Genomic DNA, 56,436 nt, shown 5'->3' on the forward strand with positions numbered 1-56,436 from the left:
CCGGAATCGCGCCGTGTAGTTCGATGGTGAGATACGAAATGCACTTGCGGGAGTCGACCACTTTATCGTCAACGATGGCGCCGGTAGGGCAGGCGGTGCGGCAAGCGCTGCAGCTACCGCAGTGTTCGTGCTCAAACGGTGCGTCAATGGGGAGCGGCAGGTCGGTATACAGTTCGCCCAGAAAGAACAGCGAGCCCGCTTTAGGGTTGAGCAGCATGGCGTTTTTGCCAAACCAGCCGAGCCCCGCTTTTTGGGCCAGGGCGCGCTCCATGACTGGCGCTGAGTCAACAAAAGCGCGGTAACCAAAGTCACCGACTTCTTGCTCAATTTTTTTTGCTAGTAGGGCTAACCGTTTGCGGATTAGCTTGTGATAATCACGCCCCAAGGCGTAGCGCGATACATAGGCGCGGCTGGGCTGACCGAGCACCTTGGTGCTCTCCACTTCGGCGGGGAGATAATCCATGCGTACGCTGATAATGCGTTGAGTGCCGGGTTCGAGTTCCGCAGGGCGAGTGCGCTTAGTGCCATGCTTGGCCATAAAGCCCATTTCGCCGTGGTAGTCCTTTTCTAGCCACGCCTCGAGATGGGCTTCATGAGCCGACAGCTCAGTATCGGTGATGCCCACCTGCTGAAAGCCCAGCTCTCGCCCCCAGGTTTTAATCAGGTCGGCAAGGCGAGCAAGTTTCTGGTCAGTCATTGCACCATCAGAACGTGCAAAGGCAGTGGAATTCGACATAGTCAATCAACAGCAAGGCATTAAGCGCGCTATGCTAACGCATTGGCAGCCATCAAAACATGTGAAAGGAGCGATCGTGACGGTCCCGAGTACTTCCATGCTACGCCCTCTATATAAATCCGCCCAGGTGCGGGAACTGGATCGTCGCACCATTGCCGGCGGCATTGATGGTTTTGCGCTAATGCAGCGCGCTGCTTCAAGTGCCTGGCACAGTTTCCGCTCCCGCTGGCCACAAGTGCGCAGTTTAACCGTGATGTGTGGGAGTGGTAATAACGGTGGCGATGGTCACGTGCTGGCAGCGCTGGCCATGCAGTCCGGCCTTAAGGTGCAGCGAATTACGCTGAAGCCCCTAGTCGAGCTAAGCGGTGATGCGGCCCGTGCAGCAGAATTGGCAACATCTGCGGGGGTGGGCTGCGAAGAGTGGCACGCTGGCATTGAGCTCACCGGCGAAGTGATTGTCGATGCGCTGTTGGGGACCGGTTTGACCGGTGAGGTAGAGGGACGCTTCAAGCGTGCTATCGAAATGATCAATGCCGCGCATCGGCCGGTACTGGCGATTGATACTCCCTCAGGATTAGTCGCAGACACCGGTGCTGTATTGGGTATTGCTGTTAAAGCCGCCTGCACGGTGACTTTTATTGGCGATAAGGTGGGGTTGCATACAGGGGAGGCGCCAGCCTATACCGGCGAGATCGATTTTCGCCCCTTGGGCGTCAAAGCCCAGCCCTATTTCGACATTCCCCCCACGGCTTGGCGTCTGGATGATTCGCTACTGGCCGATGCCTTTGCGCCACGCCTGCGCACTAACCACAAAGGTGATATGGGGCACGTACTGGTGATGGGCGGCGCACCCGGTTTCGGTGGCGCTGCGCTGCTGGCCTGCCAGGCCGCCGCGCGCTTGGGGGCAGGGAAAGTAAGCTTGGCGACGGCCCCAGAGCATATCACTGCGAGTTTGGTGCGTTGCCCGGAAGTGATGGCCCATGGCGTACGCGGTGGCGCCGAGGCCGCAGAGCTGCCTAATAACGCTGACGTTGTAGTAGTGGGGCCCGGGCTGGGTCAGGCTGCCTGGGGGCAGGCGGTGCTTCAGAGTGCGCTTCAGTCAGATGCGCCACTGGTGGTGGACGCTGATGGGCTTAACCTGTTGGCGCGTCAATGGCCGGATGTTCGCCGCGATAACTGGATATTGACCCCGCACCCTGGTGAAGCCGCACGACTGTTGGGCTGTGAGGTGGCCGATATTCAGGCAGATCGACCTGCCGCTGCCCAGGCACTGCAACGCGCCCGGGGTGGCGTGGTAATCCTAAAAGGCGCGGGCAGTTTAATCGCTGGCCCCAGTGGCTTGGTCGTGTGCCCTTACGGCAACCCGGGCATGGCCAGCGGCGGGATGGGCGATGTGCTTAGCGGCATGCTGGGAGCGCTGGTTGCGCAGCGCGGTGAGGTGGAGTTTAGCGCCTGGCTAGCCACGATGGTGCACGCGTTAGCGGCTGATCGAGCGGCAAAGCAAGAAGGTGAGCGTGGCCTGCTGGCCAGCGATCTGGCATCCTATGCGCGAAAATTGATTAATCCGTGAAGGCAGCCCACATGCAGGTGCAATTAGACAACGAAGAAGCCCAGGTCGCCTTTGGCGAAGCACTCGGGCAGGTGTTGCAAGGACGCGGGCTGGTGTATCTGGAAGGTGAGCTGGGAGCCGGTAAAACGACGCTAACCCGCGGTATCCTGCGTGCTTATGGCCATCGAGGGACGGTTAAAAGCCCCACTTACACGCTGGTCGAGCCTTACGAGCTGGGTGCCCAACGGGTTTATCATCTAGATTTGTACCGCTTGTCAGATCCAGAAGAGCTTGAGTTTATCGGTGGTCGAGACATGCTGGCCGACGATGCGCTTAGTATTGTTGAGTGGCCCAGCCGAGGGGAAGGGTGGCTGCCAGCTCCTGATATCGCGCTGGTGCTTGAAGTGGCCGCTCAAGGGCGCTTAGCCTCATTAACAGCGAGCAGTGATCGGGGCAGGCGTATGCTGGCATTATTGGAAAGTAAAGTAGGCAAGGTAAGTTCCGACCATTTGGGCAACGGTGTGATTCAATGGAAATAAAGGGCATAGCGGCACGTGTATCTTGTTTGTTAGCCGCCAGTTTTTTTGCCCTGGCGGCGGTTAATGTTCAAGCGTCCAGCGTGGAAAGTATGCGTCTTTGGGCGGCGCCGGATCATGCCCGGCTGGTATTTGATCTGTCCTCTGCCACGAATGCCAACGTGTTTTCACTAGAGAACCCTGCGCGGTTGGTGATTGATTTAGATGATACTCAAATGGACACCGATCCCAGTACGCTGCCTTTGCATGACAGTGCGATTACCTCGGTGCGTACTGGCACGCGAGAAAGCGGCGGCCTTCGGGTAGTGCTTGAGCTCAATCGAGAAATTGAGCCGCGTCACTTTACCCTGACACCTAACGACCAGTACGGCCACCGGCTGGTCGTTGATCTTGAGTATCCCGGTGAGAGCGCCGTCGAGAACCCGATCGATCCTATCGAGGCGATGATTCGAGATCAGGAAACTCAGGCCCAGCGAGCATCTGCTCAAAGCCAACTACCCAGCAGCGCAGCGTCGCCTAGTGACCCAGCCCCGGCAGAGGTCCAGGAAGCCAAACCGCATCCAAGGCGCGATATTATTATTGCCGTGGATGCCGGTCATGGTGGCGAAGACCCTGGGGCAATTGGCCCATCAGGTACCCGCGAAAAGGACGTAGTGCTGGAAATTGCCCGGCGCTTAGCCGCGCAAGTCAACGGCACCGAAGGCTTTAAGGCCGTGCTGGTGCGGGATGGAGACTACTATCTAGGACTTCGTCAGCGCACCACGTTGGCCCGTGAGCAGAAGGCTGACTTCTTTGTCTCCATACACGCCGACGCCTTTACCAGTCCAAGGCCACAAGGTAGTTCGGTCTATGCGCTCTCCCAGCGTGGTGCCACCTCGGAAACCGCTCAATGGCTGGCCGATAGCGAGAACCGTTCCGATCTGATCGGCGGTGTCGATGGCAACCTCTCTTTGCGCGATAAAGACCAGGTGCTGCGCGGCGTGCTCCTGGATTTGACCATGACCGCCACCTTAAACGATTCGCTGTCTATCGGCGGGCAGGTGTTAGAGCAACTAGGACGGATTAATCGGCTGCATAAGTCTCGCGTTGAACAGGCTGGGTTTATGGTACTGAAATCTCCGGATATACCCTCGCTGCTCATTGAGGTTGGCTTTATTTCCAACCCGGATGAAGAGCGTCGTCTGCGCGACCCAGTCCATCAATCGGGGCTTTCGCAGGCTATTTTCAGCGGCTTGCGTGAGCATTTTGAACGCTACCCGCCACCGGCCAGCCTGCTTGCTTGGCAGCGTGATAATCAGCGTCGCCCTGCGGGTAACGAATACCGTATTCAGTCGGGGGATACCCTCTCTGCGATTGCCGTACGTCACGGCGTGCCGGTTAATCAATTGAGGCAGGCCAATGAATTGAACGGTGACGTGATTCGCGTTGGCCAAGTGTTACAGATTCCCCGTTCATGACTAATCGTTCATGAGGTTTCAAGTTGACTGATATGACCGCTACCGCGCCGCGTATTCATGTGCTCGACCCACGGTTGGCCAACCAGATTGCCGCTGGTGAGGTGGTTGAGCGCCCTTCGTCGGTGACCAAAGAGCTGATTGAAAACGCCATTGATGCAGGTAGCCAGCGTATCGAAGTGGAGATCGAGCAGGGTGGCGCGCGACTGATTAAGGTGCGCGATGACGGGATTGGCATTGGCGAAGAGGATTTGCCGCTGGCCCTGGCCCGCCATGCCACCAGTAAGATTGGCAGCCTGGAAGACTTAGAGGGCGTTAGCTCGCTAGGCTTTCGCGGCGAGGCCTTGGCATCAATTAGCTCTGTCTCACGGCTGGAGCTGATCTCCAATGCCGAAGATGACCCCCGCCATGGCTGGCGGGTGGTCGCGGAAGGGCGGGGAATGGAAGCCAGGGTTACCCCCGCGCCACACCCACGGGGTACTAGCGTCGGCGTGCGCGACCTGTTTTTTAATACCCCCGCCCGGCGCAAGTTTCTGCGCACTGAAAAGACCGAATTTGCCCATGTGGAAGAGGCGTTTCGCCGTCAGGCGCTATCGCGTTACGACATCGCCTGGGTATTGCGCCATAACCAAAAAGTCATTCATCAACTACCCGCCGGCCATTCTGCAGCGGCCCGTGAGCGGCGTATCGCCTCGCTGCTGGGCAAAAATTTTATCGAGCACGCCCGCTATATCGAACGCGAAGCGGGCGGTTTGCGGCTAAGCGGCTGGGTGGGGCTGCCCACCCACTCCCGCTCCCAGGCCGACCAGCAGTACTTTTTTGTCAATGGACGCGTAGTGCGCGACCGCTTGGTGGCCCATGCGGTGCGTCAGGCGTATCGCGATGTGCTGTTTAACGGTCGGCATCCGGTGTTTGTGCTCTATCTGGAGCTTGATCCAGACGTTGTGGACGTAAACGTCCACCCCACCAAGCATGAAGTGCGCTTTCGTGATGGTCGTATGGTTCACGATTTTCTCTATTCGAGCCTCCACCACTCCCTGGCGTCCGCTAAACCCGCCGAGACCCCAGGGGAGGGGGGGGGCGAGGTGGCTGACACGTCAGGCGCATTGGCACAGGGCGCGGCTTCAGAAGCGAACGCTGAACAGCCCCGTTGGCAGCAGCAGGGGATTGCGCTGACCCACTCGCCGGATCGTCACCCTGGTGCAGAGCGTGTGCGCCGCTTTATGCAGGGTTATCAGGCGCTCCATCCCAATCACGAAGAGACGCTGTTAACACCGCAGACGAGCGCTCCTGGTGAGCGAGGTAGCGAGGTGCGTGAAGCGCCCCTGTCCATGCCCGACAACGATCCCACTGCACCACCGCCGCTGGGGTTTGCGTTGGGACAGTTGCACGGCATTTATATTCTGGCTCAAAACGCTGAGGGGTTGGTGCTGGTGGATATGCATGCCGCTCATGAACGAATTGTCTATGAGCGTATGAAAACACAGCTAGCGGCTGCTAAAGGATTAGATGCCCAGCCGCTGCTAGTGCCGGTTTCTATCGCCGCTAGTCGGGCAGAAGTGGCGACGGCTGAGAGCGAGCAAGAGGCCATTGCCAAGCTGGGCATTGAGCTGGATGTTGCCGGACCGGAAACACTGCTGGTGCGCCAGTTGCCAGCGTTGCTCTCTCAGGCGGACCCTGAGGCTTTAGTGCGACAAATGCTAGAGGAGTTGGCGCGCTATGGGCGCACTCATCAGGTCGAGGCGCGGCTACATGAGCTACTCTCTACCATGGCGTGCCATGGCAGCGTACGTGCTAATCGGCGGCTTACGATCGACGAAATGAACGCGCTGTTGCGCGACATGGAGCGCACGGAGCGCAGTGATCAGTGCAATCACGGCCGACCCACCTGGACACAGATGGGGCTAAAAGCACTTGATCGGTTGTTCTTAAGAGGCCAATAGCAGCATGACGAACGACAATTTAATTTCTGAAAAATAGTGGAGCACTACCCGCGCATGGCTGATACGCGCCCTTGGGCAATTTTTTTGATGGGTCCGACTGCGGCCGGGAAAACCGATACCGCGATCGCGCTGCATGAGCGCTTAGGGCATGAACTGATCAGTGTTGATTCAGCTATGGTGTATCGCGGTATGGATATTGGTAGCGCCAAACCTAGTGCCGCTGAACTTGCTCGCGCACCCCATCACTTGATTGATATCCGCGATCCTGCAGAGCCCTATTCAGCGGCTGACTTCCGTGAAGATGCGATAGAGCTGATGCGACAAATCAGCGCGGCGGGCCGGGTTCCTCTATTGGTTGGCGGTACCATGCTTTATTACAAGCGGCTGATAGAGGGGGTGGCCAGTTTACCTTCTGCTGATCCGGTCATACGGCAACAACTTGAAACACAATGGCAATATGAGGGGCTGGAGTCGCTGCATAAACGGTTGTCCGAAGTGGATGCAGTTTCTGCTCAGCGTATCCATCCCAATGATCCTCAACGCTTAATACGTGCGCTAGAAGTGTATTATGCCAGCGGTCGGCCAATGAGTGAGTTATGGGCGGAGCAACAGCCTGAAACCTTTCCATGGCGCGTGTTGTCGATAGCGTTGGCACCTAGTGATCGTGCCCTTTTGCACCAACGTATCGCTAAGCGCTTTGAACTAATGATGGATGAGGGCTTGATAAATGAAGTCACTGCCCTCAAAAAGCGTAATGACTTACATTTAGGCCTACCGGCGATGAAGAGTGTTGGTTATCGTCAAGTGTGGGAGTATCTGGAAGGTGAGTATGATTACGCCACGCTTGTAGAGCGGGGTATAATCGCGACTCGCCAGCTCGCAAAGCGTCAGCTAACGTGGTTAAGAAGCTGGCCATCGCTTGAATGGGTGGATTCGCAGCACCCTGACGCGCTTGATAAGGTGTTGAAACTCGTGCGTGAAAGCGGTGCTTAGCGTAAGATAGTTCTTCAAGATAGTAATTTAGTAAGCGTATGTTTTCGAATGGCCACTTGGCCTTTTCGACAACATTAGGCCTTTCGGGCAAAAAGATTGCGGCGTAGCACTAGTAGGGCACGCCATTTGATAATTAACCCCAACGACAGTTTTAGGGAGAGCAACATGTCCAAAGGGCAGTCCCTTCAAGACCCGTACTTGAACATTCTGCGCAAAGAGCGCATTCCGGTCTCCATCTTTTTGGTCAACGGCATTAAGCTTCAGGGCCAGATCGAATCGTTTGACCAGTTTGTTATCTTGTTGCGCAATACCGTCAGTCAGATGGTTTATAAACACGCTATTTCTACGGTGGTTCCGTCTCGTAACGTACGCTTGCCTGCGCAAGACCCGGCAGAGCAAGACGCGGAGATTTAACACTGCTGGATAAGCAAGAGATTCCACGAGGTATTGATTGTTTTTCGAACGCCCAGACGCCGGTGAAACGGCAGTTCTTGTTCATGTCGATTTCCATGATGAGCAAAAACGTGAAGACCCGGGTGAGTTTCTAGAGCTCGTGCGCTCTGCGGGTGCAGAGCCTGCGACTCTACTCACTGCCAGCCGCCACCGGCCTGACTCACGTACATTTATTGGGTCAGGAAAGCTGGAAGAGTTGCGGGCACTGCTCGCGGCTCACGCGGCAGAATTGGTGATCTTCAATCACAGCTTAAGTCCCTCTCAAGAGCGCAATGTTGAGCAAGAGCTCAAGTGCCGAGTGCTTGACCGTACCGGTCTTATTCTCGATATTTTTGCGCAGCGGGCGAGAACGCATGAAGGTAAGCTGCAAGTAGAGCTTGCTCAGCTTGAATATATGTCGACTCGCCTAGTGCGCGGGTGGACGCACCTTGAGCGCCAAAAAGGCGGGATTGGCCTGCGCGGCCCGGGCGAAACTCAGCTTGAAACCGACCGACGCCTGCTGCGTGGACGGATTAAATCGATTCACAAGCGGCTGGATAAAGTGCGCAGCCAGCGCGACCAGAATCGTCGCGCCCGTGCTCGCGCTGAAATCCACAGTGTATCGCTGGTGGGCTATACCAACGCGGGTAAATCGACGTTGTTCAACGCGTTAACTAACTCTGATGTTTATGCCGCTGATCAGCTGTTTGCCACACTAGACCCAACGCTTCGGCGGCTTGAAATTGAAGACGTCGGACCTGTGGTAATGGCGGACACCGTCGGGTTTATCCGTCATTTACCGCACAAGCTGGTTGAGGCGTTTCAAGCAACCCTTCAAGAGGCTTCAGAAGCGTCGTTGCTGGTACACGTGATTGATGCAGCAGATCCTGACCGCGAATTAAATGTGGAGCAGGTGGAGCTAGTGCTAAAAGAGATTGGTGCAGATGATGTGCCAGTGCTCAAAGTCATGAATAAAATTGATAAGCTCGACAGCGTGCCGCGTATTGAACGTGATGGTCATGGTGTGCCAGAGGTGGTTTGGCTCTCAGCGCAGCAGGGCCAGGGGCTAGAATTGCTTCATGAAGCACTGACTGAACGCTTAGCAAACGATGTGATTGGCTTCTCGCTGACACTTAATCCTGAGCAAGGTAAGCTGCGTGCTGGTCTTCACGAACTGAATGCAGTTCGTGAGGAAGCTTTTGATGAGCAGGGACATTCGGTGCTGGATGTGCGCTTGCCGCGGCGCGATTTTAATCAGTTGATGGCTCAGTTAGGCGAGCGTGCCAATACTTATTTACCGGTAGCATTACGTGAATCCGATGAGTGGTAGGCTGCTTATTACGAATCTTAAAGCGCTGCTTGTATTCTGCTTTGTATAAAAATGGTACAAGGTTTATAGAGCAATAATATCAAAACGCAAATGCTATCGTTTAAAACGTTGGCATTTGCGTTAGCGAATACCTTAGTGGAGACGAAGTATGGCCTGGAATGAGCCTGGTGGTGGCAACCAGCACGACCCTTGGAGTAGTGGCGGCCGACGCGGTGGAAATGATAATGATGGAAACCGTGGCAGTAATAATGGTGGCAACAACGGCAATAAAGGAGGTAACAACCAAGGCCCTCCTGATCTGGATGAAGCGCTGAAAAAATTTCAGGATAAGCTCAACAGTATGCTGGGTGGCGGTAAAAAAGGCGGCAGCAAAAAAAGCGATGGTGGTGGCGGTGGCGGTAAAAGCCGTAACCCTTTCGCTTTGCCTGGCTTACTGATTATTGTTGCGCTGGCGATTTGGGCTGCGATGGGTTTTTACCTAGTCGACCAATCCGAGCGTGGTGTTGTGCTTCGTTTTGGCGAATTCCAGGGCATAGTAGAGCCCGGCCTGCAGTGGAATCCGCCATTGATTGACGAGGTGCGGATGGTGAATGTGACCCGCGTTCGCTCATTGACACAAACGCAGTCCATGCTGACCCGCGATGAAAACATTGTTGAAGTTGAAATTTCAGCACAGTACCAAGTTGCTAATCCCCGTGATTTCGTTCTAAACGTGCGTGATCCCGCTATCTCAATCGAGAATGCGTTGGATTCGGCGCTGCGTCACGTGGTGGGCGGTACTGATATGATCGATATTCTGACCTCGGGTCGTGAGATCCTGGGCAGCTCTGTCTCTAGTCGCCTGCAGTCCTATCTTGATAACTATGGTGCTGGTATTCGTTTGCAAACCATCAACATTGAGTCGACATCTGCGCCTGCGCCGGTAATTGATGCCTTTGATGACGTTATCCGTGCCCGTGAAGATCGTCAGCGTACGATCAACGAAGGTATGGCTTACGCCAATGCGATTATCCCTGCTGCCCAGGGTCAGGCCCAGCGTGTGGTTGAGCAGGGCCAGGGTTACCGTGAGTCGGTAGTGGCTGAAGCGCAGGGTCAAGCCAACCGCTTTAACTCGCTACTCTCCGAGTACGGTAATGCGCCGGATATCATGCGCGAGCGTATGTATCTAGACACAATGGAAGAAGTGTTTAGTAATTCGCCGAAAGTACTGCTGGATGTGAGCGAAAACGCCCCCTTAATGTATCTCCCGCTGGATCAAATGCGCGGCGGTACTAGTGGCAATCGCAGCAATTCATCGTCGAGCGATAGTGCGAACAACAGTGATGACTCGTTAGACCCTGATGTGTTGGAGCGTTTGCGTAGCACCCAGGGCAGTTCATCATCGAATACCAATAGTAGCTCCATCCGCAGGGAGGGCCGTTAAATGATTAATAATCGATCCCTGCTAATCGTTGGTGGTCTGGCTGCCGTTGCGTGGCTGGCGAGCAACACTCTGTACGTGGTAGACGAAACTGAACGCGCCGTTAAGCTGCGTTTTGGTGAAGTCATCGAAGAGAATATTCAGCCTGGTTTGCACGCAAAAGTGCCGATCGCGCAAACGATTCGTAAGTTTGATACGCGTTTGCTAACGCTGGATACCGATACTAGCCGTTATCTGACGCTTGAGCAGAAAGCGGTGATCGTTGACTCCTACGTTAAGTGGCAAGTTATTAACCCAACGCGCTACTACGAGGCGACGGCTGGCGATGAGCTGATGGCTATTCGCCTGATTCAACCGCGTGTGGATGAAAGCCTGCGTAATGAGTTTGGTCGTTTGAACCTGCAAGAGATTATTGCCGAGCGACGTGATGATCTGATGACAGGCCCCACCGCCGAACTCGACGAGTTGATGCGTGAGGAATTAGGTGTAGCTATCCGCGATATTCGTATTAAGCGGATCGACCTGCCTGAAGACGTCTCGGCAGCTGTTTTTGAACGTATGCGTTCCGAGCGTGAGCGTGAAGCTCGCGAGTGGCGTGCTCAAGGTCAGGAAGAGGCTGAGCGTATTCGGGCCAATGCAGATCGCCGCCGCCAGGTGTTGCTTGCGCAAGCCAATGAGCGCTCAGAAACCCTGCGCGGTGAAGGTGATGCCCAGGCGGCTGCGATCTTCTCTGAAGCGTATGGTCAGGATCAGGAGTTCTTTTCCTTCTGGCGCAGCCTAGAAGCTTATCGCGAAAGCTTTGCTGACGATGGCAATCTGATGGTGCTGGAGCCAAATAGCGATTTCTTCCGCTATTTGCGTAACCCAGAGCCGAAAGGAAGCGACAGCGACAGTGAGTAAGTAGCGTTTGACCGGTATTCCTCGTCTCGTCATTCATAGGGCTTGGCGGGGTTTATCCGGCCAATAAACGTGATAGAATTTATCAACCGGGCGTCGCCCGGTTTTTTTGTGGCCCTCATTTAACGCTGGCGTCGGCAATCATATTGCTTCGTTACTGCTTGAGTTTGTTGGGCCTTCATCGTCTTGCAGGATTGTTCACATGACCATCGCTGACCGCTGGCTACTGCCCGACGGCATGGATGAGGTACTTCCGCCTCAGGCAAGCCGCATGGAAGAGCTGCGCCGCGCGCTGCTCGATCTTTACCATTGCTGGGGCTATGACCAAGTAATGCCGCCGCCGGTTGAGTTTCTGGACTCCTTGTTAACAGGTACGGGTACAGATCTCGATCTACAGACTTTTAAGCTGACCGACCAGCTAACCGGCCGCATGATGGGCGCCTCCGCTGACGTAACGCCGCAAGTGGCGCGCATGGATGCCCATTCGCTTAAGCGACAGGGGCCAGTGCGCCTTTGTTATTGCACCAACGTATTGCGTGCAAAGGCGGATCAGCACCAAGGCGGGCGTAGTCCCGTGCAGGTAGGTGCTGAACTGTTTGGCCATGCTGGGCTTGAGGCTGACAGTGAAATTATTCACTTGGCGCTGGCCAGTATGAAAGCGGCCGGCGCTCAGGAGATCCACCTAGCGCTTGGGCACATCGGTATTTACCGCAGCCTAGTTGAAGCAGCAGTGCTCAGCGATGAGCAGGAAAGCGCGCTATTTGAAGCGTTGGCGCTCAAATCGCCTACCCAATTAGCACAGCTTGTAGACGCTAGTGTTAGTGATCCGGCATTAGCGGATATGCTGTTGGCGCTTGGTGAGCTGCATGGCGGGGCGGATATTCTAAGCCAGGCGCGCGAGCGTTTTGCCGGCGCTCCAGCCTCGGTCACGGCGGCATTGGATCAGTTGGATGCGCTCTATCAAGGCGTACTGGCACGCTTTGATGTGTCGCTCTACTTTGACTTGGCTGAGTTGCGTGGCTATCAATACCATACCGGTATGATGTTTGCCGCCTACGTGCCGGGCTATGGGCATGCGCTTGCTAAAGGCGGGCGTTATGACGATACAGGGCGTGCCTTTGGTCGCGCTCGCCCCGCTACCGGTTTCTCGATGGATCTTAAACAACTGGCGTCGTTGGCGCTGGCTGCCCCGAGTTGCGGTAGTATTTGGGCACCCGCCCAGCAGGATGAGTCGCTCAACGCTGCCATTGTTGCACTGCGTGAGCAAGGGGAACGCGTGATTCAAGCGCTGCCTGGGCAGCGTACTGGGCCGGCGGAGCATGAATGTGACCGCCGTCTTGAGCTTATCAATGGTCGTTGGCAGCCAACGGCCCTGACACAAGAGACGAGTGCATCATAATGGGTAAGAATGTCGTAGTGCTGGGCACCCAATGGGGTGACGAGGGCAAAGGTAAGATTGTTGACCTGTTGACTGAATCAGCATCCGCCGTGGTGCGTTTCCAAGGTGGTCACAATGCTGGCCATACGCTGGTCATTGACGGTGAAAAAACCGTTCTTCACCTGATTCCTTCCGGCGTTTTGCGTCCAGGCAAAACCTGCGTGATTGGTAATGGCGTGGTGCTTTCCCCGGAAGCGCTGATCAAAGAGATCCGTGAGCTGGAAGCTAAAGGCGTACCGGTGCGTGAGCGCCTGCGTCTTTCACCCGCTTGCCCGCTGATCCTGCCTTATCATGTGCGCCTGGATCAGGCCCGTGAAAAGGCCCGTGGTATCGCTAAAATTGGCACCACCGGCCGGGGCATTGGTCCCGCCTACGAAGATAAAGTGGCACGCCGTGGCCTGCGCTTAGGCGATATGCTTCATCGCGAGCGCTTTGCTTCCAAGCTGGGTGAAGTGCTCGACTACCATAACTTCGTGTTGGTGAATTACCACGGCGAACCGGCAGTCGACTTCCAGGAAGTGCTGGATACCGCGATGCAAATGGCGGAAGAGCTTCGCCCAATGGTCTGCGACACCGTCAGCATGGTGCACGACCTGCGTAAAGCCGGTGAGAACATCCTATTTGAAGGTGCTCAAGGCTCGCTGCTGGATATCGACCATGGTACTTACCCTTACGTCACCAGCTCGAACACCACTGCAGGCGGCACCGCCACTGGTTCTGGCGTCGGTCCGCTCTATTTGGATTACGTGCTGGGTATTACCAAGGCATATACCACTCGCGTGGGTTCAGGCCCATTCCCCACTGAGCTATTTGACGTTGATGGCCGCCACCTCGCCGAGCGTGGCCATGAGTTTGGTGCCACTACTGGCCGTGCACGACGCTGCGGTTGGTTTGACGCCGTAGCACTGCGTCACGCGGTGCAGATCAACTCGGTCTCTGGCATCTGCTTGACCAAGCTGGATGTACTGGATGGACTGGAAAATATCCGCGTCTGCGTTGGCTATCGCAGTAAAGATGGCGACGTGCTGGATAATCCTGTGGATTCGGAAGGCTATGAAGCTGTCGAACCGCTTTATCAGGATTTACCAGGCTGGAAAGAGTCCACGTTGGGCGCTAAACGGGTCGAAGATTTGCCTGCCAATGCCCGCGCCTACATCAGCTTCCTCGAAGAGCAGGTGGGTACGAGTATTGACATCATTTCTACTGGTCCAGACCGTATGGAAACCATCGTGCTGCGTAACCCGTTCGATAGTTAATAACGGTTCAAGCTGGCTATTAATGAGCAGATGAGCAAAAGGGGCAACGGAGTTGCCCCTTTTCTGTATGTATCAGCTTATATTTAAAAGTCGATGCCACGGCGCGCTTGTAAGCCGTTATTGAAGGCATGACGAACTTCCTGCATTTCGGTCACCGTATCGGCCATGGCGACTAGCTCGCGATGGGCATTTCTTCCCGTAATAATCACCGTCTGTTCCATCGGGCGTTTCTCCAGCGCTTGTTTAACGGTTTCAATGTCCAAGTAACCAAACTTGAGCATATAGGTAATTTCATCAAGCACCACCAGATAGATCTCTGGGTCCGCTAGCATACGCTCGGCGTCTTGCCATACTGCGTGGCACGCCTCTGTATCCGCTTGGCGATTCTGGGTGTCCCAGGTAAAGCCGGTGGCCATTATCGCCACCTCAAGATTGGTGTCTTCCTCTAGACGGTTACGTTCGCCGCACTCCCAGAGACCTTTAATAAACTGCACCACGCCAACTTTATAGCCATAACCCAAGGCACGGGTGACCGTCCCCCAGGCTGCGGTGGTTTTGCCTTTGCCGTTACCGGTATTAACAATGATTAGGCCGCGCTGCTCGTCGGCACTGGCGACTTTCTCATCTACGCGTGCTTTCAACTTCTGCATGGAGGCTTTATGGCGGGTCTCGCGGTCACTCATGATGTCTCCTGGAGGTAACGTTTTTTAAGATGGCAAGAAGCTTGTCGCGCTAGCCTAAGTCATCTAACAGGGGTTGAACATCTTTTTGAAGGGCTTGAAGGATAACTTTTGTATAGATTTAGGTGAGTGATAATCAAGTTTTGGTTCAATAAAACAGGCTTCAACACCGAAAAGAACAAGAGATAAACAACAGAATTGGCCCCTAGGGGGCTGGCTGCTCTAGAATAGGTGGTCATGTCTTGTCAGGAATTACATCATGCCTTCATTTGATATTGTCTCAGAGTTCGATAAGCACGAAGGTGCTAACGCCGTTGATCAAGCTAACCGAGAAGTGCAGTCGCGTTTTGATTTTAAAGGCGTCGATGCAAGCTTCACTTTGGAAGGCGACAAAGTGCAGCTAGAGGCGGAAGTTGATTTCCAGCTTAAGCAAATGCTTGATGTGCTGCGAGCCCGTCTTATCGCCCGTGGCATCGATGCCCGCTGTATGGACGTTCAAGACCCGGTGCTCTCTGGCGTGAAAGCGCGCCAGGAAGTCGCTTTAAAGGAAGGGCTCGATGCGGCGGAAGCCAAAGATGTGGTTAAGCGCATCAAAGCTAGCAAGCTCAAAGTACAGGCACAAATTCAGGGTGAGAAGGTGCGGGTAACGGGTAAAAAGCGCGACGATTTACAGGCTGTTATGACACTGCTGCGGGGCGAAGAGGGACCGGATTTGCCGCTCCAGTTTGATAACTTCCGCGATTAGCAGGGCAGCGCCACTTGCCGCCGTCACCCGGTGTTAACTATATAAATATTCGTTTTATACAGGAGTCACGCACTATGTCTGATCCGCAGCCGGTTTATTTAAGCGACTACCAGCCACCCGCCTACCGGGTAACTCATACCGAGCTGACGTTTGATCTTGACCCCGCCGCGACCCGTGTGAAAGCGCGACTGTTGATGGAGCGACATGCGAAGGCTGACGCGAATGCGCCGCTGGTATTAAACGGCGAACATTTAAAGCTCATCTCCTTGTCAATGGATGCAACGCCGCTGAATGAATCCGCGTATCAAGTAGATGCAGAGACCCTAAGTATTGCCAATGTTCCAGAGCGGTTTGTGTTGGAGAGTGAGGTAGAGATCGCACCGCAAGAGAACACGGCGTTAGAGGGGCTTTATCAGTCCAATGGTATGTACTGTACTCAGTGCGAAGCCGAGGGTTTTCGACGTATTACCTTTTACCCTGACCGCCCGGACGTAATGGCGACCTTCAAGGTCACGGTGATCGGCGATCAGCAGCGTGAACCAGTATTACTGGCTAACGGTAACCCGTTAGAGCGCGGCGAGCTGGAAGGCGGTCGTCATTTCGTCACCTGGCAAGACCCGCATCCCAAGCCCTGTTACCTATTCGCGCTAGTGGCAGGCAACCTGCATCGCGTAGAAGATCACTTCACCACCATGAGCGGGCGCGAGGTCACGCTGCAACTTTGGGTGGAACAAGAGAACCTGGATAAAACTGAACATGCTATGGCCTCGTTGAAACGGGCCATGGAGTGGGATGAGCAGGCGTATGGTCGTGAGTACGACCTGGATCTATTTATGATCGTGGCCGTTAATGATTTCAATATGGGAGCGATGGAGAATAAAGGGCTTAATATCTTTAACTCCGCCGCGGTGCTGACGCATCCCCATACCGCTACCGATGCCGCCTTTCAGAATGTTGAAGGCATCGTTGCCCACGAATACTTTCATAATTGGTCGGGCAACCGTGTCACCTGTCGCGACTGGTTCCAGCTTTCGCTGAAAGAGGGCTTTACGGTCTTCCGTGATCAGTGCTTCTCGGCGGATACCAATTCTGCACCGGTTAAGCGCATCCAGGATGTCTCCTTTTTCCGCACGGCACAGTTTGCCGAAGATGCTGGTCCTACGGCGCATCCGATTCGTCCCGACCACTTTATTGAAATTACCAACTTCTACACCCTGACTATTTATGAGAAGGGGGCAGAAGTCGTACGCATGCTGCGTAATTTAGTGGGGGAAGAGAATTTCCGTCGCGGCTCAGATCTTTACTTTGAGCGATTCGATGGCCAAGCGGTGACGATTGAAGACTTTGTAGGCTGCATGGCGGAAACCTCCGGCGAAGAGTTAAGCCAGTTTATGCGTTGGTACTCCCAGGCAGGTACGCCGGATATTGATGCTCACGGCGAGTATGACTATGTGCATGGCGAATATCATTTAACGTTGCGACAGCGCACGCCCGCGACACCAGGCCAGCCGGATAAACTGCCGCTGCATATTCCAGTACGTATGGGGTTAGTCGGTACAAAATCAGGCCAAGACCTAACATTAACCCTCAATGGCGAAAAAATAGGCAAAGATGCCGTTATTCACCTACGTGATGATGAGCAGACCTTTGTCTTTACTGATGTCGCTGAAGCGCCGGTGCCGTCTTTACTGCGTGAATTTTCAGCGCCCGTTAAGTTGCACTTCCCCTATTCACGAGAAGATCTGGCCTTTTTGTTGACCCACGACAGCGATGGCTTCAACCGCTGGGATGCTGGCCAGCGCTTGGCGCTCTTGGCGTTGGATGACTTAATTGCTGCCCACCGTAATAGTGTCGAGAAGGTGATGGACAGCCGTGTTGTTGATGCCTTTAAAACACTTCTGAACGGCCCAATGAGCGATAAGGCGGTATTAGCTGAAATGCTGACACTTCCTTCAGAAGCCTATATTGCTGAGCAGCAGCCTATTGTGGATGTCGACGCCATACACGCGGCACGTGAATTTGTGCGCCAGTCGCTGGCGTTAGCCTTACGCGAAGAGTTTATGGCGGTCTATGAGGCCAATGTGACAGAGGAGCCCTACGCTCCGACGCCTGAGCAAATTGCCCAACGTAGTCTGAAAAATGTGGCGCTCTCCTATCTCATGTCGATCGAAGATGAGCAAGGTTTGGTACTATGTGAAGCGCAGTTTTCCGCTGATCATAATATGACCGATGTTCGTCAAGCGCTGACGTTACTGGTACACAGCGATCGCGATGATTTGGCCTCACCAGCATTGAAATCATTTGGCGAAAAATGGTCTCATGATCCGTTAGTGATGGATCAGTGGTTCACCATTCAAGTTTCACGCCCGCAGGAAGATGTGCTTGAGCGCGTGAAGTACCTGATGCAACATCCCGCTTTTTCACTTAAAAATCCCAACAAAGTGCGTGCCCTCATTGGGGCATTTGCCCAGAACCGAGTCAATTTCCACCGCTTAGATGGTCAGGGCTACCAGCTGCTGGCCGATGTGGTGATTGAGCTCAACCGGCTTAATCCAGAAATTGCCGCGCGGCTTATCACGCCGCTAACGCGCTGGCAGCGTTTTGATGAAACCCGCCAAGCATTAATGCGGTCTCAATTAGAGCGTATTAAGCAAGAGCCGCTATCTTCTAATGTATATGAGGTGGTCGAAAAAGCACTGGCATAATGGGCAACAGCAGTTAACCAAGGAAAGGAACAACAACGGTGACAGATTCGCAGCAACACTATTTACTTATTATTAATGGTAAATCTGCCGGTAACCCGGCATTGCGTGAAGCAGTCAATGAACAACGCCAAGCAGGGATGCAAATTACTGTTCGAGCTACCTGGGAAGGGGGCGACGCTGCTGATATTGCTGAGCTATCTGACGCCATGGGTATTACGCATGTGATTGCCTGCGGTGGCGATGGCACGGTTAGTGAAGTCATGAACGGGCTGATGCGTTTGCCCCATGATCGTCGGCCGGTATTAGGTATCGTGCCATTAGGCAGTGCCAATGATTTTGCCACTTCAGTTGGTTTGCCATTAGAGCCAGGTCCTGCTTTAGCCGCCGCAAGAGCGCTAAGTGCCTACCCCATTGACGTTGTGCGTGCGACGGCTGGTGCGGGTGGTGAGTCCGCAACCAGCTACTATATCAATATGACGACCGGGGGATTTGGCGCTGAAATTACCTCATCAACGCCGAAAACCCTAAAGCGACTATTGGGGGGCGGCGCCTATTCCCTGATGGGCGCGCTCAAAGCATGGCGACACCGTAGCTATCGCGGCACGCTGCATTGGGATGAAAAAGAGGAGAGTGCATCGCTACTGTTGCTAGCGCTAGGCAATGGCCGCCAATCAGGTGGAGGGCAGGTGCTGGGGCCACGGGCCAAGCTTGATGATGGTCGTCTGGATGTGCTTCTGGTCAAGGACTTTCGTTCGGTGACAGAACTGAGCAAGCTGATTAGCGAGCTGCAAAATTTTCCCTCTGAGGGGCGGTTTGTGCGCTATTTCACCACGACTCAACTAACGCTGACGACACAGGCAGGTGATCCGCCTTGGCCATTAACGCTGGATGGTGAGGCGCGCTGTTATGACCATTTTTGTGCCGAAGTAGTGCCTCTAGCGTTGCGTGTGCTGTTACCAGAGGAGTGCCCCTTACTCTCTTCCAGCAACCGGCCTTAACTGGTTTGACTCAGATTTTAAACGTTATAAAGGAGAAGTATCTAATGGCAAATCGCGTGTGGATACCTGCAGTTGCCGCAATGGCTCTACTGCTGAGTGCCTGCGGTGACTCCCAGGAAGATCCCACCGTAACACCAGATGATAATTCTGAGGTGACGGATGATGAAGCAGTGCGCGAAGAGGAGTCCCCAGCAGCGGCTGAAAACGCGGCAGAAATGTCTAGCCCCGAAGAAGTAGAGGATGACATTGAGGCACAGCAAGCCGCTGAAGAACTTGAGCAAGCGGAAGCTCTACGTGAAGGTAGTGACAGCCAGAACGGTGATAATTCTGCTGCTGATGCTGCGACGGTAGAGGCCGAAGAAGATACGCTGGCAGCCGACCCTGACGATGTGCTCAATGAGGAAAGCGCAATGCCGGGGGAAGCAACCCGTTCTGATGTCGATGAGATGATTGCCGAAACTGAACGCCGCTTTGAAGAAGCGGAAAAACGCCTTGAAGAGCAGTTTCAAGAGGTAGATCAGCAGGCGCCCACGTTAGAGCCGATGGAAAATGAAGATTTCTCGTCTAGCTGGGACGAAGACAACAGCTTGCCAGAGCGAACGCCGCTGGAAGATAACCGTGAAGCTACCGACGTTGAGGCTTTGATTGAAGATACAGAGCGTCGCTTTGAAGAAGCGCAGCAGCGTCTTGAAGAGCAGTTTCAGGAACTGGAGAGTCGAGAGGCCGAGACTGGCCCAGCGATCGAGTCAGACGCGAGTGATAGTGATATAGGCGCTAGTGAGATGGATGAGCTTGATACCAGTGAAGATAGCCAATCAGCTAATCGCAATCGTGAGGAATAAACAGTTGCGGCTAAGCTGAGCCTTAAAAATCAGCCATAAAAAAGGCCCGCGTTAGCGGGCCTTTGTCCATCCGGTAGCAATTAAGCTGGGCGGATGTTGGAAGCCTGAAGGCCTTTTTTACCCTGAGTCACTTCAAAGCTGACTTTTTGACCGTCTTGCAGGGTCTTGAAGCCTTCAGCTTGAATTTCGGAGAAGTGGGCGAACAGATCGTCTCCGCCGTCATCAGGAGAGATGAAGCCGAAGCCTTTAGTATCGTTGAACCACTTAACTGTGCCAGTTGCCATTTTCTATTTCCTTAACGTGCTTAATATTCAAACGGGCAACTCAATTGTCCACCCGCTACAATTACTCTAGATGCAAACGCGGCTGTCGTCCAGCCACATACCTAAGATTTTTTATTTCTTTGCGAGCAAGCACAAATGATGCAGTTGGGTTTTGTTGATGCGCAGTTTATTTCCTTTCTGGTGGCGATCACGCTGCTCACGATTAGCCCAGGAGTCGACACGCTGCTAGTCATCCGTAACACGGCTCGCGGAGGCATTCGCGATGGTGTGACTACCAGTGTAGCTATCTGCTGTGGGCTGTTTATTCATGCCACCATCTCTGCGTTAGGCATCTCGCTTATTCTGCTGCAATCAGCCTGGGCGTTTCATATGTTGAAGCTGGTGGGGGCGGGGTATTTGATTTGGTTGGGGGTCACCAGTTTATTGGCAGCACGGCGAGGGCAGCCGCTGCCCGTTAATGGCGTACTAAAAGAGGCGCCTGCTGTTTCTCGCTGGCAGCCGGTTAAAGAGGGATTTTTGTCCAATGTGTTGAACCCCAAAACCGTGGTGTTCTACATGGCTTTTTTACCCCAGTTCATCGCTCCTGGAGACCCAGCGCTACTGAAGTCGCTATGGCTGGCGGGGGTGCACTTTATCATTGCCAATATTTGGCAAATCAGCGTGGTTATGATGGTGGGAAGTGCCGGCAAGTGGTTGGCTAACGCACGTTTTGCGCAAGTTCTAAATGCCGCTACGGGCAGTGTATTGGTGGTGTTTGGTATTCGGCTGGCATTAACACAGCGCCCGGTATAAACCGGGCGCTGGTAATGTGACGAGTAGAGAAGTGCTTAGCGGCGGGCGAGGAGGGCTCGGTCGTAGCGTACCTGCTGTTCGTTATCGCTTAGCAACGAAACGCCTTCGCTATTGCCGCCGTTGGCGAGACTCTCAAAAATCACCCGATAGCTAAGCACGGCCTGCACATAGTCCCGGGTTTCGCGGAAGGGGATGCTTTCCACAAATAGGTCAAATGCCTCTACGCCATCACCTAGCCATTGGTCAACGCGGCCAGGGCCAGCGTTATAAGCCGCAGCGGCTGCTAAGCGATTGCCCTGGTAGCGTTGCAGCTTGTCACGCAAGTAGGTGCTTCCCAAGCGGATATTTAGCTCTGGGTCGAGGACGCCGTAAGGGCCAGGATCACTAATGCCGAGTTCGCGGCTGACTTGGCTGGCGGTGCCAGGCATTAGCTGCATTAATCCACGCGCCCCTGCGGGTGAAAGAGCGTTAGGGTTGTAAGCGCTTTCACGCCGGGTAATGGCCATCAGCAGGTACGGGTCTACGCCAGTGAGGCGACCCCAGTGCTGAAAGCTGTCGTGATAGGCCTGGGGGAAACGCCAATCCAGGGCGTCCCACATTTCAGCGGCAATGGTGGTCTGCACCAGGCGTGCATGCCACTGCTGCTGAGCGGCGTAGTCGGCTAGCGCTCGTGCCTGTTGCGGCGAACCGCTCTGCACCGCGTGCAGCCACTCACTGTTGGCGAGCCCATCCTCGCCAATGCGTAGCAAGGCCTCGGTGCGCTGAACGGCGGGGAGTTGCGCTATACGCTGGCGCGACGCTTCGTCAAAATGATTGCGCTCAAGGTTCAACTGATAGGGTTGGCCGAGCTTTTCTGCTGCTGCAAAGCCGTAAAAACTGCGATCCTGCGCAGCCTGCTGGTAACGTGCCTCGGCGGCCGCCTGATTGCCAAGCTGCCCATTGGCGCGGCCCAGCCAATACTGCCAACGGCTATTTTCCTGCTGAATAGCGGGCATTTCGGCAATCCAGTAGAGCACTCCGTTCCAATCACGGCTAGCCAGCGCATGGCGGACACGCAGCTCTAACACGCGCTCGCTCTCAATACTCGGTAGTACGCCGTCAACCCAACTTAGCGTGCCCGGTACATCGCGCACCAGGGCGTAAAAAGCCAACTCTTCTTCAATGGCTGCACGGTCGCTGGGCAAAAGGTTTAAACGCGGCGAGAGCGACTGCCAAGCGGCAAGTGCTGCCGAGGTGTCCTCGCGGGTAAAGCGCTGCATGGCGGCCCTGTAGAAGCTTGCCGTGGCGGCACACTCCGGGCCCAGGCAGGCGGGCGCCTGGGTAATGGCGCTGCTGCGCGCGGCAACACTATCCACAGTGTCCAGTGCGGTTTGCCACTGGCCGCTTAACAGCCCGCCAAGATAGCTTGAGAGGCTCGTTTCTCCCGCCTGCCAGGCGAGCATCTTGCGCTCCCATATAGCCGTGGCATCGATAGTGCCGTTGGCCCGCAGGCGCTCAAATAGTGGGTCGCAAGCGTTGGGCTGCGAGCTGCCTACGCGCCACAGATCTAACCCTGCCTCGCTTGCCAGCTGGGGTTGCGTCGCGAACAGCGCCGTATAGTAGTAGCACTGACGAGCAGTGCCTGCTGGCTCACCGTCGGCCACCGCGAGCAGGTCACTATAGCGCCCCGCGTGACCGTACTTTGCAATCGCTTGACCACGCAGCCACCCCGCTAGGGGGGAGTCAGCGTGCTGGTCGATAAATTGATGCACTCGGTTAGGGGAAACGTTAGGCAATTGCCCCCTTATGCGGTGGTATTCCACGTAGCCGCGCAGCGGGTGATCTGCAATTGAGCGTTCATCGACACGCGACCACTGCTGCTCCCTTGCGGCGGCGAGCGCATCGCGTAACTCACTGTCGGATGCGGCCCACGAAAACGCAGGTAATCCCGCCAGGAGTGCTGTACACAGCACACGGGCGGTATGGCGAAATGGCGAAACCAACATGGTGCTCTCTCTCTATAAATCGGTGTCACTTAATCTGGGCCTGGAGCAGCCCAAGCAGATTGCGGTGCAACCGCTATACTGAACGAATATTAGCCGTCATGATCTGACGGCCCAAATACTCAAAGGATTTAATGTTAATGGCTCCATTATCCACTTGGTGGTTGCTGCGTCGACTCAAATCCCGCGTTTGGGCGACAAAACGTATTGTGCGCGCTTTAAAACTGTTTATCCCCATGACGCGTGATGTGATCCGCGGCGACTTTAGACCAATTCCCTGGTCGGCTTTTGGCATGATGGCATTAGCGCTGGGCTACTTGGTAATGCCGTTCGACCTGATTCCCGATTTTCTGATGCTCATCGGCGTGGTCGACGACGTGCTGATTGTCGGATGGCTGCTCAATCGTATCGATCAGCGCCTGGAAGGTTATCGGGCATGGAAATATACCGATCCCGATATAACGCCTTCTTAATTCCACTTGTTTCTTAATCCCCGGCTGCTTGAAAAATTGCGGCCTATCCCCATATCAAGTTCACGAAACCATTTTATCCCGCTGCATGTAAACGCAGCGGGATACGACTCAACGTGATTGATAAGGGCTAAGCGCATGACTACAGCTACCCACGAACAAGCAACTGATAAATCGGCTAACCACGAAGAAACGCTCGGCTTCCAGACGGAAGTTAAGCAACTGCTTAATTTGATGATTCACTCCCTGTACTCCAACCGGGAGATCTTCTTACGCGAGCTTATCTCAAACGCCGCCGACGCCTGCGATAAGCTGCGCTACGCGGCCCTCGATAACGATGCGCTCTACGAAGGCGACAGCGAGCTACGTATCGAAATTGAGCACGATCGCGATGCCAACACCATCACTCTGCGTGATAACGGTGTCGGTATGAACCGCGAAGACGTAATCGCCAACTTGGGTACCATCGCCCGCTCTGGCACCGCCGAGTTTCTTAAGCAGCTCTCCGGTGAGCAGCAGAAAGACGCCAAGCTGATTGGTCAGTTCGGCGTTGGTTTCTACTCGGGGTTTATCGTTGCTGATGAAATTTCCGTGCGCACCCGCAAAGCGGGCACGCAAGCTTCCGAAGGGGTTGAGTGGCGCTCGAAAGGGGAAGGTGAGTTTACCGTTGCCGATATCGAGCGTGCTCAGCACGGTACGGAAATCACTCTGCACTTGAAAGAGGACGCCAAAGAGTTTGCTGACGACTATCGCCTGCAGGGCTTGGTTCGTAAGTACTCGGATCATATCGAAGTTCCGGTGCGCATGCCGAAAACCGAAACGGCGAAGGACGACGAGGGCAATAGCATCGAGGGTAGTGAAGTGACTACCTGGGAAACCGTTAACGAGGCGACAGCGCTGTGGTCGCGTCCCAAGAGTGAGGTTTCCGACGACGAGTACAAGGCGTTCTACAAGCACGTTGCCCACGATTTTTCTGACCCGCTGACCTGGAGTCACAACAAGGTCGAAGGCAAACTGGAGTACACCAGCCTGCTTTATGTGCCGGGCCGCGCGCCGTTTGATATGTTTGACCGCGACGGCGCCCGGGGCGTTAAGCTCTATGTGCAGCGCGTCTTTATTATGGACGACGCCGAACAATTCCTACCGCTCTATCTGCGCTTTATCAAAGGCGTGCTGGATACCCGCGAGCTGTCGCTAAACGTATCCCGTGAACTGCTCCAGCAAGACCCCAACGTCGATAAGATCAAATCGGCGCTTACCAAGCGCGGCTTGGACATGCTGAAAAAGCTCGCTAAGGATAAAGAGCAGTATCAAACCTTCTGGAATACCTTCGGCAGCGTACTGAAAGAAGGGCCGGGTGAAGATCCGTCTAACCGCGAGAAAATCGCTAGCTTGCTGCGCTTTGCCTCAACCCATACCGATACGGCTACCCAAGAGCACGCGCTGGCGGACTACGTAGAGCGTATGAAAGAGGGTCAGCAGAAAATTTACTACGTGGTGGCTGATAGCTTCAATGCGGCAAAAAATAGCCCGCATCTGGAGATCTTCCGCAAAAAAGGCATCGAAGTTCTGCTGCTGTCTGACCGTATCGATGACTGGCTGATGAGCCATCTGACTGAGTTCGATGGCAAAACCTTTGCCGATGTGGCCAAGGGTGAGCTTGACCTCGGCGATGTAGAAGACGAAGCAGAGAAGAAAGCCCAGGAAGAGACCGCTAAAGCCAAAGAGGATCTGGTGAAGCGCGTTAAAGAGGCGCTGGGCGATGGTGTGCAAGAGGTGAAAGTGACTCACCGCCTCACCGATTCGCCGGCCTGCGTCGTGCTTCCTGAGCATGAGATGGGCTACCAGATGCGCCGCATTATGGAAGCTGCCGGTCAGCCGCTGCCCGAGGTGAAGCCGATTCTTGAGCTTAACCCCAGTCATGCGCTGGTAGCACGTTTGGAAGGTGCTGAGGGCGATCTCTTTGCCCAGCTAGCTTATATCCTGCTGGATCAGGCTATCATCGCTGAGGGTGGCCACTTGGATGATCCGGCTGCCTACGTGAAGCGTTTGAATAGTGTGCTAACTGCTTAACAGGACACACTACGTAAATGACGGCCCGCTTGGTTACCCCAGCGGGCCGTCTGTTTTGGTAAAGTAAGGATATACGTTCTGCAGGACTGACTAGGACATCATCATGGCTGAGCAGCAAACCAACGTCGCAGTGCCAACCAACGTAGCGGTACTGGGGGGCGGTAGTTTTGGTACGGCGCTAGCGAGCATTGCCGCCGATAATGGCGCCCGCGTTCGCCAGTGGATGCGTGATGAAACGCTGGTCACGCAAATTAACCAAGAACATCGTAACGGGCGCTATCTGCCCCACTACGCAATGAATCCGGCCGTGGAGGCCTCAACCGACCTTCAAGCCGTACTGGCTGACGCGGAGCTAGTACTCATCGCGATTCCGTCAAAGGCCTTTCGCAGCGTGGTGCAGGCGGCGAAAGCGTGGTTGAGACCTGAGCAGATACTGGTTAGTACCACCAAAGGGATCGAACAGGAAGGCTTTTTACTGATGAGCCAAGTGCTTGAGCAGGAAACGGGCTTTAGTCACATTGGCGTGATTGCGGGGCCCAATTTGGCCTCTGAAATTGCCGATAAGCAGTTAACCGCGACTGTGATTGCCAGCGCGGATCCGCTCACGCGCACCCGCGTACAGCAGGTATTGGGCTGCCGTTACTTTCGTGTCTACGCCAGCGACGACCGCCATGGTGTTGAACTGGGCGGTGCACTGAAAAATATTTATGCGATTGCCGCCGGTATGGCGGCAGCGCTGGGCATGGGTGAAAACACCCGCAGTATGCTGATGACCCGCGCCTTGGCCGAGATGAGCCGCTTTGCCGTCGCCCGGGGGGCTAACCCGATGACCTTTTTAGGGCTGGCAGGAGTGGGTGATTTGATCGTTACCTGCTCGTCTAACCTGTCGCGCAATTACCGGGTCGGCTACGCCATGGGTGAAGGACGCACGCTGGAAGAGGCTGTCGATGCCCTTGGTCAGGTGGCTGAAGGGGTAAATACCGTTAAGCTGGTATGCGCTAAAGCAAGCGAGATGGGGGTTTATATGCCGCTGGCGGAAGGCCTCAATCACGTCTTGTTTGACGGTGTGCCCGCCCAGGAGATGGCGCGTACCCTAATGATGGGTGAGCAGAGTAGCGATGTGGAGTTTATCCTGCCCCGTGAAGCCGTGCAGCAGGCCCATCGAGACCAAGCTCCTCACAACCAGGTTTCTAAGGACCAAGTTTCTAAAGACAATGGAAGCAGGAATGCCTGATGTGCTGATTATGCGCCATGGTGAGGCCGCGCCGGGCTATCCCGACCAAGCGCGCCGACTAACGCCCCACGGCGAGCAGGAGGCCGGAAAAATGGCGCGTTGGCTGACTGAGCGCGTGGCTGATGGGAAGCTGTTTATGCCGAGGATTTATGCCAGCCCCTATGCGCGCGCGCAGCAAACCGCGCAAAGGCTCTGTGAGGCGCTGGGAACCTCGCTGGAAACGCTGGATTTTATCACTCCAGATGGCTCGCCCCATGCAGTAAGCGACTGGCTGCTTGAACAGCCTGAGAGCACACCGATTATGCTGGTTAGCCATATGCCGCTGGTGGGCGATTTAGCGGGGCTGTTGGTAGAGGGTAGCCCTGCCCAAGGCATTGGTTTTCCTACCGCCGCCATTGCTGAGTTTGAAGCCGAGGTCTGGGCGGCAGGCTGTGCGCAGCTGAAGCGTTTTACCCAGCCGAGCCAGCTTTGATGGCCATAAAGACGAAAAAGCGGCTGCCGGGGCAGCCGCTAGTAGTTAGCAACTTTCAGATAAAATTACCGTTACAACAGCGCGTCGAGCTTCTCTTTTAGCAAGCCATTCACCTGTTGCGGATTGGCGGTGCCACGCGATGCTTTCATTACCTGACCGACAAAGTAACCGATCATTTTGCCGCGTTTTTCCGGCTCCGAATCACGATACTGGGCGACCTGGGCGGGACTGTCGGCGATCACTTGATCAATCATCGCTTCAATCGCGCCAGTATCCGTTACTTGTTTGAGCCCTTTAGCATCAATAATATCGTCGGCGGACTCGCCCTGGCCATTCCATAGCGCCTGGAAAACCTCTTTTGCCGCTTTGCCGTTGATGGTGTCGTCCAGCACGCGACTGATCAGCTCGCCTAGCTGGCGCGCCGAAATCGGGCTGTTGGCAATGCTCAGGTTTTCGCGATTAAGGGCGCCGGAAAGCTCGCCCTGTACCCAGTTAGCCGACTGTTTGGCATCGCCACACTCGTTATGCACGGCCTCAAAAAACTCGGCCATATCGCGGCTGGCTGAAATGACATTAGCGTCATAAGCAGAGAGGCCCAGCTCGTTTTGGAAGCGTTCGCGCTTATCGGCAGGCAGTTCAGGCAACTGGCTGCGTAAGTGATCCAAGTAGGCTTGATCAAGCACTACCGGCAGCAGGTCAGGGCAGGGGAAGTAGCGATAGTCGTTGGCTTCTTCCTTGGTGCGCATGCTGCGGGTTTCATCGCGATCTGGGTCGAATAGGCGCGTTTCTTGAATCACGCTGCCGCCATCTTCGATCAGTTCAATCTGCCGCTCAACTTCAAACGCAATCGCACGTTCGACGAAGCGGAAAGAGTTAACGTTTTTAATCTCTGCGCGCGTCCCAAAGGCTTCCTGGCCAGTGGGGCGTACTGAAACGTTAACGTCGCAACGCATTGAGCCTTCCGCCATATTGCCGTCAGAAATGCCCAGGTAGGTGACGATCGAGTGAATCGCCTTGAGATACGCCGCGGCCTCTTTCGCGCTACGCATATCGGGCTCTGAAACGATTTCCAGCAGCGGTGTGCCCGCCCGGTTCAGGTCAATGCCGGTCATGCCATGAAAATCTTCATGCAGCGACTTGCCGGCATCCTCTTCAAGATGAGCATGGTGAATGCGGATACACTTGGTGCTGCCATCTTCCAGGGTAATCTCAATGTCGCCAGGCCCCACGATGGGGTGGTGCATCTGGCTGGTCTGATAGCCCTTGGGTAGGTCGGGGTAAAAGTAATTCTTACGGTCAAACACCGACACTTCAGCGATATTCGCATGTACTGCCAAGCCGAACTGGACGGCCATCGCCACCGCCTGTTCGTTAAGCACCGGCAATGCGCCGGGCAGGCCTAAATCGACCGCGCACGCTTGGGTATTAGGCTCAGCACCAAACGCCGTTGAGGCACCGGAGAAAATTTTTGAACGCGTTGCGAGCTGAACGTGGACTTCAAGCCCAATCACGGTTTCCCATTGCATTAGGCGTACTCCTCGGCAAAGGCAGGACGTTGTAGGTGCCAATCGGTCGCTTTTTGAAACTGGTGAGCGACATTCAGCAACTGCGCTTCGGCAAAGTGGGTGCCAAGAATTTGCAGCCCCACCGGTCGACCATTGGAAAAGCCAGCCGGTACGCTGATGCCGGGGATGCCCGCCAGATTCACCGCGATGGTGTAGATGTCCTGAAGGTACATTGATACGGGATCTTTTTTAGCGCCTAGGTCGAAAGCTGGCGTGGGAGAGGCCGGGCCCATCAGCACATCCACATCTTCAAAGGCGTCTAGGAAGTCCTGGCGGATCAGGCGGCGTACTTTTTGCGCCTTGGTGTAGTAGGCGTCAAAGAAACCTTCCGACAGCGTGTGGGTGCCGATCAGGATGCGCCGCTTGACCTCTTCACCGAAGCCTTCAGCCCGCGAGCGGGTATACAGATCAATCAAATCGTGGGGATTGTCGCAGCGATGGCCAAAGCGCACACCGTCGTAGCGCGACAGGTTCGAAGAGGCTTCGGCAGGGGCGATAACGTAGTAAGCCGGAATCGCAAAGTGGGTGTGCGGCAAGCTGACCTCGCGCACCGTCGCGCCCAGGGATTCGTACACTTTCACTGCTTCGCGGACGGCCTTTTCAACATCGGGATCTAAGCCATCGCCAAAATATTCTTTAGGTAGGCCAATCTTTAAGCCTGAGAGCGGGGCGTTAAGGCTTTCCACATAATCCGGTACGCCGCGGGTGACGCTGGTGGAGTCGCGTCCATCGTGACCGGCAATAACGCCCAGCAGGTGTGCGCAATCTTCGGCGCTGCGCGCCATGGGGCCTGCCTGATCAAGGCTTGAAGCGTAGGCAATAATGCCAAAGCGTGAAACACGGCCGTAAGTAGGCTTTAAACCAGTGATGCCGCAAAACGCCGCCGGTTGGCGGATGGAGCCGCCGGTATCGGTGCCCATGGCGGCAGGTACCAAGCCAGCCGCGACCGCTGCCGCGCTGCCGCCGGAGCTGCCGCCCGGCACCGCGGTCAAATCCCAAGGGTTTTTGACCGGGCCGTAGTAGCTGTTTTCGTTGGACGAGCCCATGGCGAACTCATCCATATTGGTTTTGCCCAGACTAATCGTGCCCGCTGCGTTCAGCTTTTCAACGACGGTGGCATTGTAGGGGGCGATAAAATTATCCAGCATTTTTGAGCCGCAACTGGTTTTTACATCGCGAGTACAAAAAATATCTTTAAGGGCCAGAGGAATGCCTACCAGCGGCCCTGCAGTGCCCGCCGCCCGGGCGTTATCGGCTATTTCAGCATGCTTCAGCGCTTGCTCAGCGGTCACGCTGATAAAACTGTTCAATTTGCCGTCAGCTTTTTCAATGCGCTGCAAATAGTGAGCGGTCAGCTCTCGGCTTGAGAACTCGCCGCTTTTTAAGGCAGCAGCGAGTTGCGTTAATGTTTTCTCATACATGACCCGGAAGCTCCGTTCAGGGGCGAAAAAAAGAGGCGGTGTGGGTGGCTCGGGTTAGCTCGGCAACGTTATTATTCAACGACGCGGGGCACCAGATACAAGCCGTTTTCCACTGCCGGAGCACAGCGCTGAAAAGTGTCGCGCTGGTTAGACTCGGTGACTTCATCGGCGCGCAGTCGCTGGGTCGCATCTAAGGGATGGGCGAGCGGCTTAACACCTTCAGTATCAAGGCTTTGTAGCTGATCGACCATGTCCAGAATCCGGCTTAGGTCTTCTACAAAGCCGCTGGCTTGGTCATCGCTGACGGCGAGTCGGGCCAAGTGAGCGGCCCGGCGCACATGAGATTCTTCAAGCGCCATGATCGATATTCCTCGTAAACGTAATTGAACAATATCCGCTTTAAGCGGTATACATACCGATATCAAAAAAACGTCTTGTGTCGCAGACGTGGAAAATAGCCGCAAAAGGTACCACATATTGGCCTTAACGGGCAGTATTAGGCACGACTCGTGCTTGCTGCCAGGGGGTTGCGGTGATACCGTTTGCATCCGCACAGGGTTCCCGGTCTGCACTAGGTAACAACATCCATGTTTAAACGTTTAAGGGGGCTGTTTTCCAGCGATCTATCGATTGATCTGGGTACGGCCAACACACTGATTTATGTACGCGGTCGCGGCATCGTGCTTGATGAGCCGTCCGTGGTTGCTATCCGTCAGTCAGGCAATATGCGCAGCGTCGCGGCAGTCGGTACTGATGCCAAGCGAATGCTGGGGCGTACGCCTGGCAATATTACGGCAATTCGGCCTATGAAAGATGGGGTGATTGCCGACTTCACCGTCACCGAGCAGATGCTTCAGCACTTTATCCGCAAAGTGCACCAGAGCACCTTTTTAACCCCCAGCCCACGTGTGCTGGTATGCGTTCCTTGCATGTCAACGCAAGTCGAACGTCGGGCGATTCGTGAGTCAGCGGAAGGTGCTGGTGCTCGCGAGGTGTTCTTGATTGAAGAACCCATGGCCGCGGCTATTGGTGCGGGTCTTCCGGTTGATGAAGCGCAAGGGTCGATGGTGGTCGATATCGGTGGTGGTACCACTGAAATCGCGATTATTTCACTTAATGGCGTGGTCTATTCCGAGTCTATCCGGGTGGGCGGCGACCGCTTTGATGAAGCGATCACCGCTTACGTGCGTCGTCACTACGGTAGCTTGATTGGTGAAGCGACGGCTGAGCGCATCAAAGAAGAGATCGGCTGCGCCTACCCAGGGGGTGAGCTACGTGAAATTGATGTGCGTGGCCGTAATCTGGCTGAAGGTATCCCGCGTAGCTTTACGCTCAATTCCCACGAAATCCTGGAAGCATTGCAGGAAACGCTGGGTTCCATTGTGGCTGCGATCAAAAGCGCGCTTGAACAGTCGCCCCCCGAGTTGGCGTCCGACATCGCCGAGCGTGGTTTGGTGTTAACGGGTGGCGGTGCTTTGTTGCGCGATCTGGATAAACTCATTGCTGAAGAGACAGGTTTGCCGGTGATTGTGGCGGAAGATCCGTTGACCTGCGTTGCTCGTGGCGGTGGTAAAGCGCTGGAAATGATTGATCAGCACACCTTTGAGTTGCTGTCGAGCGACTAATCGCAGCGGTTAATTGCAGGGGGGATTGCCTATTAAACCGCTGTTTTCGCACGGGCCACTGCCGGGCTATCGGCTGTTTTTTTGCGTGTTGGCTGCCAGTGCTTTGATGTTTGTTGATCAGCGTTTCACGCGTATGGAACAAGTGCGTGCGCAACTGTCGACAGTTGTTGCCCCTGTCCAATGGGTGGTTAGCGTGCCTAGCGACCTGTTGAATTGGGGGTCGCTGGCGCTTTCTGATCAACAGGCACTGGTGGATGAAAACCGGCGTTTGCGTGAGCAGATTCTTACCCTTTCCCATCGTGGTCAGCGAATGGCGAATTTAACAGCGGAAAACAGTGAGCTGCGCGAATTGCTGAGGGCCGCTGAACGTCGTGATATTCCTTATATCACGGCGGAGCTTTTATCGCTGGATAATGACCCTTTTAGTCATCAAATGGTGGTCAACCGTGGGCACCGTAACGGCGCCTACGTGGGGCAACCGGTTATCGATGCCTCTGGTTTAGTGGGTCAAATTACCGCTGTCTCTGCCTACTCCAGTCGCGTTCTGCTATTGGCGGATGCCAGTCATGCCTTGCCGGTCCAGCTAAACCGTAATGGGTTACGCTTTATTGTTCAGGGGGCTGGGCGTTACAGCAGTGTTAATGTGATGCATGTCCCCGATACGGCGGATATTCGTGAGGGTGACTTGCTAACCACTTCAGGGCTAGCGGGGCGTTTCCCGCCGGGGTACCCCGTCGCACGCGTAACAGAGGTTTTCCACGACCCTGGACAGCCCTTTGCGCGTGTAACGGCCGAGCCCATGGCGCAGTTACAACGCTCGCGCCACTTCTTGCTGCTTTTCCCGCCTCCGCGTGTGGAAGTGGAACAGCATGCGTGGGATGAAACGCTGAATATCTCGGCAGAGGCGTTACGCTCCTCGCTACGGCTTGCTAATCCCGATCAAGAGGTGCCCTGATGGCGCGTGCACCGGTTGTGCCTATTTTAGCTATTTGGCTAAGCCTGCTATTGGCGTTATGTTTGCAAGTCATGCCGCTGGCCGATGGCTGGCAGGTATATCGGCCTGAATGGCTGGGACTTATGCTAATTTACTGGTGTATGCGAGCTCCCGACAGAGTCGGCGTTTTTCATGGCTTTGTACTAGGCATTTTGATGGATTTAATCGAAGGCACCGCGCTTGGGCAGCATGCTCTCATCTATTCGCTCTTAGCGTTCCTTTGTGCATTGGTGTACCCACGCTTCCGGGCTTATTCACTGGTACAACAGTCGGCTCTCGTGTTGGTGTTGCTCGGCTTAGTGCAGCTCGTCGCGCAGTGGCTGCGCACCATCGTGGGTGATTTTTCGATTCACCTGGCCTTTTTAATTCCCTCGCTGATTAGTGCATTTTTATGGCCGTGGCTGTCTACCATGTTCCAAGCATTTGAGCGTCGGTTGGCCGCTTCATGACTGCACCTGTCTTATGCTTAGCGTCTGCCTCACCACGCCGTCGGGCCTTGCTGGAATCTATTGGTGTGTCGGTTACGGTTCACCCCTGTGATATTGATGAGACACCGCTGGTTGGTGAGTCGGCCCAAGCGTATGTACAGCGCTTAGCGATTGCCAAAGCCAAGGCGGCATCCCCCCTAACTGACTTACCTACGTTAGGGTCAGATACCGCTGTCGTCGTTGATGGGCGAATTCTAGGTAAACCGGTGGATGCCGAGCAGGGGGCTGATATGCTGCGGCTGCTTTCCGGTAGGCAGCATGAAGTGCTGACCGCCGTGGCGGTGAGTGGGCCTGAAGGTATGCTCTCCTGCTGCGTGACCACCCAGGTGACCATGCGAGAAATAGAAGCACATGAGATTGCTGCCTACTGGCGTACCGGCGAGCCCGCTGATAAGGCAGGTGGGTACGCCATACAGGGATTAGCAGCGATCTTTGTAAAACAGATTCATGGCAGTCATTCGGCGGTGGTAGGGCTACCACTGTTTGAGACGGCACACTTGCTACGTCGACAGGGAGTCCCCATCTGGCAGCGCGTTTAACTCCCCTTGGATGAGAGCGCCGCCTAGATCGCTGGCAAGGAATACGTCAACCAACAAGGAATTTTGCATGAGCGGTGAAGTTCTCATCAATTTAACGCCAATGGAAACCCGCGTCGCGCTGGTTGAAAATGGTGTTTTGCAAGAGGCACTGATCGAGCGTTCCCGTCGGCGTGGCATCGTGGGCAATATCTACAAAGGCAAAGTAGTGCGTGTGCTGCCTGGAATGCAGGCTGCCTTTGTTGATATTGGCCTGGAGCGGGCGGCGTTTATTCATGCCCATGAAGTGATGCCGCCAGGTACGCCTCCAGATGAGCAGCAAACTATCGGTCAGTTGCTTCACGAGGGGCAGGCGCTGGTGGTGCAGGCCACTAAAGATCCTATTGGTAGCAAAGGGGCGCGCTTAACCACGCACCTTTCGATCCCTTCCCGTTATTTGGTCTACATGCCGGACTCGCCGCACCATGGCGTATCGCAGCGCATTGAAGATGAGCGTGAACGCGAGCGCTTAAAGGCATTGCTGGATAGCAGCGTGGCAGAGCAAACGCTGGAAGTAACGGGTGGCTTTATTGTTCGCACCGCCGCTGAAGGGGTGGGCGATGAAGAACTGAAAGGTGATATGTATTTCTTGCTGCGTCTATGGCGCAAGGTGAGTGAGCGTAAAGTTACCGCAACGCCACAAAGCGTTATTTATGATGATTTACCGCTCTTTATGCGTACCCTGCGCGACGTTATGCGCGACGATATCGAAAAAGTGCGTATCGACTCACGAGAAAACTTCGTCAAGCTGGTGGAATTCGCTGAAGAGTTTATGCCGGATGCGGTCGAACGTATTGAGTATTACCCCGGCGAGCGCCCTATCTTTGATCTCTACAGCGTCGAAGATGAGATCCAGAAAGCGTTAGGCCGTAAGGTACAGCTCAAGTCTGGCGGCTATTTGGTTATTGACCCCACTGAGGCTATGACCACCATCGATGTGAATACCGGTGGTTATGTGGGGCATCGCAATCTTGAAGAGACTATTTTCAAGACCAATCTTGAAGCAGCGACGGCGATTGCCCGCCAGCTTCGGCTGCGTAATCTGGGCGGCATTATCATTATCGACTTTATCGATATGATTGACGTTGAGCATCAGCGGCAGGTATTGCGGGTGCTGGAAAAAGCCTTAGAGCGCGATCACGCCAAAACCAAGTGTACCGGCGTCACTGAACTAGGCCTTGTTCAACTTACTCGTAAGCGTACCCGGGAAAGTTTGGAGCAGACGCTCTGTGAAGCCTGCCCCACCTGCAGTGGCCGTGGAACGCTGAAAACCCCGGAAACGGTCTGCTATGAAATCTTTCGCGAGATTCTCCGAGAGGAGCGCGCCTACAGTGCCGAAACTTACATGGTGCTTGCCTCGCAGTCCGTCGTTGATCGTCTATTGGATGAGGAGTCAGCTGCGGTAGCAGATCTGGAGACATTTATTAATAAAACGATCCGCTTCCAGGTTGAACAGCACTACTCCCAAGAGCAGTACGATATCGTACTGATGTAATCATGCAGACTCGTTCGCTAGTGCGTTGGAGTTTAGTGATAGCGGCCTGGCTGCTAGGCAGCACCGCTATGTTGCTGCTATTGCTCCGCTTGGCCTTCAGTCAATCCGACGCTCTTACCCCCCGCATTGAAGCGCTGCTTGAAGCGCGTATTGGCGTGCCGGTCACTATTGAGCGGTTATCGCTTTCCTTCGCCCGGAGCGACCTGCTGTTAAGCCTTGATGGGTTGAGCGCAGAAACGCCCGATGGCCAAGCACTGTTTTCCCTGGACCATGCGGGGCTGCGTTTGGATACTTGGGCATCACTTGTCAATAGGGCGCCGATTTTTAGCGACGCACGCATAAGCGGAACCGAGTTTCATCTCTATCAAGGCACGGGAGCTTCTTGGCAATGGCCTGAGCCTGCCGAGTTGCCGCTATTAATGGCGGCTGAGCCGGATGTCGATCTGGCCGCTATTGATGACTGGGCCGGGCTCATATTACGCCAGCGTCTGTGGGTAGATGACACCCGCGTGGTGCTGCATGGTATGCACGACACCGTGATGTTACATGCGGAGACACTGCTGCTGACTGGCGATGAGCGGCGCACACGGCTGGAAGGCGCGATCAATATTGCGGAATCTTTACAGCAAGCGCGCAAGGTTGCCCTTCCCGCGGCTGAAATGAAGGTTGAGATGCAGCCCGGTCAACATGGCTTTAGCGACTTTTCTGCCGCACTGCAGCTGGATATTCAGCTTGACCAATTGGTAGTGCTGGCCGCTATGTTCCGTCCTGATCATGCCGCCTATTTAGAGCAGGCCGGGGGGAGTGCGCGGCTATGGGGCCGCTGGAGCGCTGGGCGTCTTGAGGAGGCCCGTGTTGCCGTCGATGTGCCCCAGTTAACCCTTCGCCATAATGTTCAGTACGCGGTGCTAAGGGATATTGAAGCGAATGGCTTATGGCAGCGTGACGGCGACGGAGGCGAGGCATGGCTGAGTGGTGACGCTGATAGTGTCGAGTGGGCGCAACCCCTCGGGGGCAGCGTTGGCCCGGCCTTGCCGCGATACTGGCACGCCACCCATCAACCAGGGAGGTGGGAAGTTCGCACCAGTGCCTTTGAACTCGCCTCGCTGACAGCCTGGCGCGATTATGTATTGCTACCTGAGTCAGTAACGCGAGTATTGCAAACCCTTGCCCCCCGCGGGCAAGTCCAGGGATTGCACGTTGGGCAGCAAGAGGGCCGCTGGGGAGTCGATGCGGCCCTAACCGGTGTCGAGGTCTCGCCTTGGCAGCAGGCCCCTGGCGGCGGCCCGTTGGATGCCTGGGTGCAGGCGCGGGATTTTCGTGGCCGTGTACTGTTTAGCAGCGACGGCGACAGTACCCTCTATTTCCCCGAGTTTTTTACCGCTCCCATGCAGTTAAGACGTGCCGAAGGGGAAGTGGAGTGGGTATACGATGGTCCCAATACCATGGTGAGTGGCAAGAACCTCAGCGTTGACTGGGATGGCGCCCAGGTGTCGGGTGGTTTTGGTTTAGTCACCGGTAATCAGCGTGGCCATTTTGGCTTAGATCTAGATTTTAGTGAGGTGGACGCGCTAGACCGACCGCTGGCTCAGTGGTTGCCGCTTAGCGTGATGGATGAAGGGCTACGCGATTGGCTGCTCAACGATATCGGTGGCTATGTCACCGAGGGGGCGTTACAGCTAAGCCAACCCTTAGGAGAAACGGTAACCGCTGAGGATTTTACCGCCACACTTGCGCTGGAAATTACACAAGGCCATTTGCCGATTGCGCCAGGCTGGCCACGTCTTGATGACGTTGAAGGCCGTCTAAAATGGCAAAATAAGGTGTTAGAGGCTGAAGTTGAACATGCCCAAAGCCATGGTGTGACTGCTTCAGAGGGTGAAGTGGTAATGGAGAATGAGATACTTAATCTATCGGGCCAGCTGCAGGCGGATGGTTCAGCGTTAACGACCTTTTTACAGGCGATGCCCGATATTGATCTTTCCCCACTGAGTGATTTGCGCGTAACGGGCGATGTTAATGGCGATATTGCCTTGTCGCTACCGCTGGAAACGCCTGATGCGCTGCAACTGGAAATTAACGCCTTGCCACGCTTCTCCGAAGTGGTTTACCAGCCGTTGGATTTACGGCTTCAGTCGGTCCAGGGTGACCTCGCTTGGCTGCAGGACGGAGAGAGCAGCGGGCTGGTGGGTGACGCCAGTGGCCAATTGCTAGGCGGGCAAATAGCCGCAGATATTCACACCCAAGACGACAGAATAGAGCTGCAGGGTAATGTAGCGACCTCGGCACTTTTTGAGCTTGCTGGATTAAATGACAGCCAAGGGCGCCTGCCGTTAGAAGGACAGCTACAGTGGCAAGGCAATGTCAGCTTAATGCCCACGCCAACCCTGCGCCTTGAAAGCCGTCTACTCGGTGTCACCAGCCATTTACCGGCACCCTTTGCCAAGTCGGCCCAGCAGCCATGGCCCTGGAGTGTGACGGCTGACATTGAAGCTGGACGGATCCAAAGCCGTTTGGCTGATATTGCTTCCGCACGACTTCAGCAGCGTAACGGCTCTCTTGCCGGGTCGCTATATCTAGGCAATGAGGCAGCGCGCACGCACGCTTGGCCTACTCAGGCTGGATTTAGCATTGATGCCGATGTGCCACGTATTGACCCGCTGGCTTGGCAGCAGACGATTGCACCATTAATGGCAGAAGGCGCGTCTACGCCCAGCAATGGTAACGGCCAGGTGCCCTTAACAGTAGCGTTATCGACACCCTGCGTGGTTTATCAAGATGAGTGTTTAGGCAGCCTTAGTGCCACCGGTGGCATGAACGGTGACCTCATCGATATGGATTTAAGCGGTAATCTTGTGACCGGGCGCTTACAGTACAATGCGCAATCGCCGCAGCCCTTGGATATGACGATTGAAGCGTTGTCACTTGATCGTTTGCTGGCGTTAGCTAACAAGCAACATGACAGTGATGCGCCTACGCCAGACTCCTGGATGCAAGCGGTTAAAACCCAGCGCCAGGCGCCAGCCGCCATTCCCGATTGGCTGGCCGATGTGCCTAATGGGCGATTGCGATTATCCGAAATTTCCATGGGGCCACGCCGTTTCGGTCCGTTGACGGCCTACTGGCAAACCGATGGAGAGCGCTTTTCGCTCACTCCGGTTGGGTTGACCCTTGGCCAGCTCTCAGCGCGAGGCGAGTTGTACTGGGAGGGTAATGCCTCTTCCAGCCACACCCGTGCGGATATCTCAATTCAAGGTGGGGATATCGGCACCGCCCTTGAGCGCCTAGACCAGCCTGTGGCCATGCGCAGCCGCAGCACCGATGTGGTGGCCTCGCTGGATTGGCCAGGCGCCCCCTGGCAACTTGCGTTAAGGCATGCCGATGGCTATATCAGCACCGACATTCGTGACGGCAGCTTCGTCACCCTGGAATCGGCACCGGCGCGGTTAATCGGCTTGCTCAATTTCGATAACATCTTACGACGGCTGCGCTTGGATTTTTCTGACGTTACCGGCCAGGGCACTGCATTTGACCGGGTAAACGGTACCGCCGATGTAACCGGTGGACTGCTAACACTTCGCGGCCCATTGCAAATTGACGCCCCGGCCACCACCCTAACGCTAACAGGCAACGTCGATCTTGTAACGCGTGAACTTGACCAGCGGCTTGGCGTCACACTACCAGTGACGCAAAGTTTGCCGATCGCGGCCATTGCCGTTGGTGCGCCCATCGTCGGCGGCGCGCTATTTCTCGCCGATCAACTGTTTGGCGACGCCCTTGATCGCGCCACAACGCTTCATTATCGCGTGCGAGGCCCATGGACTTCGCCGCAGGTTACTTTAGAAGGCCCCCAATGACCGCATATAAAAGTGATGTAGATACCGCTGCAGCCATCCTGTTGACTCCCGGAGGGTTGGATTTAGACGCTCTGGAAACAGGGTTGGGCTACGCCATGGGCGCGGGTATTGACTACGCCGACCTTTATTTCCAGCGGACTTGGCAAGAGGGCTGGGTGCTGGAAGATAGCGAGGTAAAAGAGGCCAGTTATAATATCGATGGTGGTGTCGGCGTGCGTTCGCTGGCGGGTGAGAAGACTGGTTTTGCCTACTCCAACCAAATTACCGCCAATGCATTGATGGATACCGGCCGCACCGCGGCTGGCATTGTGCGCAGTGGTAAGCGCTTGCCTGGGCAACTGGTTAGTCCGGTGTCCGCCATGTCGCGCTATGCAGGGATTGATCCCTTGGCTGGCCTGAGTGCTGAAGAGAAAGTCGCCATGCTGAAACAGGCTGACCGTGTGGCGCGTGCTGCCGACCCCAGTATTAGTCAGGTAAGTGCCTCCTTATCGGGCACCTATGAAGTGGTGTTGGTGCGGGCTAGTGACGGCACGTTGGCGGCCGATATCCGCCCGCTGGTGCGCTTCAATGTCAGCGTGATTGCAGTTAAGAATGGGCGTCGCGAACGCGGCAGCGCCGGTGGCGGCGGTCGTTACTCCATGGCTAAACTGCGTGATGATCAAGTGGCGGAGCAGTACGCCAAAGAGGCGGTGCGTCAGGCGTTGGTTAACCTGGAAGCCATTGATGCACCCGCAGGGCAAATGCCTGTGGTGTTGGCATCCGGCTGGCCGGGAATCTTGCTGCATGAAGCGGTAGGGCACGGCCTTGAAGGTGATTTCAATCGTAAAGGCAGTTCCGCCTTTGCTGGCAAGATGGGCGAGCGTGTGGCCGCTAAAGGCGTCACCATTGTCGACGATGCGACGATATCGGATAGCCGTGGCTCAATGAGCGTGGATGACGAAGGGACGCCGGGTCAGTATACGCCGCTTATTGAAGACGGCATTTTAACAGGCTATATGCAGGATAAGCTCAATGCCCGATTAATGGGCATGGCGCCCACAGGAAACGCGCGGCGTGAATCTTTCGCCCACTTGCCGATGCCACGCATGACCAACACGGTCATGCTGGCTGGTCAGGATGAGCCTAGCGATATTATCAAAAGCGTTAAGCGCGGTATTTACGCGGTCAGCTTTGGCGGCGGCCAGGTGGATATTACCTCGGGTAAATTCGTGTTCTCCGCCAGCGAAGCCTACCTGATTGAAGACGGCAAGGTGACCGCGCCTGTTAAAGGGGCCACTTTAATCGGCAATGGTCCGGAAGCCATGCAGCGCGTTTCCATGATTGGCCACGACATGGCGTTGGACACCGGGATTGGTGTGTGTGGTAAAGAGGGGCAGGGCGTGCCGGTCGGTGTCGGCCAGCCCACCCTGAAATTGGATGAGCTGACCGTTGGCGGCACGCAGTCTTAAAAAGCTTTTTTCAAGAACTGCTTTTAAAGCGCCTGTTTTAAAGCGCTAAGGTTTCGCGAAGGTGTTTGAAGAGCTTACGCGAGCTGGTCGGTGGTTTGCCCTGCTCGCGTTCGCGCTGGGCGTTGCGAATTAATTGACGCAGCGTTTGGCGGTCCGCATCGGGATGCTCCGCCATGAACAGGTCAACAGCATCATCGCCTTCGTCAATTAAGCGTTCACGCCATTTTTCGAGACGGTGAAACGCGTGGTCGCGCTGTTCCTGCTCTTGATCAATGGAATCGAACACGCCTTGGATGGCGGCGAGGTCCTCTTTACGGATAAGTTTGCCGACGTACTGCATATGGCGGCGGCGGCCTTCATGAGAACGAATCCGCGAGGTTTCCTCGATAGCACGCAGCATATCGTCAGAAAGGGGGAAGCGGGCGCGCTCTGCCGGTCGCATGGCGATTAACGTTTCCCCAAGTGCCTGTAAGGCATGCATTTCGCGTTTGAGTTGCGACTTGCTTGGGCGTTCTTCCTGCTCTTCAACTTCAACGGGGTCGGGACGTTGCTTACGCATAGTGTGGCTCACAGATAAAATTCGTTGCGGCATTATACCAGCTGCGAGTACAACATTGATTCGCCGAAGACATTCTCTTGGAGACATTCGGTTGAGATAGGAGGACATATGGCACAGGCATTTGATGCATCCGCGCAGCAGTCGTTACTGACCGCGCGGGCCGAAGAGGCGCTAGCGTTGGCAAAGCGCTTGGGCGCGGATGCTGCCGAAGTAGGCGCAAGCGTCGATCAGGGAATAGGTGTTAGCGTACGCCAGGGTGAAGTTGAGACGGTTGAGTTATCCCGTGATCAGGGCATCGCCGTGACGCTTTACGTAGGCCAGCGTAAAGGTAGTGCCTCATCAACGGATGCTAGCAGTGCCTCGATCCAGGCTGCGGTAGAAAAAGCGCTGGCGATTGCCCGCTATACCGGAGAAGATCCGGCCGCCGGGTTGGCCGATGCATCGTTGATGGCCACCGAGTTACCCGATCTGGAAGTGCATTACCCCTGGGCACTCACAACCGATGAGGCGATCGAGCTAGCGCTTGCTTGCGAGCAGGCGGGGCGTGATGTTGACGGTATCTCTCAGTCGGATGGCGCATCACTTTCGAGTGGCGAAGGCGTGCGCGTTTATGCTAATAGCCACGGCTTTTTAGGCACCCAAAAGGGCAGTAGTCACTCTCTTTCATGCATGCTGATTGCACAGGATGCGAGCGGTATGCAGCGCGACTACGACTACACTTCTGCACGCGATCCCAAGGCACTGCGCGACCCCGCCGAGGTGGGCCGTGAGGCCGCCGAGCGTACGCTGCGCAGGCTCGGCGCAAAACGTCCGCCCACGGGCACCTTTCCAGTGCTATTTGACCCGTCGCTGTCCAGTGGATTGATTGGTCATTTACTGAGTGGTTTAGCAGGTGGTGCTTTATATCGCCAAGCCTCTTTTCTGTGTGATCGGCTTGGCACGCCGCTGTTTCCTGATTGGTTCAGCCTTGAAGAACGTCCAATGGAAATCGGTGCCACAGCGAGTTCGCCGTTTGATGGCGAGGGCGTGCAAACCCGTAATAATCGTTTTATCGATCAGGGCAGCATTGCCAGCTATATGCTCTCTTCCTACAGCGCTCGTCGGCTGAGTATGCAAACCACGGGCAATGCTGGTGGGGCACGAAATGTGCGTTTAGTGGCACCACTGCAATCCCGTGACAGTCTATTAAAAGAGATGGGCCGGGGGATTTGGGTAACCGAGCTGATGGGGCAGGGCGTTAACGGCGTGACCGGTGATTACTCACGTGGCGCTGCAGGGTTTTGGGTAGAGGATGGAAAAGTACAGTACCCGATCGAGGAGTTTACGATTGCCGGGAACCTGGAGCGGATGTTTGCCGGGTTAGTGGGGATTGGCGATGACACCGATACCCGTGGCAGTGTTCACACGGGTAGTTGGTTAATTGATGCCATGACCGTAGCGGGAGATTAAAAGCTACTGATCTTCCTCAAAACGAGCATCGAACAGCGCTTGAATAGCATCAAGCGCCTGTTCGGCGTCATCGCCTTCAGCGTTGATGGTTAGCTCGGTACCGCAAGGGGCGGCGAGCATCAGCAGTGACATGATGTTGGCGGCGTCAGCGACCTGTTGCTGTTTTTGAACACGTATTGTCGCCGTGAACTGTTGGCCGCATTTTACCAGTTTGGTCGCCGCGCGTGCATGCAGGCCGCGTTGATTGGTAAGTGTGAGAATTCTTTCTGGCACCCTGGTTCCTTTTCGCCGAGTGGTGTCATTAATGGATAGAAGCGCTTAAGACGTTGCTTGCTGCTCGTCGGTTTGGGATGTGCTGGCGGGCGGAGCAGCTGGCTGTTCATTTAATGTGTACTGCAAGCCTAGCTCGCGATGACGTAATTGAATTTCGCCCATACTGTGTACTAATCGCTCTGCTAGCTGTTCGACCATATAGACCGAGCGGTGTTGCCCACCGGTACAGCCAATCGCGATAGTCATGTAGCTACGCTGGCTATCTTGGTAAGCGGGCAGCCAGCGCTCAAGCCAAGCCTGAATATCGTTACTCATGGCGTCTACGATGGGATAACCGCTTAAGAAGGCCACTATGTTCGCATCGCGGCCTGTGAATTGGCGTAGCGTTGGGTCCCAATATGGGTTTGGCAGGCAGCGCACGTCGAAAACCAAATCAGCATCCAACGGTACACCGCGCTTATAACCAAACGACTCAAGCGTCAGCGTGAGCTTGTCGCGCCGCTGATGGGCGACTTGGTCGGTAATGCGACGACGCAAATCGTGAACTGATAGCCTCGAGGTATCGATCAATAAATCGGCTAGATCACGAATGTCGAGCAGCGTTTCTTCTTCTTTATTGATAGCCTCTTCAAGCGTCATTTCGCTATCGCGCGTCAGCGGGTGCCGCCGCCGTGTTGCGGAGTAACGCTCAAGTAGGATGCGCGCATCAGTGGTCAGATAGATCACTTGAAAATCAATTTTACGTTGCCGCAAATCCTCTAATAAAGAGGGCAGTCGTGCCAGGGCGCCAGGCAAGTTACGGGCATCGATACTGACCGCCAAATGGGCGCGGTCGCCCTGGTCGCGTAATTCGTCCACCAACGACCCCAGCAACATGGCAGGGAGGTTATCAATCGCATAGTAGCCAAGATCTTCAAGCGCTTGTAAGGCGATAGATTTACCTGACCCAGAGCGGCCGCTAATGATCACAAGTTGCATAGAGTCTCTCTTTGCTTTGATCAAGCTGCGTTAAGGGTGGTGAGCGCAAATCAACCTGCCGTTGAGTACCGCTTGGCAGGTTTAGGCTTTCAGGAAGTTGTTTGCTCACGAATTTTAGCGGTAAGCAACTCAAGTAGTTCGCGTTGGCTGCCTGCTTTACGCAGTTTCTGACGCGTATCCGCATCGTTCATGATGGTCGCTACCTGGCCGAGCAAAGAAAGATGTGTGTCATCAGCCTCTTCTGGAACTAGCAATACAAACACCAGATCCACCGGGTCGCCGTCGATAGCGTCAAAATCAATCGCTTCTGCGAGTTTTAAAAAACCAGCAATCGGGGCCGAGCAGTGAGGACTACGCGCATGGGGAATAGCCACGCCGTTACCAATCCCGGTACTGCCTAAGCGCTCACGGCCAATTAAACGGCTAAACACTTCTTGGCTGTCCAGACTGGGGATATTTTGGGCAATAAAGGTGCTGAAAAATTCCAGCACCCTTTTTTTGCTGCCCCCGGGGACGTCAAATAGAACACGTTCCGGGGGGAGTATGGTTTCCAACGTCATTGAATTAACGCACGCCTGCGCCTTGGGCGCGAGCTTGTGCTTTTTCCTTATGTTTAACGAGTTGCCGGTCAATTTTGTCCGCTAATGCGTCAATAGCGGCGTACATATCACTGTCTAGGGCTTCCGCATGTAAATCAGCACCTGCTGCGTGCAGTGTACAGGCGGCCTGCTGGCGCTCTTTCTCCACAGATAAGGTGACTTGCACCGTGGTTATATTGTCATAATGGCGCTCTACACGTTCAAGCTTTTCGTTGACATAGTCACGCAAGGCGTCAGTCAGTTCTACGTGATGACCAGTGATATTAACTTGCATTGACGTACTCCTTATCCATCGGACTGTACTTCGATTGTAACCCTTTTTGCCGCGTTGCAAAGCCCTTGTCGAGAGTTTCCCTAATACGTTGATTTGTGCTAGCGCAAACGACGTCGCTCGCTAGAGGAGGGAATGCCCATGGCTTCACGGTATTTAGCCACCGTTCGACGCGCTACTTGAACTCCCCCCTCTCCTAATAGCGTGACTAAGCGGCTATCAGAAAGAGGCTTTCCTGGCGGCTCCTCTTGAACCAATTTCTTAAGCCGAGCGCGGATAGCGGTGCTTGAATGGCTGTCACCATCCTGGCCGCTGACTTGGCTTGAGAAAAAGTATTTGAGTTCAAATACGCCGCGAGGCGTATGAATGAATTTCTGAGTGGTCACCCTGGAAATAGTCGATTCGTGCATTTCCACGGCCTCGGCGATATCGGCCAATATGAGCGGCTTCATGGCTTCTTCGCCGTGTTCTAAAAAGCCAATTTGCCGGGTGATAATCTCGCGGCCAACGCGCAGTAGCGTATCGTTGCGGCTAGATAGGCTCTTGATCAGCCAGCGCGCTTCCTGCAAATGCTCTTTTAAAAACTGATTGTCCTGACTTTTATCCGCACGCTTTATTAAGCTTGCGTAGTCGGGCTGAATGCGCAGTCTTGGCAATGCCTCAGGATTGAGCTCTAAGTGCCAGCCTTCGTGGTCATGGCGTACGACCAGGTCGGGCGTTACATAACTATCATCGGTATCGCCATAGGCGCTGCCTGGGCGTGGATCAAGGCTACGAATGAGGAGAATGACATCAGCCAGCTGGTCATCATCGAGTCCCAGGCGGCGTTTAAGTAAGCGCATGTCATCTTTGCCTAGTGCTTCCAGAAACTGCCGTACTAAGCGGCGGGCAGGAACCAGCAACGGCGTATCATCGGGAAGAGTGGCCAGCTGCAGCATCAGGCACTCACGCAGGTCGCGGGCGAATATCCCTGTTGGCTCAAATTGCTGAAGCTTAAGCAGAATAGTTTCTACTTCGCGCTGGCTAAGTCCATCGACGCCTTGGGCGCGAAGCCCTTCACGGATGTCGTTGAGCGGCTGGGTTAAATAGCCATTAGCATCTAGCGCGTCGATAAGACTTTCTGCGACAAGTTGCTCTCGTGCGCCAAAATCAGTCATGGCGAGCTGCCACAGCAAATGCCCATGAAGACTCTGGCCAGCCGCTTGGCGCTCAAAATCAGGTCCTTCGCTGCTGGTGCCGCCGTGACTGCCCATATCTTGGTAGGTATCAGACCAGTCACTATCTACCGAGAGCTCGGTGGGAATGCTCTCTGACCACTCTTCCTCTTTGGGCTCGCTGGCAGCCTGTTCGCCAAATTCATCCTCTTGTTCCAGCATGGGGTTGGCATCTAGGGCCTGCTGAATTTCTTGTCGTAAGTCCAGCGTTGATAGCTGTAACAGGGCAATGGCCTGCTGCAGCTGAGGTGTCATGGTCAGCTGTGTGCCGATGCGCAGTTGAAGAGAAGCTTTCATGACCATCTGAGAACCACTCGTTAATCAGAATGCTCCACCCTAGTGCGAGTAGGTCTCCGGTGCAAGTGCAATAAGCATGCCATTGGTAGTAAAGTTGTTGGAGAGCGCTAATTAGACGTGAAAAATAAGCTAGAGGCGGAAATCGGCGCCTAGATAAACCTCTCGCACTTTCTGGTTAGTGAGTATCGAGGCTGGAGAGCCGCTGGCGATGATTTGACCATCGCCTACGATGTAGGCGATGTCACAAATATCCAGGGTTTCGCGTACGTTGTGGTCGGTGATCAGTACGCCGATGTGGCGCTGCTTTAATGCCCGAATAATGGTTTTGATCTCGCCCACCGAAATGGGGTCTACGCCAGCAAAGGGTTCGTCCAGCAGAATGAATGCGGGTTCTGTCGCCAGTGAGCGAGCAATCTCCACACGCCTGCGTTCACCGCCTGAAAGGCTCATGCCCAGGTTGTCGCGAATATGGGTGATGTGAAAATCTTCAAGTAGCGCTTCCAGGCGCTGCTCGCGGTCGCTACGGCTGAGCTTTTTGCGCGTTTCGAGTATCGCCATAATATTATCGGCAACCGATAATTTACGAAAAATAGACGCTTCTTGCGGAAGGTAGCCGATACCCGCCGCAGCGCGTTCATGCATTGGGGCGCGGGTTAGATCTACATCGTCGATACCCACTTTGCCAGCATCGGATTTCACCAGCCCCACAATCATATAAAACGAGGTGGTTTTACCCGCGCCGTTAGGGCCCAGTAAGCCCACAACGCTACCTTGGGAGATCTCTAAATTGATGTTTTTAACGACTCGGCGTCGCTTATAGCTTTTGGCCAAGTGGTGGGCATATAGGGTTTTGATTGGCGTGGTGTCTGTAGTTGCCAAGGCTTGGCTCCCTATTGTTCGGGCTGAAGCGTCATACGTATGCGCTGGGTTTCGCTGCCGTCAACGTCAGAGCGGGCCTGAATCACTTCACGGTCAATAAAATACTCAAGGCGACCGCCGGTGAAGGTGTCTTCTTGTTGCGTTAATTCGGCTTGGTCGATCAGCTCAACGCGGCGTTCAGCGACATGATAAATAATGCGCCTTGCCCACCCTTCCGTAGGGCCTTCTTGCCCTTCAGCTTGATGACGTAAGTAGGCGCGCTCACCGGTGGAGGTCGCGCGGGAGAGCTCGCCTGCCTCGTTGCGTTCGATCTCTACTCGCTCGCCACGTAATTGCATTCCGCCTTGGCGAATATCGACATTGCCTGTATAGACAGCGGTTCCCGCTCGCTGGTCAAGGTCTAAGCGGTCGGCTTCGACTTCTACCGGGGCCTGGCTGTTTTGGGCCAGTGCCGAGAGCGGTACCGCAAGGGCAAAAAGGGCGCTATATAGCAGTGATTTCATGGCAAATCCTGTTAGCGTTGCGTGGCCGGAGGGTGCGTGCCACGCACATTATCAGTTAAGCGCACTTGGCTTTCGTTAAGCCAGACGTCCATGCGCGACGCGTTCATTTGCTGGGGCGGCTGTTGTAGCACTACCGGTGTTTCACTCCATGCATGCTGGTTTAGCCCGTCATAGTGCAATAATTCGGTATCTAACTGCCAACCTTCATCCGGTGCGATCAGGCGAGCAGAGCCTGACATCAGCAAGACCTGAGTGGACATGTTAAGCGTGCCTACATCGGCGCTAGCCAGCCACTGGCGGTTTTCGCTGTCGTATAAAATAGCTTCGGGCTCTTCCGTCCAGGTTTCACTACGCTGCGGCGTATGGATCAGACGTGAGGTTTTAAGCGCCTGTAATACGCTGCCCTTATCACCGAAAAGGGTGATCTCAGCGTTTTCCAGGACGTGGCCTGGCTCCTGGGCCTGCGCTCCAGGGTCAATGGCCGTGTCTTGAGGCCCCTGTGGGTCAAGCCACACCAGTAAAGCCCCCAAGGCTACCACCAGCCCGGCTAACCAAACGCGTACTTTTATCTGCTTCACCATTAGGTGCGACCGTGAAGGTAGGTGTCTAGCACCGCGCCCCAGTGCCCTTGAGATTCAAGCAGTGTGTCACAGATTTCACGTACCGCGCCGTGGCCACCTAGTCGTTCCGTGGTCCAGTCGGCGTGGGTGTGCATGTAATCTGGCGCATTAGGGACGGTAATGCCGACGCCGCAACGCTTAATAGCGGCCAAGTCAGGCAGGTCGTCACCACAGTAGGCCACCTGCTCTAGCTCTATATCGAGACGCTGACAAAGCCCGCGCAGGGTAGCAAGCTTGTCTTCACAGCCTTGATGGACCAGGTTGATGCCCAGTGATGCGGCGCGCTGGCTCACCATGGGGGAATCGCGGCCCGTCACTAGCGCTACATGTATGCCCACTCGCTTAAGAAGCTTCAGCCCATGACCATCCTGAGTATGAAATGCTTTGATTTCGATGCCGTCAGCCTGAAAGTAGAGGCGGCCGTCGGTCAGTACGCCGTCAACATCCAGCGCTAATAGGCGCACGCGGCGGAGTCGATCAAGTAGCGCATTAGGTAAGGTCATAGAACCTCCTTATCATTAAATTCGTAAAGCGGGTCGGTAATATTGCTGAATGACGCCGCTGGCTTAAATAACGCCGCTGGCAAGCAGGTCATGCATATGTAGCGCCCCGATAGGACGCTGTTGTTCATCAACCACTGCTAGCGCCGTAATGCGGCTCTCTTCCATGATACGTACCGCTTCCGCCGCCAGGATGTCGGGGGCGATGCGCTTGCCCGGCCGGGTCATTACATCGTCAACGATGACATCGCGCAGGTTGTGAAACTGGTCGAGCGTGCGTCGAAGGTCACCGTCAGTGTATACCCCGGCTAGGCGGCCATCGCTATCTACCACGCAGGTAAAGCCTAGCCCTTGACGGGTGATTTCCAATAACGCGTCGCGCAGCGGGCTTCCCAGGGGGACTTGGGGCAGTCGCTCACCGTCGTGCATAAGATCTCTAACGCGCAGCAGCAAGCGTTTGCCTAAGCTGCCACCAGGGTGGGAAAGGGCAAAATCTTCAGCGGTAAAACCGCGCGCTTCCAGCAGCGCCACAGCGAGGGCGTCGCCCAGGGCGAGCGCTGCCGTTGTTGAGCTGGTGGGGGCCAAGTCGAGCGGGCATGCCTCACGCTCTACGCCGCTGTTCAGGTGCGCATCAGCGTGTTTAGCCAGCGTGGAGTTGGGGCGGCCTGTCATACTGACTAGCGGCGTACCCAGGCGTTTAAGCAGCGGTAAGAGCGCAGTGACTTCGGCGGTTTCACCCGAGTTAGACAGCGCCAATACCACATCGGAACGGGTAATCATGCCTAAATCGCCGTGGCTGGCTTCACCAGGGTGAACGAAAAAAGCTGGTGTGCCTGTGCTGGCAAGTGTGGCCGCCAGCTTACCAGCGATATGCCCCGACTTGCCCATGCCGGTCACCACCACGCGGCCTTGGCAGGCGAGAATTAGCTCGCAGGCACGGTCAAAACTTTCGTCTAGTTTGGCTTGAAGGCCGCCAATGGCTGCCTGCTCAATTTGCAGCGTACGCAATGCACTTTCGCGTAGTAGGCTGGGTGGAGCGAGAGGCTGGCGCATAGCGTTTTCTCTTAATCATTGAACATATAAAAAGTAGTAACCACCAAGAATAACATCTTGGCACCCTTTATAGGCAGTCGTTGAGATAGTAGTTGGGGACGTTAGCCCGGGTGCGTTTTGACGATAAGGCGGTCTGCTACGGGTTCGCTATCAATAAACGGGTATGCCAGTGGAAACACTCAAGCGTTTCGTCGTGCCTTGTAGCGTTATAGTACAATGTTTGATAATGTTTTAGAAACACTGTTTTGTAACCGCGATAGCCGCAAATAGGGTATGATGGCTAACCCAAGTGCGCCTCGTTAAGAGTCAACTGATCCATGACAGATGCTCCATTTATTGAAATTGAAGACCTCTATTTTTCACGTGGCGATCACGAGATTTTTCGCGGCATAAATATGACGATTCCGCGCGGCAAAGTAACCGCGATTATGGGGCCAAGCGGTACTGGTAAAACCACGCTGCTTAAGCTAATCGGCGGGCAGTTGACTCCAGAGCGTGGGCGGATAGTGATTGATGGGCAGGATGTTCATCGGCTATCTCGTAAGGCGCTATTTACGCTACGCAAGCGGATGGGGATGCTATTTCAAAGTGGCGCGCTGTTTTCCGATTTAGATGTATTTGAAAACGTTGCTTTTCCGTTACGCGTACATACTGATTTGCCCGATACCATGGTGCGCGATCTAGTGCTGCTGAAGCTGCAGGCGGTCGGGCTGCGGGGGGCGCGTCACTTGACGCCCGCAGAGCTGTCGGGAGGCATGGCGCGGCGGGTCGCTCTGGCTCGTGCCGTGGCGCTGGACCCGGAGTTGATCCTGTATGACGAACCTTTCGTTGGTCAGGACCCCATCTCGATGGGCGTTTTAGTGCAGCTTATTAAGCGCCTTAATCAAGCGCTGCAACTCACCTCTGTGGTGGTGTCTCACGATATTAAAGAGACTCTGAGCATTGCAGACTATCTCTATTTAATTGCTGATGGTCAGGTGGTTGCCCATGGTACGCCGCAAACCTTAGATACGAATCAAGACCCCAGGGTGAGCCAGTTTATTCATGGCGAGCCCGATGGCCCAGTGCCGTTTCACTATCCCGCTGAGGCATTTTATCGCGATATTTTGGGCGAGCCCCCGATGACAAAGACAGGCTAATGGCTTCAATGCAGGGTAAATACAGGGCAGGGACAAATGCAGTCAAAATTTTCTAACGGCACCGCGCGTATTACCCGATTGGGGCGTCGAGGGTGCGATTTAATGGAAGCATTAGGCCGCGCGGGGGTGTTTCTCTTCCAATCCGCTGTTGGTGTGCCATCCCGTGAGGGTTGGCGCTTATGGTTGCATCAGATGCATTTTGTCGGTGTGCTCTCACTCGCCATCGTGTTGGTGTCTGGTCTGTTTATCGGCATGGTGCTGGCACTGCAGGGCTATACCATTCTGGTCGATTTCGGCGCTGAGCAGGCGCTTGGGCAGATGGTGGCGCTGTCACTGCTGCGTGAGCTGGCGCCTGTGGTGGCTGCGTTGCTGTTTGCTGGCCGTGCGGGCTCGGCATTGACCGCTGAGATTGGCTTAATGAAAGCCACCGAGCAGCTCACCAGTATGGAGATGATCGGTGTTGATCCGCTGCGCCGGGTGGTCGCTCCGCGGCTATGGGCGGGCTTTGTGTCGCTACCCATTCTAACAGTAGGTTTTAGTGTGGTGGGTATCTGGGGTGGCTACTTGGTGGGCGTGGAGTGGTTGGGCGTTTTCGAGGGCTCTTACTGGAGCAACATGCAGGCCAATGTGGCTTTTGTCAGTGATATTGGCAATGGGATGATCAAAAGCGCTGTGTTTGCGCTGGTGGTGACCTGGATTGCTGTCTTTCAGGGCTACGACCTGGTGCCGACCTCAGAAGGCATATCTCGTGCTACCACACGCACGGTAGTGTATTCGTCGCTTGCAGTTCTGGGGCTTGATTTTGTGTTGACTGCCGTCATGTTTGGCGGCCTTTAATGGGTGGAGCAGTTTCATGAGACGCAGTAAAACCATGGAGTTCGGTGTTGGCCTGTTTATGATTGCTGGCATTTTGGGACTTGTATTCCTCGGCTTGCGTGTTAGTGGACTGACACTCTCCGCGCCCGCTCAGTCGTTTCAGTTGGAGGCCAATTTTGCCAATATTGGTAGCTTAAAACCTCGCGCTCGGGTCACTATGGCTGGGGTGACGGTGGGGCGCGTTGAATCTATTGAGTTGGATACGCAGTGGTTCGATGCACGGGTGGTGCTAAGCCTGGACAGCGAGTTGGAAGGCCAGCTCTCCAGAGACACGATAGCGTCTATTCTTACTGCCGGCTTGTTAGGCGAGCAGTATATCGGCCTTAGCGCAGGCGGTGACCCTGAGATGCTGGAGGAGGGTGACACGATTCGTGATACTCAGTCGGCGCTGGTGCTGGAAGAACTTATCCAGCAATTTGTGTCCAACATGGCAAGTAATTAATGTTTCAACTAATGAGGCACGAACCCAGTGCATTAACGGGTCGGGAGATAATGGTTATGAAGGGAGTAAACGGGATGGTAAGTCGTTGGTTGCTGGTGGGTATGATCATGGTGGGGTTAGTGTTGCCGCTACAGGCCCTAGCACAGAGCCAGTCCCCTGAAGCATTGGTTCGCGATAATGTTGAATCACTAATGGAAGACCTTGATGGTCGCCAAGATTATTACGCTAATAATCTGGGTGAGCTTGAGGCGTTAGTGGATAGAAATCTCGACCAAGTGGCTGATTTTCGCTATATCGGTGCCAGTGTGATGGGTAACTATTTCCGCAACGCCACCCCAGAACAGCGCAGCCGTTTTGCCGATGTGTTTCGTCAAACGCTGATTGATACCTATACCCGTGGGCTGGTGACATTTGATTATGACGAGCTACGAGTGCTGGATGCCCAGCAAGCGCAGCGCTATGACGATCAAGCTAGTGTCGCGATGGAAGTGGTGGCGAATAATGGTCAAGTGTACCCCGTGAACTATAGCTTAAGGCTTTCTAATGGCGAGTGGCGGGTGGTCAATGTGATTGTAAATGGCATTAACCTGGGTTTGACGTTCCGCAATCAGTTCGACCAGGCCATGCGCGATAATAATCGCGATTATGATGCTGTCATCGACGGCTGGTCGCCTGAGGTGGGTGTTGAAGAGCTTGAACAGGGAGGCGATGCGTGACAACGCTTTTTTCACGCCCCGGTATCACGGTGGATGCTGAAGACGCTACCCTGCAAGTAGTCGGTGATGTGGATGTGACGTTGGCGGCTGATTTGGCCGCCAGCGGTGTTACGTGGCTCAAGCAAGCCGACTTAACCTCACTAACACTGGATTTTAGCCGCGTTGAAAAAGCCAGCAGTGCTGCCATCAGCGTGCTGTTTGAATGGTTGCGCACGTGTCGGCAGCGCGAAATCCAGGTTCAGACTATCCGCTTTTCAGATCCTCTACGCCGACTTGCCTCATTAGCTGAACTGGATGCATTGATTGATCATCCATCAGCGACCTTGGCTGTTTAAAGCTAGGCCATTTAAAACTACGCCATCGCCAAGCGCGCTGCTTTTCTTTATTATGTCGCCCCAATTACGTTTATTAATATTGACGACCCCAAAGGAGTTTTTTGCGCCATGCAACCCAACGAGGTAAAAGCACTGCTTGAATCCCGTATTGACGGATGTCAGTTCCATATTCAGGGTGAAGGCTGTAATTTTCAGGTGATTGCGGTTGGTGATGCCTTTGAAGGTCTCTCTCCGGTCAAACGTCAGCAGCTCGTCTATGCTGCTCTCAGTGATGAGATCGCCTCTGGCGCGCTCCACGCCATTAGTATCAAAACGTTTACTCCGGCGCAGTGGCAAACTGCACCGGAAAACGTCCAGTAACGGTCGCTCCATGGATAAATTAATCATTACCGGCAATGGTTCGGTAGACGGTGAAGTGTGGGTGAGCGGTGCCAAAAATGCAGCGTTACCCATCTTGTGTGCCAGCCTGTTGGCCGACGGCCCCGTAGTGATTGGTAATTTGCCGCACCTGCAGGATATTACCACCACCTTAGAGCTGCTGGGTCGTATGGGGGTTGAGCCGGTAATGGGTGAGAAGCTGAGTATCCAGTTAGATGGTTCTCAGGTGACCCAATGCCACGCACCTTATGAGCTGGTTAAGAAGATGCGTGCTTCCATCCTGGTGTTAGGGCCGCTGCTTGCCCACTTCGGTAAAGCTGATGTGTCGTTGCCCGGTGGCTGCGCGATTGGTTCGCGCCCGGTGGATTTGCACATCCGTGGTTTAGAGGCCATGGGGGCTGAGATTCGTGTTGAAGCGGGCTACATCCGTGCGCGGGTCGATGGCCGCCTGAAAGGCGCGACGATTTACTTTGATACCGTGACGGTAACCGGTACCGAAAACCTGCTGATGGCGGCGACGTTGGCCGATGGCAAAACCGTTCTGGAGAACGCTGCCCGCGAGCCAGAAATCGTCGACTTGGCAGAGTGTTTGATCAAGATGGGCGCTAAAATCAGCGGCCAAGGTACTGACACTATTACCATTGAGGGCGTTGAGAAACTCCACGGCTGCGAACACGATGTCATGCCTGACCGTATTGAAACGGGCACGTTTCTGGTAGCTGCTGCCATGACAGGCGGGCGAGTGAAGGTAAGGCGTACCCGGGCGGATATCCTGGATGCGGTCATCGCCAAGCTGGAAGAGGCAGGCGCTGAGATTACCAGCGGTGACGATTGGATTGCTTTGGATATGCACGGCAAGCGCCCCAAGGCGGTGAATATACGCACGGCGCCTTATCCAGCGTTCCCCACCGATATGCAGGCTCAGTTCGTGGCTATGAATGCGGTGGCTGTGGGGCATTCACGGGTAGTCGAGACCATTTTTGAAAACCGCTTTATGCATGTTCAAGAGCTTAACCGCATGGGCGCCAATATTGTGCTGGAAGGTAATACCGCTTTGATTGAAGGGGTTGAGAAGCTATCCGGCGCGCCTGTCATGGCGACCGATCTACGCGCTTCCGCTTCGCTGGTGATTGCAGCGATGATGGCCGAAGGGGAAACCCTGGTCGATCGTATTTATCACATTGACCGTGGCTACGAGTGCATCGAAGAAAAATTGCAGTTACTGGGCGCGCGCATTCGCCGTATTCCTGGCTAAACCATGCGACCAAACTCGCTTGCTACGAATTCTGCATGCTACCGGCGGTGCATGCTATTAACCACTGGCCTAAACGATGAGTAAGCAACTGATTTTAGCCCTCTCGAAGGGCCGCATTCTGGAAGAGACGCTGCCACTGCTGGCCGATGCGGGCATCACGCCCGCCGAGGATCTAAGCAAAAGCCGTAAGCTGCTGTTTGACACCAACTTGCCAGACGTCAAGCTGGTGATTATCCGCGCAACCGACGTGCCCACCTACGTTCAGTTGGGTGCCGCGGATGTGGGTATCGCTGGGAAAGATGTACTGCTTGAGCACGGCGCTGAAGGGCTTTACGAGCCGCTGGATTTGGAGATTGCTCGCTGTAAGTTGATGACGGCGGGCGTTACCGGCCAGTTGCCAGCGCGCGCCCGGCGTCGGGTGGCCACCAAGTTTGTTAACGTGGCCCGCCGTTACTACGCCGAGCAGGGCATTCAAGCCGAAGTGATCAAGCTTTATGGCGCCATGGAGCTTGCGCCCCTGATGAACCTAGCGGACGAAATTGTCGATATCGTTGATACCGGCAATACACTGCGGGCGAATGGAATGGAGCCGCGTGAGTTAATCGCCCATATTAGCACCCGACTAGTGGTGAATAAGGCAGCCATGACCATGAAGCATGAGCGCATTAAGCCGTTACTGGCCCGCCTAGACAGCGCGGTCAAAAAGCGTCAGGCACAGCTTGCCGAATGACATGAGGTGACCCATGAGCGAACCCAATAGCAAACAACGTAATGCCACCATTTCACGCCTGTCGACAAGCGATGCAGACTTTAACCATCAGCTTGATGCGCTGTTAGATTGGGAGGGGGTGTCAGACAAAGCAGTTCAGGCACGCGTAGAAGAAATTCTTGCCAGTGTTAAACAGCGAGGCGACGCCGCAGTAATTGAAGCTACCAACCGCTTTGATCGGCTTTCAGTTAGCTCAATGAACGAATTGCAACTCACACCTGAGCAGTTGAAGAAGGCGTTTGATCACCTGCCTTCTGAGCAGCGTGAGGCGCTCTCCAGTGCTGCCGAGCGCATTAAGCAGTACCACGAGCGCCAAAAGCCCAGCTCCTGGCAATACGAAGAGGCTGACGGCACGGTGCTGGGACAGAAAGTCACCCCACTGGATCGCGCCGGTATCTATGTGCCGGGGGGGAAGGCGGCTTACCCCTCCTCGGTGCTGATGAATGCGATTCCTGCCCATGTGGCCGGTGTCCGAGAGATTGTCATGGTAGTGCCTACGCCGGATGGCGTGCTCAATGAGTTGGTATTGGCTGCGGCCCACCTGGCCGGGGTCGATTATGTCTTCACCATCGGTGGGGCTCAGGCGGTGGCTGCGCTTGCTT

General features: G+C 54.9%; 55 protein-coding genes (2 of these 55 running past the window's edge). 37 read left to right on the forward strand and 18 right to left on the reverse strand.

The window, feature by feature from the left end:
• On the reverse strand, positions 1–736 hold the 5' portion of the coding sequence (queG, locus tag HZS80_RS00255) for a tRNA epoxyqueuosine(34) reductase QueG (protein WP_374730586.1). It extends 398 nt beyond the left edge of the window; 736 of the gene's 1,134 nt are visible here — the first part of the coding sequence; its start codon is at positions 734–736; the stop codon falls past the left edge of the window.
• Between the two features lie 97 nt (positions 737–833).
• Here queG and HZS80_RS00260 point away from each other — a divergent pair, with 97 nt between their 5' ends.
• The 11 genes from HZS80_RS00260 to HZS80_RS00310 all read left to right on the forward strand — a co-directional run bounded on the left by HZS80_RS00260 (position 834) and on the right by HZS80_RS00310 (position 13,984).
• A complete protein-coding gene (locus tag HZS80_RS00260; RefSeq protein ID WP_035566424.1) occupies positions 834–2,306 on the forward strand; it encodes an NAD(P)H-hydrate dehydratase in 1,473 nt (490 codons plus the stop codon).
• 11 nt (positions 2,307–2,317) lie between these two features.
• Positions 2,318–2,824 carry a tRNA (adenosine(37)-N6)-threonylcarbamoyltransferase complex ATPase subunit type 1 TsaE gene (tsaE, locus tag HZS80_RS00265; protein WP_035566422.1) on the forward strand — a complete coding sequence of 169 codons (507 nt, stop codon included), beginning with the start codon at positions 2,318–2,320 and terminating at the stop codon, positions 2,822–2,824.
• Positions 2,815–4,278: an N-acetylmuramoyl-L-alanine amidase gene (locus HZS80_RS00270; protein WP_035566419.1), complete on the forward strand. Its 1,464-nt coding sequence runs from the start codon at positions 2,815–2,817 to the stop codon at positions 4,276–4,278. Before tsaE ends, HZS80_RS00270 begins: the two co-directional genes overlap by 10 nt.
• 32 nt (positions 4,279–4,310) lie before the next feature.
• Positions 4,311–6,218 carry a DNA mismatch repair endonuclease MutL gene (gene mutL, locus HZS80_RS00275; RefSeq protein ID WP_035566861.1) on the forward strand — a complete coding sequence of 636 codons (1,908 nt, stop codon included), beginning with the start codon at positions 4,311–4,313 and terminating at the stop codon, positions 6,216–6,218.
• 54 nt (positions 6,219–6,272) lie between these two features.
• Positions 6,273–7,211 carry a tRNA (adenosine(37)-N6)-dimethylallyltransferase MiaA gene (gene miaA / locus HZS80_RS00280; protein WP_035566416.1) on the forward strand — a complete coding sequence of 313 codons (939 nt, stop codon included), beginning with the start codon at positions 6,273–6,275 and terminating at the stop codon, positions 7,209–7,211.
• Between the two features lie 165 nt (positions 7,212–7,376).
• The gene (gene hfq / locus HZS80_RS00285) at positions 7,377–7,625 is read left to right on the forward strand and encodes an RNA chaperone Hfq (RefSeq protein WP_007114649.1); all 249 of its coding nucleotides are present in this window, start codon (positions 7,377–7,379) and stop codon (positions 7,623–7,625) included.
• Positions 7,626–7,662: 37 nt separating this feature from the next.
• Positions 7,663–8,973: a ribosome rescue GTPase HflX gene (hflX, locus tag HZS80_RS00290; protein WP_035566413.1), complete on the forward strand. Its 1,311-nt coding sequence runs from the start codon at positions 7,663–7,665 to the stop codon at positions 8,971–8,973.
• A gap of 148 nt (positions 8,974–9,121) precedes the next feature.
• Entirely contained in the window at positions 9,122–10,396 is a 1,275-nt protein-coding gene (gene hflK, locus HZS80_RS00295; protein ID WP_035566412.1) for an FtsH protease activity modulator HflK, read from the forward strand.
• On the forward strand, positions 10,397–11,293 hold the full coding sequence (hflC, locus tag HZS80_RS00300) for a protease modulator HflC (protein ID WP_035566410.1): 897 nt from the start codon (positions 10,397–10,399) through the stop codon (positions 11,291–11,293).
• 199 nt (positions 11,294–11,492) lie between these two features.
• Complete coding sequence (locus tag HZS80_RS00305) at positions 11,493–12,689, forward strand: ATP phosphoribosyltransferase regulatory subunit (RefSeq protein ID WP_179914799.1); 1,197 nt, start codon at positions 11,493–11,495, stop codon at positions 12,687–12,689.
• Positions 12,689–13,984, forward strand: coding sequence for an adenylosuccinate synthase (locus HZS80_RS00310; protein WP_008958623.1), 1,296 nt, complete (start codon positions 12,689–12,691; stop codon positions 13,982–13,984). Before HZS80_RS00305 ends, HZS80_RS00310 begins: the two co-directional genes overlap by 1 nt.
• A gap of 83 nt (positions 13,985–14,067) precedes the next feature.
• Here HZS80_RS00310 and cobO read toward each other — a convergent pair whose 3' ends face one another.
• On the reverse strand, positions 14,068–14,667 hold the full coding sequence (gene cobO / locus HZS80_RS00315) for a cob(I)yrinic acid a,c-diamide adenosyltransferase (protein WP_035566406.1): 600 nt from the start codon (positions 14,665–14,667) through the stop codon (positions 14,068–14,070).
• Positions 14,668–14,923: 256 nt separating this feature from the next.
• On the opposite strand from cobO, the gene HZS80_RS00320 reads away from it, so the two are divergent.
• From HZS80_RS00320 to HZS80_RS00335, 4 genes are all read left to right on the forward strand, one after another.
• Positions 14,924–15,409 carry a YajQ family cyclic di-GMP-binding protein gene (locus HZS80_RS00320; protein ID WP_035566403.1) on the forward strand — a complete coding sequence of 162 codons (486 nt, stop codon included), beginning with the start codon at positions 14,924–14,926 and terminating at the stop codon, positions 15,407–15,409.
• Between the two features lie 74 nt (positions 15,410–15,483).
• Complete coding sequence (gene pepN / locus HZS80_RS00325; RefSeq protein WP_179914800.1) at positions 15,484–18,114, forward strand: aminopeptidase N; 2,631 nt, start codon at positions 15,484–15,486, stop codon at positions 18,112–18,114.
• Between the two features lie 38 nt (positions 18,115–18,152).
• Positions 18,153–19,112, forward strand: a complete 960-nt coding sequence (yegS, locus tag HZS80_RS00330) for a lipid kinase YegS (protein ID WP_179914801.1) — start codon at positions 18,153–18,155, stop codon at positions 19,110–19,112.
• A gap of 44 nt (positions 19,113–19,156) precedes the next feature.
• Complete coding sequence (locus HZS80_RS00335; RefSeq protein ID WP_179914802.1) at positions 19,157–19,954, forward strand: hypothetical protein; 798 nt, start codon at positions 19,157–19,159, stop codon at positions 19,952–19,954.
• 80 nt (positions 19,955–20,034) lie between these two features.
• Here HZS80_RS00335 and HZS80_RS00340 read toward each other — a convergent pair whose 3' ends face one another.
• Positions 20,035–20,238 (reverse strand): cold-shock protein, encoded by a 204-nt coding sequence (locus HZS80_RS00340; protein WP_007114660.1) that lies wholly within the window; start codon positions 20,236–20,238, stop codon positions 20,035–20,037.
• A 135-nt stretch (positions 20,239–20,373) separates the two neighbouring features.
• Between HZS80_RS00340 and HZS80_RS00345 the strand changes: the two genes are divergently transcribed.
• A complete protein-coding gene (locus tag HZS80_RS00345; RefSeq protein WP_035566396.1) occupies positions 20,374–21,030 on the forward strand; it encodes a LysE family translocator in 657 nt (218 codons plus the stop codon).
• Positions 21,031–21,065: 35 nt separating this feature from the next.
• On the opposite strand, the gene HZS80_RS00350 is transcribed toward HZS80_RS00345, so the two are convergent.
• Positions 21,066–23,015, reverse strand: a complete 1,950-nt coding sequence (locus tag HZS80_RS00350) for a transglycosylase SLT domain-containing protein (RefSeq protein ID WP_179914803.1) — start codon at positions 23,013–23,015, stop codon at positions 21,066–21,068.
• A 137-nt stretch (positions 23,016–23,152) separates the two neighbouring features.
• Here HZS80_RS00350 and HZS80_RS00355 point away from each other — a divergent pair, with 137 nt between their 5' ends.
• The 4 genes from HZS80_RS00355 to sixA all read left to right on the forward strand — a co-directional run bounded on the left by HZS80_RS00355 (position 23,153) and on the right by sixA (position 27,261).
• Positions 23,153–23,485 carry a YkvA family protein gene (locus HZS80_RS00355; RefSeq protein WP_179914804.1) on the forward strand — a complete coding sequence of 111 codons (333 nt, stop codon included), beginning with the start codon at positions 23,153–23,155 and terminating at the stop codon, positions 23,483–23,485.
• 135 nt (positions 23,486–23,620) lie between these two features.
• Positions 23,621–25,555: a molecular chaperone HtpG gene (gene htpG / locus HZS80_RS00360; RefSeq protein WP_179914805.1), complete on the forward strand. Its 1,935-nt coding sequence runs from the start codon at positions 23,621–23,623 to the stop codon at positions 25,553–25,555.
• A 103-nt stretch (positions 25,556–25,658) separates the two neighbouring features.
• On the forward strand, positions 25,659–26,789 hold the full coding sequence (locus HZS80_RS00365) for an NAD(P)H-dependent glycerol-3-phosphate dehydrogenase (protein WP_179914806.1): 1,131 nt from the start codon (positions 25,659–25,661) through the stop codon (positions 26,787–26,789).
• Positions 26,782–27,261 carry a phosphohistidine phosphatase SixA gene (sixA, locus tag HZS80_RS00370; RefSeq protein ID WP_179914807.1) on the forward strand — a complete coding sequence of 160 codons (480 nt, stop codon included), beginning with the start codon at positions 26,782–26,784 and terminating at the stop codon, positions 27,259–27,261. Before HZS80_RS00365 ends, sixA begins: the two co-directional genes overlap by 8 nt.
• Positions 27,262–27,332: 71 nt before the next feature.
• On the opposite strand, the gene gatB is transcribed toward sixA, so the two are convergent.
• From gatB to gatC, 3 genes are all read right to left on the reverse strand, one after another.
• Positions 27,333–28,787: an Asp-tRNA(Asn)/Glu-tRNA(Gln) amidotransferase subunit GatB gene (gene gatB / locus HZS80_RS00375; protein ID WP_035566383.1), complete on the reverse strand. Its 1,455-nt coding sequence runs from the start codon at positions 28,785–28,787 to the stop codon at positions 27,333–27,335.
• A complete protein-coding gene (gene gatA, locus HZS80_RS00380; RefSeq protein WP_179914808.1) occupies positions 28,787–30,247 on the reverse strand; it encodes an Asp-tRNA(Asn)/Glu-tRNA(Gln) amidotransferase subunit GatA in 1,461 nt (486 codons plus the stop codon). Before gatA ends, gatB begins: the two co-directional genes overlap by 1 nt.
• A 71-nt stretch (positions 30,248–30,318) precedes the next feature.
• Positions 30,319–30,606, reverse strand: a complete 288-nt coding sequence (gene gatC / locus HZS80_RS00385; protein ID WP_008958637.1) for an Asp-tRNA(Asn)/Glu-tRNA(Gln) amidotransferase subunit GatC — start codon at positions 30,604–30,606, stop codon at positions 30,319–30,321.
• 228 nt (positions 30,607–30,834) lie between these two features.
• Between gatC and HZS80_RS00390 the strand changes: the two genes are divergently transcribed.
• The 7 genes from HZS80_RS00390 (at position 30,835) to tldD (ending at position 40,729) form a co-directional block, all read left to right on the forward strand.
• Positions 30,835–31,872 carry a rod shape-determining protein gene (locus HZS80_RS00390; RefSeq protein ID WP_008958638.1) on the forward strand — a complete coding sequence of 346 codons (1,038 nt, stop codon included), beginning with the start codon at positions 30,835–30,837 and terminating at the stop codon, positions 31,870–31,872.
• Positions 31,873–31,897: 25 nt separating this feature from the next.
• Positions 31,898–32,827, forward strand: coding sequence for a rod shape-determining protein MreC (gene mreC / locus HZS80_RS00395; RefSeq protein ID WP_035566376.1), 930 nt, complete (start codon positions 31,898–31,900; stop codon positions 32,825–32,827).
• Positions 32,827–33,315, forward strand: coding sequence for a rod shape-determining protein MreD (gene mreD / locus HZS80_RS00400; RefSeq protein WP_008958640.1), 489 nt, complete (start codon positions 32,827–32,829; stop codon positions 33,313–33,315). Before mreC ends, mreD begins: the two co-directional genes overlap by 1 nt.
• Positions 33,312–33,893 carry a Maf family protein gene (locus tag HZS80_RS00405; RefSeq protein ID WP_179914809.1) on the forward strand — a complete coding sequence of 194 codons (582 nt, stop codon included), beginning with the start codon at positions 33,312–33,314 and terminating at the stop codon, positions 33,891–33,893. Before mreD ends, HZS80_RS00405 begins: the two co-directional genes overlap by 4 nt.
• A 67-nt stretch (positions 33,894–33,960) precedes the next feature.
• Positions 33,961–35,424 (forward strand): ribonuclease G, encoded by a 1,464-nt coding sequence (gene rng / locus HZS80_RS00410; protein WP_176303076.1) that lies wholly within the window; start codon positions 33,961–33,963, stop codon positions 35,422–35,424.
• A gap of 2 nt (positions 35,425–35,426) precedes the next feature.
• Positions 35,427–39,281, forward strand: coding sequence for a YhdP family phospholipid transporter (locus HZS80_RS00415; protein ID WP_179914810.1), 3,855 nt, complete (start codon positions 35,427–35,429; stop codon positions 39,279–39,281).
• Positions 39,278–40,729 carry a metalloprotease TldD gene (tldD, locus tag HZS80_RS00420; protein WP_179914811.1) on the forward strand — a complete coding sequence of 484 codons (1,452 nt, stop codon included), beginning with the start codon at positions 39,278–39,280 and terminating at the stop codon, positions 40,727–40,729. The genes HZS80_RS00415 and tldD overlap by 4 nt, the downstream gene beginning before the upstream one ends.
• A gap of 37 nt (positions 40,730–40,766) precedes the next feature.
• Here the strand turns inward: tldD and yjgA are convergent, their stop codons facing one another.
• The gene (gene yjgA / locus HZS80_RS00425) at positions 40,767–41,288 is read right to left on the reverse strand and encodes a ribosome biogenesis factor YjgA (protein ID WP_008958645.1); all 522 of its coding nucleotides are present in this window, start codon (positions 41,286–41,288) and stop codon (positions 40,767–40,769) included.
• Positions 41,289–41,396: 108 nt separating this feature from the next.
• On the opposite strand from yjgA, the gene pmbA reads away from it, so the two are divergent.
• Positions 41,397–42,737, forward strand: coding sequence for a metalloprotease PmbA (pmbA, locus tag HZS80_RS00430; protein WP_179914812.1), 1,341 nt, complete (start codon positions 41,397–41,399; stop codon positions 42,735–42,737).
• A gap of 3 nt (positions 42,738–42,740) precedes the next feature.
• On the opposite strand, the gene HZS80_RS00435 is transcribed toward pmbA, so the two are convergent.
• The 10 genes from HZS80_RS00435 to HZS80_RS00480 form a co-directional block, all read right to left on the reverse strand.
• Positions 42,741–43,010 (reverse strand): HPr family phosphocarrier protein, encoded by a 270-nt coding sequence (locus HZS80_RS00435; RefSeq protein WP_008958647.1) that lies wholly within the window; start codon positions 43,008–43,010, stop codon positions 42,741–42,743.
• Between the two features lie 45 nt (positions 43,011–43,055).
• A complete protein-coding gene (rapZ, locus tag HZS80_RS00440) occupies positions 43,056–43,988 on the reverse strand; it encodes an RNase adapter RapZ (protein ID WP_179914813.1) in 933 nt (310 codons plus the stop codon).
• Between the two features lie 89 nt (positions 43,989–44,077).
• Positions 44,078–44,548, reverse strand: coding sequence for a PTS sugar transporter subunit IIA (locus tag HZS80_RS00445; protein ID WP_008958649.1), 471 nt, complete (start codon positions 44,546–44,548; stop codon positions 44,078–44,080).
• Between the two features lie 4 nt (positions 44,549–44,552).
• The gene (gene hpf, locus HZS80_RS00450; protein ID WP_007114683.1) at positions 44,553–44,861 is read right to left on the reverse strand and encodes a ribosome hibernation-promoting factor, HPF/YfiA family; all 309 of its coding nucleotides are present in this window, start codon (positions 44,859–44,861) and stop codon (positions 44,553–44,555) included.
• 98 nt (positions 44,862–44,959) lie between these two features.
• The gene (locus tag HZS80_RS00455) at positions 44,960–46,375 is read right to left on the reverse strand and encodes an RNA polymerase factor sigma-54 (protein WP_179914814.1); all 1,416 of its coding nucleotides are present in this window, start codon (positions 46,373–46,375) and stop codon (positions 44,960–44,962) included.
• Positions 46,376–46,498: 123 nt separating this feature from the next.
• Positions 46,499–47,248, reverse strand: coding sequence for an LPS export ABC transporter ATP-binding protein (lptB, locus tag HZS80_RS00460; RefSeq protein ID WP_179914815.1), 750 nt, complete (start codon positions 47,246–47,248; stop codon positions 46,499–46,501).
• Positions 47,249–47,259: 11 nt separating this feature from the next.
• The gene (gene lptA / locus HZS80_RS00465; RefSeq protein WP_035566346.1) at positions 47,260–47,751 is read right to left on the reverse strand and encodes a lipopolysaccharide transport periplasmic protein LptA; all 492 of its coding nucleotides are present in this window, start codon (positions 47,749–47,751) and stop codon (positions 47,260–47,262) included.
• Between the two features lie 11 nt (positions 47,752–47,762).
• Positions 47,763–48,332, reverse strand: coding sequence for an LPS export ABC transporter periplasmic protein LptC (gene lptC, locus HZS80_RS00470; protein ID WP_179914816.1), 570 nt, complete (start codon positions 48,330–48,332; stop codon positions 47,763–47,765).
• Positions 48,332–48,874, reverse strand: a complete 543-nt coding sequence (locus HZS80_RS00475; protein ID WP_035566341.1) for a KdsC family phosphatase — start codon at positions 48,872–48,874, stop codon at positions 48,332–48,334. Before HZS80_RS00475 ends, lptC begins: the two co-directional genes overlap by 1 nt.
• A gap of 63 nt (positions 48,875–48,937) precedes the next feature.
• Positions 48,938–49,924: a KpsF/GutQ family sugar-phosphate isomerase gene (locus tag HZS80_RS00480; RefSeq protein ID WP_179914817.1), complete on the reverse strand. Its 987-nt coding sequence runs from the start codon at positions 49,922–49,924 to the stop codon at positions 48,938–48,940.
• A 317-nt stretch (positions 49,925–50,241) separates the two neighbouring features.
• Between HZS80_RS00480 and HZS80_RS00485 the strand changes: the two genes are divergently transcribed.
• The 9 genes from HZS80_RS00485 to hisD form a co-directional block, all read left to right on the forward strand.
• The gene (locus tag HZS80_RS00485) at positions 50,242–51,063 is read left to right on the forward strand and encodes an ATP-binding cassette domain-containing protein (protein WP_179914818.1); all 822 of its coding nucleotides are present in this window, start codon (positions 50,242–50,244) and stop codon (positions 51,061–51,063) included.
• A gap of 36 nt (positions 51,064–51,099) precedes the next feature.
• Positions 51,100–51,900 (forward strand): lipid asymmetry maintenance ABC transporter permease subunit MlaE, encoded by an 801-nt coding sequence (gene mlaE / locus HZS80_RS00490; RefSeq protein WP_176303087.1) that lies wholly within the window; start codon positions 51,100–51,102, stop codon positions 51,898–51,900.
• A 16-nt stretch (positions 51,901–51,916) separates the two neighbouring features.
• The gene (gene mlaD, locus HZS80_RS00495; protein WP_179914819.1) at positions 51,917–52,381 is read left to right on the forward strand and encodes an outer membrane lipid asymmetry maintenance protein MlaD; all 465 of its coding nucleotides are present in this window, start codon (positions 51,917–51,919) and stop codon (positions 52,379–52,381) included.
• Between the two features lie 74 nt (positions 52,382–52,455).
• On the forward strand, positions 52,456–53,097 hold the full coding sequence (locus HZS80_RS00500) for an MlaC/ttg2D family ABC transporter substrate-binding protein (protein WP_246361629.1): 642 nt from the start codon (positions 52,456–52,458) through the stop codon (positions 53,095–53,097).
• Positions 53,094–53,432, forward strand: a complete 339-nt coding sequence (locus tag HZS80_RS00505; RefSeq protein WP_179914821.1) for an STAS domain-containing protein — start codon at positions 53,094–53,096, stop codon at positions 53,430–53,432. The genes HZS80_RS00500 and HZS80_RS00505 overlap by 4 nt, the downstream gene beginning before the upstream one ends.
• Positions 53,433–53,540: 108 nt before the next feature.
• Complete coding sequence (locus HZS80_RS00510) at positions 53,541–53,792, forward strand: BolA family protein (RefSeq protein ID WP_007114696.1); 252 nt, start codon at positions 53,541–53,543, stop codon at positions 53,790–53,792.
• Between the two features lie 10 nt (positions 53,793–53,802).
• Positions 53,803–55,065: a UDP-N-acetylglucosamine 1-carboxyvinyltransferase gene (gene murA / locus HZS80_RS00515; protein WP_179914822.1), complete on the forward strand. Its 1,263-nt coding sequence runs from the start codon at positions 53,803–53,805 to the stop codon at positions 55,063–55,065.
• A gap of 76 nt (positions 55,066–55,141) precedes the next feature.
• The gene (gene hisG, locus HZS80_RS00520) at positions 55,142–55,795 is read left to right on the forward strand and encodes an ATP phosphoribosyltransferase (RefSeq protein ID WP_035566316.1); all 654 of its coding nucleotides are present in this window, start codon (positions 55,142–55,144) and stop codon (positions 55,793–55,795) included.
• Positions 55,796–55,808: 13 nt separating this feature from the next.
• Positions 55,809–56,436, forward strand: the 5' end (the start) of a protein-coding gene (hisD, locus tag HZS80_RS00525) for a histidinol dehydrogenase (RefSeq protein WP_179914823.1). Its footprint extends 701 nt past the window's final position; only the first 628 of its 1,329 coding nucleotides appear in the window; the start codon lies at positions 55,809–55,811; its stop codon lies off the right edge, out of view.

Source organism: Vreelandella glaciei, assembly GCF_013415125.1.
Taxonomy (GTDB): domain Bacteria; phylum Pseudomonadota; class Gammaproteobacteria; order Pseudomonadales; family Halomonadaceae; genus Vreelandella; species Vreelandella glaciei.

What these genes read in the sequence shown, in the direction of transcription:
- HZS80_RS00260 (WP_035566424.1), top strand. Translation starts at nt 834, where the DNA reads ATGCTACGCCCTCTATATAAATCCGCCCAGGTGCGGGAACTGGATCGT.
- tsaE (WP_035566422.1), top strand. Translation starts at nt 2,318, where the DNA reads ATGCAGGTGCAATTAGACAACGAAGAAGCCCAGGTCGCCTTTGGCGAA.
- HZS80_RS00270 (WP_035566419.1), top strand. Translation starts at nt 2,815, where the DNA reads ATGGAAATAAAGGGCATAGCGGCACGTGTATCTTGTTTGTTAGCCGCC.
- mutL (WP_035566861.1), top strand. Translation starts at nt 4,311, where the DNA reads ATGACCGCTACCGCGCCGCGTATTCATGTGCTCGACCCACGGTTGGCC.
- miaA (WP_035566416.1), top strand. Translation starts at nt 6,273, where the DNA reads ATGGCTGATACGCGCCCTTGGGCAATTTTTTTGATGGGTCCGACTGCG.
- hfq (WP_007114649.1), top strand. Translation starts at nt 7,377, where the DNA reads ATGTCCAAAGGGCAGTCCCTTCAAGACCCGTACTTGAACATTCTGCGC.
- hflK (WP_035566412.1), top strand. Translation starts at nt 9,122, where the DNA reads ATGGCCTGGAATGAGCCTGGTGGTGGCAACCAGCACGACCCTTGGAGT.
- hflC (WP_035566410.1), top strand. Translation starts at nt 10,397, where the DNA reads ATGATTAATAATCGATCCCTGCTAATCGTTGGTGGTCTGGCTGCCGTT.
- HZS80_RS00305 (WP_179914799.1), top strand. Translation starts at nt 11,493, where the DNA reads ATGACCATCGCTGACCGCTGGCTACTGCCCGACGGCATGGATGAGGTA.
- HZS80_RS00310 (WP_008958623.1), top strand. Translation starts at nt 12,689, where the DNA reads ATGGGTAAGAATGTCGTAGTGCTGGGCACCCAATGGGGTGACGAGGGC.
- cobO (WP_035566406.1), bottom strand. Translation starts at nt 14,667, where the DNA reads ATGAGTGACCGCGAGACCCGCCATAAAGCCTCCATGCAGAAGTTGAAA.
- HZS80_RS00320 (WP_035566403.1), top strand. Translation starts at nt 14,924, where the DNA reads ATGCCTTCATTTGATATTGTCTCAGAGTTCGATAAGCACGAAGGTGCT.
- pepN (WP_179914800.1), top strand. Translation starts at nt 15,484, where the DNA reads ATGTCTGATCCGCAGCCGGTTTATTTAAGCGACTACCAGCCACCCGCC.
- HZS80_RS00335 (WP_179914802.1), top strand. Translation starts at nt 19,157, where the DNA reads ATGGCAAATCGCGTGTGGATACCTGCAGTTGCCGCAATGGCTCTACTG.
- HZS80_RS00340 (WP_007114660.1), bottom strand. Translation starts at nt 20,238, where the DNA reads ATGGCAACTGGCACAGTTAAGTGGTTCAACGATACTAAAGGCTTCGGC.
- HZS80_RS00345 (WP_035566396.1), top strand. Translation starts at nt 20,374, where the DNA reads ATGATGCAGTTGGGTTTTGTTGATGCGCAGTTTATTTCCTTTCTGGTG.
- HZS80_RS00350 (WP_179914803.1), bottom strand. Translation starts at nt 23,015, where the DNA reads ATGTTGGTTTCGCCATTTCGCCATACCGCCCGTGTGCTGTGTACAGCA.
- HZS80_RS00355 (WP_179914804.1), top strand. Translation starts at nt 23,153, where the DNA reads ATGGCTCCATTATCCACTTGGTGGTTGCTGCGTCGACTCAAATCCCGC.
- htpG (WP_179914805.1), top strand. Translation starts at nt 23,621, where the DNA reads ATGACTACAGCTACCCACGAACAAGCAACTGATAAATCGGCTAACCAC.
- HZS80_RS00365 (WP_179914806.1), top strand. Translation starts at nt 25,659, where the DNA reads ATGGCTGAGCAGCAAACCAACGTCGCAGTGCCAACCAACGTAGCGGTA.
- sixA (WP_179914807.1), top strand. Translation starts at nt 26,782, where the DNA reads ATGCCTGATGTGCTGATTATGCGCCATGGTGAGGCCGCGCCGGGCTAT.
- gatB (WP_035566383.1), bottom strand. Translation starts at nt 28,787, where the DNA reads ATGCAATGGGAAACCGTGATTGGGCTTGAAGTCCACGTTCAGCTCGCA.
- gatA (WP_179914808.1), bottom strand. Translation starts at nt 30,247, where the DNA reads ATGTATGAGAAAACATTAACGCAACTCGCTGCTGCCTTAAAAAGCGGC.
- gatC (WP_008958637.1), bottom strand. Translation starts at nt 30,606, where the DNA reads ATGGCGCTTGAAGAATCTCATGTGCGCCGGGCCGCTCACTTGGCCCGA.
- HZS80_RS00390 (WP_008958638.1), top strand. Translation starts at nt 30,835, where the DNA reads ATGTTTAAACGTTTAAGGGGGCTGTTTTCCAGCGATCTATCGATTGAT.
- mreD (WP_008958640.1), top strand. Translation starts at nt 32,827, where the DNA reads ATGGCGCGTGCACCGGTTGTGCCTATTTTAGCTATTTGGCTAAGCCTG.
- HZS80_RS00405 (WP_179914809.1), top strand. Translation starts at nt 33,312, where the DNA reads ATGACTGCACCTGTCTTATGCTTAGCGTCTGCCTCACCACGCCGTCGG.
- rng (WP_176303076.1), top strand. Translation starts at nt 33,961, where the DNA reads ATGAGCGGTGAAGTTCTCATCAATTTAACGCCAATGGAAACCCGCGTC.
- HZS80_RS00415 (WP_179914810.1), top strand. Translation starts at nt 35,427, where the DNA reads ATGCAGACTCGTTCGCTAGTGCGTTGGAGTTTAGTGATAGCGGCCTGG.
- tldD (WP_179914811.1), top strand. Translation starts at nt 39,278, where the DNA reads ATGACCGCATATAAAAGTGATGTAGATACCGCTGCAGCCATCCTGTTG.
- yjgA (WP_008958645.1), bottom strand. Translation starts at nt 41,288, where the DNA reads ATGCGTAAGCAACGTCCCGACCCCGTTGAAGTTGAAGAGCAGGAAGAA.
- pmbA (WP_179914812.1), top strand. Translation starts at nt 41,397, where the DNA reads ATGGCACAGGCATTTGATGCATCCGCGCAGCAGTCGTTACTGACCGCG.
- rapZ (WP_179914813.1), bottom strand. Translation starts at nt 43,988, where the DNA reads ATGCAACTTGTGATCATTAGCGGCCGCTCTGGGTCAGGTAAATCTATC.
- HZS80_RS00445 (WP_008958649.1), bottom strand. Translation starts at nt 44,548, where the DNA reads ATGACGTTGGAAACCATACTCCCCCCGGAACGTGTTCTATTTGACGTC.
- hpf (WP_007114683.1), bottom strand. Translation starts at nt 44,861, where the DNA reads ATGCAAGTTAATATCACTGGTCATCACGTAGAACTGACTGACGCCTTG.
- HZS80_RS00455 (WP_179914814.1), bottom strand. Translation starts at nt 46,375, where the DNA reads ATGGTCATGAAAGCTTCTCTTCAACTGCGCATCGGCACACAGCTGACC.
- lptA (WP_035566346.1), bottom strand. Translation starts at nt 47,751, where the DNA reads ATGAAATCACTGCTATATAGCGCCCTTTTTGCCCTTGCGGTACCGCTC.
- lptC (WP_179914816.1), bottom strand. Translation starts at nt 48,332, where the DNA reads ATGGTGAAGCAGATAAAAGTACGCGTTTGGTTAGCCGGGCTGGTGGTA.
- HZS80_RS00475 (WP_035566341.1), bottom strand. Translation starts at nt 48,874, where the DNA reads ATGACCTTACCTAATGCGCTACTTGATCGACTCCGCCGCGTGCGCCTA.
- HZS80_RS00480 (WP_179914817.1), bottom strand. Translation starts at nt 49,924, where the DNA reads ATGCGCCAGCCTCTCGCTCCACCCAGCCTACTACGCGAAAGTGCATTG.
- HZS80_RS00485 (WP_179914818.1), top strand. Translation starts at nt 50,242, where the DNA reads ATGACAGATGCTCCATTTATTGAAATTGAAGACCTCTATTTTTCACGT.
- mlaE (WP_176303087.1), top strand. Translation starts at nt 51,100, where the DNA reads ATGCAGTCAAAATTTTCTAACGGCACCGCGCGTATTACCCGATTGGGG.
- mlaD (WP_179914819.1), top strand. Translation starts at nt 51,917, where the DNA reads ATGAGACGCAGTAAAACCATGGAGTTCGGTGTTGGCCTGTTTATGATT.
- HZS80_RS00500 (WP_246361629.1), top strand. Translation starts at nt 52,456, where the DNA reads ATGGTAAGTCGTTGGTTGCTGGTGGGTATGATCATGGTGGGGTTAGTG.
- HZS80_RS00510 (WP_007114696.1), top strand. Translation starts at nt 53,541, where the DNA reads ATGCAACCCAACGAGGTAAAAGCACTGCTTGAATCCCGTATTGACGGA.
- murA (WP_179914822.1), top strand. Translation starts at nt 53,803, where the DNA reads ATGGATAAATTAATCATTACCGGCAATGGTTCGGTAGACGGTGAAGTG.
- hisG (WP_035566316.1), top strand. Translation starts at nt 55,142, where the DNA reads ATGAGTAAGCAACTGATTTTAGCCCTCTCGAAGGGCCGCATTCTGGAA.